At 63.0% G+C, this 44365-nt stretch carries 38 protein-coding genes; 15 read left to right on the forward strand and 23 right to left on the reverse strand.

All coding sequences use genetic code 11. From position 1 onward, the window contains the following. Nucleotides 1-41 precede the first annotated feature (41 nt). From CWE01_RS32670 to CWE01_RS32685, 4 genes are all read right to left on the reverse strand, one after another. Nucleotides 42-233 (reverse strand): hypothetical protein, encoded by a 192-nt coding sequence (locus CWE01_RS32670; protein WP_100944684.1) that lies wholly within the window; start codon nt 231-233, stop codon nt 42-44. Between the two features lie 169 nt (nt 234-402). Beyond that, nucleotides 403-1509 (reverse strand): NADH:flavin oxidoreductase/NADH oxidase, encoded by a 1107-nt coding sequence (locus CWE01_RS32675; protein WP_100944685.1) that lies wholly within the window; start codon nt 1507-1509, stop codon nt 403-405. Nucleotides 1510-1844: 335 nt separating this feature from the next. Continuing rightward, on the reverse strand, nt 1845-3554 hold the full coding sequence (gene recJ / locus CWE01_RS32680; protein ID WP_100944686.1) for a single-stranded-DNA-specific exonuclease RecJ: 1710 nt from the start codon (nt 3552-3554) through the stop codon (nt 1845-1847). A gap of 8 nt (nt 3555-3562) precedes the next feature. After that, nucleotides 3563-4105 carry a YaeQ family protein gene (locus CWE01_RS32685; protein ID WP_100944687.1) on the reverse strand — a complete coding sequence of 181 codons (543 nt, stop codon included), beginning with the start codon at nt 4103-4105 and terminating at the stop codon, nt 3563-3565. A gap of 139 nt (nt 4106-4244) precedes the next feature. Between CWE01_RS32685 and CWE01_RS32690 the strand changes: the two genes are divergently transcribed. Together CWE01_RS32690 and CWE01_RS32695 are read left to right on the forward strand one after the other, a co-directional pair. Next, on the forward strand, nt 4245-5444 hold the full coding sequence (locus CWE01_RS32690; RefSeq protein WP_100944688.1) for a CaiB/BaiF CoA-transferase family protein: 1200 nt from the start codon (nt 4245-4247) through the stop codon (nt 5442-5444). Nucleotides 5445-5495: 51 nt separating this feature from the next. Then, complete coding sequence (locus tag CWE01_RS32695; protein WP_100944689.1) at nt 5496-6395, forward strand: TIGR02285 family protein; 900 nt, start codon at nt 5496-5498, stop codon at nt 6393-6395. A 161-nt stretch (nt 6396-6556) separates the two neighbouring features. On the opposite strand, the gene CWE01_RS32700 is transcribed toward CWE01_RS32695, so the two are convergent. Beyond that, nucleotides 6557-6847: a DUF3509 domain-containing protein gene (locus CWE01_RS32700; RefSeq protein ID WP_100944690.1), complete on the reverse strand. Its 291-nt coding sequence runs from the start codon at nt 6845-6847 to the stop codon at nt 6557-6559. 172 nt (nt 6848-7019) lie between these two features. On the opposite strand from CWE01_RS32700, the gene CWE01_RS32705 reads away from it, so the two are divergent. Further along, nucleotides 7020-7694: a response regulator transcription factor gene (locus CWE01_RS32705; protein WP_100944691.1), complete on the forward strand. Its 675-nt coding sequence runs from the start codon at nt 7020-7022 to the stop codon at nt 7692-7694. 13 nt (nt 7695-7707) lie between these two features. On the opposite strand, the gene CWE01_RS32710 is transcribed toward CWE01_RS32705, so the two are convergent. From CWE01_RS32710 to ffh, 11 genes are all read right to left on the reverse strand, one after another. Then, entirely contained in the window at nt 7708-8973 is a 1266-nt protein-coding gene (locus tag CWE01_RS32710; protein WP_100944692.1) for an EAL domain-containing protein, read from the reverse strand. An 88-nt stretch (nt 8974-9061) separates the two neighbouring features. Beyond that, nucleotides 9062-12586: an ATP-binding protein gene (locus CWE01_RS32715; protein WP_100944720.1), complete on the reverse strand. Its 3525-nt coding sequence runs from the start codon at nt 12584-12586 to the stop codon at nt 9062-9064. A 203-nt stretch (nt 12587-12789) separates the two neighbouring features. Then, the gene (gene thrC, locus CWE01_RS32720; RefSeq protein ID WP_100944693.1) at nt 12790-14199 is read right to left on the reverse strand and encodes a threonine synthase; all 1410 of its coding nucleotides are present in this window, start codon (nt 14197-14199) and stop codon (nt 12790-12792) included. A gap of 30 nt (nt 14200-14229) precedes the next feature. Continuing rightward, nucleotides 14230-15534, reverse strand: a complete 1305-nt coding sequence (locus CWE01_RS32725) for a homoserine dehydrogenase (RefSeq protein WP_100944694.1) — start codon at nt 15532-15534, stop codon at nt 14230-14232. A gap of 139 nt (nt 15535-15673) precedes the next feature. Next, entirely contained in the window at nt 15674-16405 is a 732-nt protein-coding gene (locus tag CWE01_RS32730; RefSeq protein WP_100944695.1) for a DsbC family protein, read from the reverse strand. Between the two features lie 132 nt (nt 16406-16537). Further along, entirely contained in the window at nt 16538-17434 is an 897-nt protein-coding gene (xerD, locus tag CWE01_RS32735; protein WP_100944696.1) for a site-specific tyrosine recombinase XerD, read from the reverse strand. 122 nt (nt 17435-17556) lie between these two features. Continuing rightward, on the reverse strand, nt 17557-17907 hold the full coding sequence (gene rplS, locus CWE01_RS32740; RefSeq protein ID WP_100944697.1) for a 50S ribosomal protein L19: 351 nt from the start codon (nt 17905-17907) through the stop codon (nt 17557-17559). 45 nt (nt 17908-17952) lie between these two features. Continuing rightward, nucleotides 17953-18705 carry a tRNA (guanosine(37)-N1)-methyltransferase TrmD gene (trmD, locus tag CWE01_RS32745; RefSeq protein ID WP_100944698.1) on the reverse strand — a complete coding sequence of 251 codons (753 nt, stop codon included), beginning with the start codon at nt 18703-18705 and terminating at the stop codon, nt 17953-17955. 3 nt (nt 18706-18708) lie between these two features. Continuing rightward, the gene (rimM, locus tag CWE01_RS32750) at nt 18709-19245 is read right to left on the reverse strand and encodes a ribosome maturation factor RimM (RefSeq protein WP_100944699.1); all 537 of its coding nucleotides are present in this window, start codon (nt 19243-19245) and stop codon (nt 18709-18711) included. A 5-nt stretch (nt 19246-19250) separates the two neighbouring features. After that, nucleotides 19251-19502: a 30S ribosomal protein S16 gene (gene rpsP, locus CWE01_RS32755; RefSeq protein WP_017124058.1), complete on the reverse strand. Its 252-nt coding sequence runs from the start codon at nt 19500-19502 to the stop codon at nt 19251-19253. Between the two features lie 253 nt (nt 19503-19755). After that, the gene (gene ffh / locus CWE01_RS32760; RefSeq protein ID WP_100944700.1) at nt 19756-21132 is read right to left on the reverse strand and encodes a signal recognition particle protein; all 1377 of its coding nucleotides are present in this window, start codon (nt 21130-21132) and stop codon (nt 19756-19758) included. 197 nt (nt 21133-21329) lie between these two features. Between ffh and CWE01_RS32765 the strand changes: the two genes are divergently transcribed. The 3 genes from CWE01_RS32765 (at nt 21330) to CWE01_RS32775 (ending at nt 25102) form a co-directional block, all read left to right on the forward strand. Then, a complete protein-coding gene (locus CWE01_RS32765; protein ID WP_100944701.1) occupies nt 21330-22142 on the forward strand; it encodes an inner membrane protein YpjD in 813 nt (270 codons plus the stop codon). A gap of 15 nt (nt 22143-22157) precedes the next feature. Next, nucleotides 22158-23402, forward strand: coding sequence for an HlyC/CorC family transporter (locus CWE01_RS32770; RefSeq protein WP_100944702.1), 1245 nt, complete (start codon nt 22158-22160; stop codon nt 23400-23402). Nucleotides 23403-23785: 383 nt separating this feature from the next. Further along, entirely contained in the window at nt 23786-25102 is a 1317-nt protein-coding gene (locus tag CWE01_RS32775) for an MFS transporter (protein WP_100944703.1), read from the forward strand. A gap of 53 nt (nt 25103-25155) precedes the next feature. Here the strand turns inward: CWE01_RS32775 and purT are convergent, their stop codons facing one another. The 5 genes from purT to CWE01_RS32800 form a co-directional block, all read right to left on the reverse strand. Further along, nucleotides 25156-26337, reverse strand: coding sequence for a formate-dependent phosphoribosylglycinamide formyltransferase (purT, locus tag CWE01_RS32780; RefSeq protein ID WP_100944704.1), 1182 nt, complete (start codon nt 26335-26337; stop codon nt 25156-25158). Between the two features lie 116 nt (nt 26338-26453). Beyond that, complete coding sequence (locus tag CWE01_RS32785; protein ID WP_100944705.1) at nt 26454-26921, reverse strand: VUT family protein; 468 nt, start codon at nt 26919-26921, stop codon at nt 26454-26456. Nucleotides 26922-26985: 64 nt separating this feature from the next. After that, nucleotides 26986-27192 (reverse strand): DUF1289 domain-containing protein, encoded by a 207-nt coding sequence (locus CWE01_RS32790; RefSeq protein WP_100944706.1) that lies wholly within the window; start codon nt 27190-27192, stop codon nt 26986-26988. Then, on the reverse strand, nt 27189-27713 hold the full coding sequence (locus tag CWE01_RS32795; RefSeq protein WP_100944707.1) for a gamma carbonic anhydrase family protein: 525 nt from the start codon (nt 27711-27713) through the stop codon (nt 27189-27191). Before CWE01_RS32795 ends, CWE01_RS32790 begins: the two co-directional genes overlap by 4 nt. Before the next feature lie 40 nt (nt 27714-27753). Continuing rightward, the gene (locus CWE01_RS32800) at nt 27754-28353 is read right to left on the reverse strand and encodes a CoA pyrophosphatase (RefSeq protein ID WP_100944708.1); all 600 of its coding nucleotides are present in this window, start codon (nt 28351-28353) and stop codon (nt 27754-27756) included. A 147-nt stretch (nt 28354-28500) separates the two neighbouring features. Between CWE01_RS32800 and CWE01_RS32805 the strand changes: the two genes are divergently transcribed. From CWE01_RS32805 to CWE01_RS32840, 8 genes are all read left to right on the forward strand, one after another. Next, nucleotides 28501-29055 (forward strand): NUDIX hydrolase, encoded by a 555-nt coding sequence (locus tag CWE01_RS32805; RefSeq protein WP_100944709.1) that lies wholly within the window; start codon nt 28501-28503, stop codon nt 29053-29055. A gap of 34 nt (nt 29056-29089) precedes the next feature. Further along, nucleotides 29090-29593, forward strand: a complete 504-nt coding sequence (locus CWE01_RS32810; protein ID WP_100944710.1) for a murein L,D-transpeptidase family protein — start codon at nt 29090-29092, stop codon at nt 29591-29593. Nucleotides 29594-29767: 174 nt separating this feature from the next. Then, entirely contained in the window at nt 29768-30499 is a 732-nt protein-coding gene (locus tag CWE01_RS32815; protein ID WP_100944711.1) for a GntR family transcriptional regulator, read from the forward strand. 19 nt (nt 30500-30518) lie between these two features. Then, entirely contained in the window at nt 30519-31610 is a 1092-nt protein-coding gene (gene nagA / locus CWE01_RS32820) for an N-acetylglucosamine-6-phosphate deacetylase (RefSeq protein ID WP_100944712.1), read from the forward strand. Then, a complete protein-coding gene (locus CWE01_RS32825) occupies nt 31607-32629 on the forward strand; it encodes an SIS domain-containing protein (RefSeq protein ID WP_100944713.1) in 1023 nt (340 codons plus the stop codon). The genes nagA and CWE01_RS32825 overlap by 4 nt, the downstream gene beginning before the upstream one ends. Before the next feature lie 13 nt (nt 32630-32642). Continuing rightward, nucleotides 32643-35159, forward strand: coding sequence for a phosphoenolpyruvate--protein phosphotransferase (ptsP, locus tag CWE01_RS32830; protein ID WP_100944714.1), 2517 nt, complete (start codon nt 32643-32645; stop codon nt 35157-35159). Between the two features lie 42 nt (nt 35160-35201). Beyond that, nucleotides 35202-36917 carry an N-acetylglucosamine-specific PTS transporter subunit IIBC gene (gene nagE, locus CWE01_RS32835; RefSeq protein WP_100944715.1) on the forward strand — a complete coding sequence of 572 codons (1716 nt, stop codon included), beginning with the start codon at nt 35202-35204 and terminating at the stop codon, nt 36915-36917. Nucleotides 36918-37099: 182 nt separating this feature from the next. Beyond that, nucleotides 37100-38173, forward strand: a complete 1074-nt coding sequence (locus tag CWE01_RS32840; RefSeq protein WP_157815318.1) for a hypothetical protein — start codon at nt 37100-37102, stop codon at nt 38171-38173. 92 nt (nt 38174-38265) lie between these two features. Here the strand turns inward: CWE01_RS32840 and CWE01_RS32845 are convergent, their stop codons facing one another. Further along, the gene (locus CWE01_RS32845; RefSeq protein ID WP_100944717.1) at nt 38266-38577 is read right to left on the reverse strand and encodes a YqfO family protein; all 312 of its coding nucleotides are present in this window, start codon (nt 38575-38577) and stop codon (nt 38266-38268) included. 6 nt (nt 38578-38583) lie between these two features. After that, on the reverse strand, nt 38584-42480 hold the full coding sequence (gene purL / locus CWE01_RS32850; RefSeq protein WP_100944718.1) for a phosphoribosylformylglycinamidine synthase: 3897 nt from the start codon (nt 42478-42480) through the stop codon (nt 38584-38586). A 286-nt stretch (nt 42481-42766) separates the two neighbouring features. On the opposite strand from purL, the gene mltF reads away from it, so the two are divergent. Next, nucleotides 42767-44227 (forward strand): membrane-bound lytic murein transglycosylase MltF, encoded by a 1461-nt coding sequence (gene mltF, locus CWE01_RS32855; RefSeq protein ID WP_100944719.1) that lies wholly within the window; start codon nt 42767-42769, stop codon nt 44225-44227. Nucleotides 44228-44365: the final 138 nt, after the last annotated feature.

Here is a 44365-nt window from a genome sequence, read left to right on the forward strand (position 1 = left end):
TTATAAGGATCATTTTGTCTGACAAGCCCGCCGTACAGGTTTCAAAACCGCGAAACACCCTCCATCACATTCAACAGGCAGCACATCGCATTGCGGTCCTCTTCCGACAGCGCCCGATAGCGCTCCAACAGGTGCCGTTCTTCATCACTGAGCTTGCGCATCCGGGGCCGAGGGGAAGTCCTGAACGTCCAGAGAAACAGCATGAAACCGAATATGCTTCGCGCCTTTGCCATGACCACCTTCCTTCGCTGGATGAACCCGACCCGTCTGAAAGAACCGCCTCAGACTTTCCCTAAGCGTAGGAACAGTCCGAAGCAGTCTCAGAACATTTCGAAATTTGCAGAAGGCAATTACCTCGATCCGCGAATGCACGCTGGCGCCTGGCGGGCCTTGCATTCCCCCTCAGTCGCGTAAATCCGACTCGTAAATCGGCTGGTCACGGTGGGTTGCGCGCTGGTATTGCGCCGGCCAGGTCGCCTTGCGCCCGCCCAGGTCATCGTCGGCGTGCAGCGGCCAGTAAGGATCCCGCAACAATTCTCGGGCCAGAAGGATGATATCGGCCTGACAAGTACGCAGGATGTGCTCGGCCTGGGCCGGTTCGGTAATCAGTCCTACGGTCCCGGTGGCGATACCGGACTCCTTGCGCACGCGCTCGGCGAAACGGGTCTGGTAACCGGGCCCTGTAGGAATTTCCGCATTGGCGGCGGTGCCGCCCGAGGATACGTCGATCAGATCGACGCCAAGGGCCTTCAGACGTCGCGCCAGCTCCACCGTTTCATCCGGATTCCAGCCGTCTTCCACCCAGTCGGTGGCCGACACCCGAACAAACAGCGGCAACTCGTCAGGCCAGACCGCGCGCACCGCTTCGGTCACCTGCAACACAAGGCGGATCCGATTTTCGAAGGAGCCACCGTATTGGTCACGGCGCTGGTTGCTCAGCGGCGATAGAAACTGGTGCAGCAGATAACCATGGGCGGCATGCACTTCCACCACCTTGAAGCCCGCGACCAATGCCCGTTTGGCGGCCGCGACAAACGCCTCGATCACCTCGGCGATCTGGTTCTCATCCAGTTGTACAGGCGGGGTGTGCTGCGGATCGAAGGCAATCGGCGATGGGCCGACCGGGGTCCAGCCGCCCTCCTCCGGCTTGACGCTGCCATGTTTGCCCAACCAGGGCCGATGGGTGCTGGCCTTGCGCCCGGCATGGGCCAGTTGAATCCCCGCCACTGCACCCTGGGCGGTGATAAACCGGGTGATGCGTTGCAGCGGTTCGATCTGTTCGTCGTTCCACAGGCCCAGGTCCTGGGCGGTGATCCGGCCATCGGCGGTAACGGCGGTGGCCTCGGTGAAAATCAATCCAGCCCCGCCTACCGCCCGACTCCCCAGGTGGACGAGGTGCCAGTCATTGGCCAGGCCGTCGACGCTGGAGTACTGGCACATGGGCGAGACCGCAATGCGGTTGAGCAGGGTCAATTGGCGAAGGGTATAAGGTTCGAGCAGCAGACTCATGGGGCACCTCTCAAATCAAGTGGGCTGGCTCCAGGGTTCTGTTAGAACGTCGGCAAGTGACAAGAGTGGTGGATAACCGCCCCCCAGCGGGTAAAAAAACAGGACGACGTCACAAGACCATTCAGACAGTGCTTAGAGCCTAGTCGACAACGGCACAGGCGGGAGGGTTCAGCGGATTTAAAGCGGCAGGGTCGCCTGTACCTGCCAGGCCAGCGCAATCCCTGCAGGAGCCAGCTTGCTGGCGATGGCTACCGGATAGGCGATGCAAGCCGCAAGGGCCTCATCGCCAGCAAACCGGCTCCTACAAAAGGCAGGTCAGCGCCACTCGAAACATCTCAGCGCGGTTCGATATGGGCAATCATCAGTTGTACGCTTTCCTTGCCACGGAATTCGTTGAGGTCGAGCTTGTAGGCCAGCTCCACCCAGTCGACCCGCGCATTGGTCCACATCTCCGGGTCGATGCCAAAGGCGATGCCATCGAGCTTCAGCGAACCGCATTCGCTTTTCAGCACCACCTTCAGATGCCGCTCGCCGACGATGCGTTTTTCCACCAGTTGAAACACGCCGTGGAACAGCGGCTCGGGGAAATGCTGACCCCAGGGACCGGCATTACGCAGCGCCCGGGCCAGTTCCAGGTTGAACTCCTCGATCGCCAGCGAGCCATCGGTCTGCAGGCGCCCGGTCAGGTCGTCTTCCGAAAGCTGACGGCGCACCTCGGCATCAAAGGCTTCGGCAAACAGCGGGAAATTTTCCTGCGGCAGACTCAGACCCGCCGCCATGGCGTGACCGCCGTACTTGCCCATCAGGTCCGGGTATTGCGCCGCCACCACGCTCAAGGCATCGCGAATATGGAAGCCCGGCACCGAACGACCGGAGCCCTTGAGCATGCCATCGCCGGCATCGGCAAAGGCGATGGTTGGACGGTGATAACGCTCTTTCATCCGCGAAGCGAGGATCCCGATCACCCCCTGGTGCCAGTCCGGCTCGAACAGGCACAGGCCGAACGGCATCGACTCCAGCGGCAGGTCCTTGAGCTGGGCCAGCGCTTCGCGCTGCATGCCCTGTTCGATGGACTTGCGGTCCTTGTTCATTTCATCGAGCTGGCTGGCCATTTCCAAGGCCAGGGACGGGTCTTCGCAGAGCAGGCATTCGATGCCCAGGCTCATGTCGTCCAGGCGCCCCGCCGCGTTCAGACGCGGGCCGAGGATAAACCCCAGGTCGGTGGAGGTCAGGCGCGAATGGTCACGCTTGGCCACCTCCAGGATCGCCTTGAGCCCCGGCCGCGCACGCCCGGCGCGAATCCGCTCGAGGCCCTGGTGCACCAGGATGCGGTTGTTGGCATCCAGCGGCACCACGTCGGCGACGCTGCCCAGCGCCACCAGATCGAGCAGTTCGCCAATGTTCGGCTGTGGCGCGTTGGCGTACCAACCCAGGCTGCGCAAACGCGCACGCAAGGCCATCAACACATAGAAAATCACCCCGACGCCGGCCAGGGCCTTGCTCGGAAACTCGCAGCCCGGCTGGTTCGGGTTGACGATGGCATCGGCCGCCGGCAATTCGCTGCCGGGCAAGTGGTGGTCGGTGACCAGCACCTGGAGCCCCGCCGCCTTCGCCGCCTGCACGCCCTCGATGCTGGAAATCCCGTTGTCCACGGTGATCAGCAACTGCGGCTCGCGCTGCAAGGCTACGGCGACGATTTCCGGGGTCAGGCCATAGCCGTATTCAAAGCGGTTCGGCACCAGGTAGTCGACATGGGCCGCGCCCAGCAAACGCAAGCCGAGCACCCCGACCGTGCTGGCGGTGGCGCCGTCGGCATCGAAGTCGCCGACGATGAGGATACGCTGGCGCTGCTCCAGTGCCGTCACCAGCAGGTCCACCGCCGCGTCGATGCCCTTGAGTTGCTGGAAGGGAATCAGCCGCGCCAGGCTCTTGTCCAACTCGTCCTGGGACACCACGCCGCGCGCAGCGTAGAGGCGGGTCAACAACGGCGGCAGGTCACCGAGAAACGGCAGTGTGGCGGGCAGCGGGCGGGGTTCGATACGCATGGGAATAATTAACCGCGCTCGCCCATCAGCCATTCCAGCTGGACTTCATGCTGGCCACGATCGTCGGTGACGAAGATCGTGCCTTCGCTGATCATCACGTCCCACTTGATCACCCGCGGCATGTCCTTGGCCAGGGTCTCGAGGATTTCCTGGGGCACGGCGGCGATATTCACGTTCTTCAGGTTCTTCACCGCGTCGACCACCTTGGTCTGCCAGACCCGCAGGCTGCCATAGGCCAGCAGGCTGGTGCGCTCGGTACGACGGGAACACCAGGTCAGGCGATCGGCGTCCGGCTGGCCGACTTCGATCCAGTGCAGGACACGATCATCCAGGCTCTTTTCCCACAGCGCAGGTTCATCCACTTCCGACAGACCGCGACCAAAGGACAGCTGCTCGTTGTACCAGAAGGCGTAGGCCAGCAGACGCACGGTCATGCGCTCCTCGGTTTCCGACGGGTGGCGGGCGATGGTCTGGTTGACGCTCTCGTAGACCCCACGATCCAGGTCGGTGAGGTTCAGGTTGAATTTGTAGGTCGTGGACGGCTGGGCCATGAACAGGGCTTCTAAGGACGAGGAAAGGCGGCCAGTCTACCCGATACGCAGGGCAAGCAACGACTGCTCGCAGTTATGCTGATGGCGCAAGCCATGATAAAAGGCTCTATTGCCCCCGTGTTGTCCTACAGGATCTACCATGCCGCTCACCGCCAAACCCCTTTCCGGCCTGAAGGTCATTGAGCTCGGTACCCTGATCGCCGGCCCTTTCGCCTCGCGCATCTGCGCCGAATTCGGCGCGCAGGTGATCAAGGTCGAATCGCCGGACGGCGGCGACCCGCTGCGCAAATGGCGCAAGCTCTACGAGGGCACCTCGCTGTGGTGGTTTGTCCAGGCACGCAACAAGCAGTCCCTGACCCTGAACCTGAAGCACCCGGACGGCCTGGCCATCCTCAAGCAGTTGCTGAGCGACGCGGACATCCTTATCGAGAACTTCCGCCCCGGCGTGCTGGAAAAGCTCGGCCTGGGTTGGGAGACCCTCCACGCGCTGAACCCCAAGCTGGTGATGGTGCGTTTGTCCGGCTTCGGCCAGACCGGACCGATGAAGGATCAACCAGGCTTCGGTGCGGTCGGCGAGTCCATGGGCGGCTTGCGCTATATCACCGGTTTCGAGGACCGCCCACCGGTACGCACCGGGATTTCCATCGGTGACTCGATTGCCGCCCTCTGGGGCGTGATCGGCGCGCTCATGGCCCTGCGTCATCGCGAAGTCAACGGCGGCAATGGCCAGGTGGTGGACGTGGCCTTGTACGAGGCGATCTTCGCCATGATGGAAAGCATGGTCCCGGAGTTCGACGTGTTCGGTTTTATCCGCGAGCGCACCGGCAATATCATGCCGGGGATCACCCCCTCTTCGATCCACACCACGGCCGATGGCAAGCACGTGCAGATCGGCGCCAATGGCGATGCGATCTTCAAGCGCTTCATGCAGGCCATCGGCCGCAACGACCTGGCGGACGACCCGGTGCTGACCAGCAATGACGGCCGCGACAGCCGGCGCGACGAGCTCTATGGCGTGATTGATCGCTGGGTGAACAGCCAGTCGCTGGACGCGGTGCTCGCCACCCTGAACCAGGCCGAGGTGCCGGCCAGCCGGATCTACAGCGCCGAAGACATGTTCAGCGACCCGCAGTTTCTCGCCCGGGAGATGTTTATCCAGGCCAAGCTGCCCGATGGCAAGGCTTTCAAGATGCCGGGGATTGTGCCAAAACTGTCGGAGACACCAGGCTCCAGCGAGTGGGTAGGGCCGGAACTCGGCGAGCACAACAACCAGGTGCTGGGTAACCTCGGCTATGACGCCGCACAGATTGCCCGCTTGCGCGATAGTGGCGCTATCTAGGGTGCCGTGCTGGCAAGACTTTGACCTGACTGCGCAGAAGGTATGGACCCCATGAGTCCTCGAATTCTCTGGCAACACGTGCTCTGTCGACGGCCAGCCCTTGCCCTGCTGGCGGTGTTCGCCTGCGCGCTGCCGACAGGCGCCGAGGCCAAGGACACACTGATCTGGCTGCTGCGGGACTTGCCGCCGCTGACCATTTTCGATGGCCCGCAAAAAGGCCAGGGGGCCATCGATCAGTTGCGGCCGTTGTTGGTCGCCGCCATGCCCGAGTACGAACACGTCAGCCTGCGGGTCAACCGGGCACGGGCCACGCAGATGCTCTCGGAGCCTTCGTTTACCTGCGACCCGATGCTGCTCTGGACAGCGGACCGGGCAAAGAAGATGGTCTTTTCCATTCCCAGCATCGGCCAGGTCAGCAACGTGCTGGTGGTCCGCCAGGCCGACCGTCCGCTGATCGAGCCGTTTGTGCGGGACGGCCAGGTGGACCTCGCCGCCCTGCTGGGCAGCGATCACCCCAAACTGGGGATTGTCGCCGAACGCAGCTACGGCCCATTGATTGACGAGCTGTTGCGCCGCACCCCCGCCGAGCGCCTGGCAGCGCATTACGGCAACGATGCCCTGGGCAGCCTGTTGCAAATGCAACGCCTGGGACGACTGACCGCGCTGCTCGGCTACTGGACGGAAATCCGCTACCTGGCCCGGCAACAAGGCATCGCCACCGAAGACCTGGTGTCCTATCCGATCAAGGGCGTCGAGAAATACCAGTTCATCCGTGTGGGGTGCTCCGACACGGAACAAGGACGCATGGCCATTACCCATATCAACCGGATCTTGCGTGAACTGCGCCAGCACCAGTTGGTGGAGTTCTATGCCCAATGGCTCGACCCGCAACAACGGGACAGCTATAGGGAAGACGCCCGGCAGTTTTTCCTGGCGCCTGAGGACCAGTGACAAACGCCAGACAAAAGAAACCCCGAGAAGTGGGGAAACGACTCGGGGTTAAACGTGGCCTATAAAGACCAGTACGACAAGCTACAAGCACCGGAGCACAATGCTTGATCCTGCCGTTATAAATGTGACAACCCTTTAGGAAAAAAGGTTCCCGAAAAACTTTACACTCGAGCCGAACGGAACATCTTGTCCTCGGCCGCGTGACGCAAGGCCGCGATCACACAGGGTTCCAGGCGTCCTTCGGCAATGCGCAGGTCGCGATGCAGCCCATCAACGACATCGGTCAGCAAGCGTTTGTCGTTGATCTGCGCGCGGCTGATTTCACGGGTCAGCAGGATCAGACCAGCGCAGTTGCTCACGGTCAGCAGGCACTCACCGTGATTCCCCGACGGCGTCAGGGTGACGGGATAAGGCCTCAATGCTTCATTCAGCAACAGACTGATACTTTCCATCTCGATCACCACTCAATAGTCAGAACCCGACAGATCAAAAAAACCAAGGGCCTTATAGTCACTGACCGCCAGTCAGAGAAGAAAGTTCGTCCAGCCAGCTAACCTGATATCGATAGAAACCGAGCGTCAAGGTGCTACGCCTGACGATCCATTGCGAGCATGAACGAGAAAGATGACAGAGAGAAAACAAGCCAGTACGTCGTCCCCGTTGCGCATCCTCCTCGCAGACGATCATCCGATTTTCCTGATCGGCCTGCGTGTCGTCCTCGAACGCGATCCCGGACTGCGCGTGGTCGGCGAAGCCAGCTCGCCACAGGACTTGCTTGAGCTTCTGCAAAGCTGTGCCTGCGAGGTACTGGTCACCGACTTCATGATGCCGGTCGAACAGCAGAGCGATGGCCTGCGCATGCTTGAAAGCGTGACTCGGCAACACCCGCACCTGCCGGTCGTGGTGGTGACCATGCTCAACAACGCCGGGTTGTTCCGCTCCATTCTCGATCTCGGGGTCATGGGGCTCCTGAGCAAGGCCAGCCTGGCCGCCGAGTTGCCGGAGGCCATCGCCCAGGTACGCCACCGGCGCCCCTATGTGGCCAACTCGATTCGCCAGACCCTGGCGCTGGCCGGCGAGGTCGGCGAACACCGCCTGGGCGACCAGGAACAACTTTCACCCCGGGAGCTGGAGGTGACACGCCTGCTGGCGGCCGGGCGCACCGTCGGCGAGATCGCCACGCAGCTGTGCCGCAGCAAGCAGACGGTGAGTGCGCAGAAGGTCAGCGCCATGCGCAAGCTCGGCCTGTCCAACGATGCGGCGTTGTTTCTCTACCTGCAGGAACATGGCCTGGCCTGAGCGCGGTCGGCCGCTACAGAGTGACGCTGTGCAGGGCCGCGTGTTTCAACGGCCCGGACAACGGGTAGACCGGACCGAACCCCACCACTTCAAGCCAGGACAACAGTTCCGCGCGGCTCATGGACAGCGCGACGAAATCCCCCTGAAGCAGCGAGTCGCCCAGGGCCATGACGGCCTGGTAATCGCTTTCGCTCTCGATCCCGCCGAGTACCACCTGCAGGTTCATGCCCCGCGCCATGCGCAAGGCCCCGGCGACAATGGCCGACTTGCGCGAGTCCGCCGCCATTCCGACCACGAAGGGCGAGGCGATCTTCAGTTCGGTGAAAGGCAACTCGAGCAGGCGCTGGAGGCTGCCGCCGCCCAGGCCGAAATCGCCGACGGACAACGGGCAACCCAGCATGCGCAACCTCAGCAAGCCTTCAGTCAACGCAACGCTGCTGCTGAACTCGGCGCTTTCCAGTACCTCGAGGGTCAAGCGCTCGGCGGGTAGCTCGAAGCGCTCCAGCAAGGCCTTCAGCCGCTCGGCGAAGTCCAGCTGCTCCAGCAGGCTCGCCGGAATGCTCACCGTGACAGGCAAGGCCTCGTCGGTGGCAAAACGCACCTCGGCCGACAGGCTCACGGCCAGCTCCAGCACCTGCCAGATCAGCGTCTGCGCCAGCCCGGCGTACTCCAGCACCGGCATGAAACTGCCAGGCAACAACAGGCCCTGTTCCGGGTGCTGCCAACGCGGCAGCACCTCGACCCCGACGACGCGACCGTCATGGGTCAGCTTGGGCTGAAAGTGCGCGGTCGCGTATTTTTCGATGGCCGAAGCGCCGGCGCAGGCCTGCAGTTCGTGCAGCGACAGCAACTCGCAGACCTGGGCCAGCGGCAGGCCCGGGCGCTGCCGGGCGAAACGTTGCTGGTAGCTCGCCAGCAAGTCCGCCAGGGCCGCGGCCGACGCCGGCTTGCGCAGGCAGCCGAGGACATGCAGCCCCTGCTGGCGCGCCATGTGCGCAGCGCCTTCAAGCACCTCCTGCTCGGCACTGCTGAGGATGATCAGTGCCTGCGCTTCGCGCCCCTCGGCCAGGGAACGAATCAGCTCCAGGCCATCCCCCGCCTCCAGTTGCAGGTCGCAGATGGCCACATCGATAGGGCCACGATTGGCCAACGACTGGCGGGCGCTCTCGACGTTTTCCGCCGTCAGCACATCAAAGACGCCGGTGGCATTGAGCATCTGGTGCAGGGCCATCAGTTGAAAAGAGTTGTCTTCGAGAATCAGGACTTTGAGGGCGCGCATCGAGGGTCTCCACAAAATGAGGCGGTCGTGGTCCGCAATGACCCTCGATTTTAATCAACCGCCCCACCCGCGCCCCATAGGACAAGTCCTAAAATGCCGGAATATCCACCTGTAGATGCGGCTCGATATCCTCCAGCACACGTTCGATGGCCTGCTTGAGTGCCTGCCAGTCCGCAGCCACCCGTTCGTTGGACTTGAGTCGCACACAGCTGTCGAGGTCGGCGCAGGCATGGGCCAGGGCGATGGCATCGATCAGGCAGGCGATGCCCTTGAGCCGATGGACCGCCACCGCCAGGCCTTCCCAGTTGTGCAACTCGGCCGCGACCTCGAGCGCCCCGCGCTCCTGTTCGAGGTTCTTGCGCAGCTCCAGCAACATGCGGCGCATGACCTCGGCGTTGGCGCAGGTCATGGCGCTCAGGGCCTGGATATCAAAGGAACGCTCGGGCACGATGCTCGCCAGCAGTTGCGCCAGTTCGTCCAGGGAGACCGGTTTGACCAGCAGCTCGGTCATGCCCGCCTCCAGGCAGCGTTGCCGTTCATCACTCATGGCATTGGCCGTGCAACCGACCACCGGGCACGGCGCCCGTTGCTCCTCGGCCTCGATCCGGCGTATCGCTTCAGCCAGCGCATAGCCGCTCATGTCCGGCATATTGCAATCGGTGATCACCAGATCGAACGACTCCTGCTGCAAGACCTGCAGCGCGGCCTCGCCACTCTGGCAGGCGACGACCTGCTGGCCGAGAAAGCTCAACTGCTGCTTGAGTACCAGGCAGTTGGCGGACAGGTCGTCGACAATCAACACCTTGTGCGACGCCAGCCGCGGCCTGGACTCTTCCACTGCGGGAGGCTCGGCCGCGGCCGGTTCCACGGGTTTGAGCGCCAGCTCGATACGCACCCGCGTGCCATCTCCCGGCCGGCTCAGCAAGACGATGCTGCCGCCCATCAACTCCACCAGTTGCTTGCAGATACTCAAACCCAGGCCGGTGCCGCCATACTCTTCATCGGCCTGACCACGGATCTGGACAAAGGGCGTGAAAAGCGTCTTCTGCTGTTCGAGACCGATCCCCTTGCCGCTGTCTTCGATGCTGATGCGCAGGGTTTCCAGGCCCTCCGTGCACGACACACTGCGCACGTGAATGTGCACGAAACCCTCGGCGGTAAATTTCAGCGCATTGCCGATCAGGTTGTTCAACACCTGGCGCAAACGCAACGGATCGAACCAGTACTCGCCCGCCAGCCCCGGCTCCACCTCCAGGCTCAGCTCGACGCCCTTGCCCCGCGCCGCGGCTTCGAACAGTTGCCGCACGCTTTCCAGCAGCTCGACCAGGGAGCCGGCGCGCAACGCCAGGTGCATGCCGCCGGCCTCGATCTTGGCCAGATCGAGGCTATCGCCGATCAAGGCCGTCAGTTCCTGTGCCGATTGATACGCCACCTGCAGCGCCTGGGAAAAGTCCTGTCCATTGGCCCGGGCTTGCTCGCGCTCGAGTTCAAGCAGGCCAATGATGGCCACCATGGGGGTACGAATCTCATGACTCATGGTGGCCAGGAACGCGCTCTTGGCCTGGTTGGCCTGCTCCGCCTGCTGGCGCGCTTCCATCAACTGGGCCTCGAGCTGCTTGCGTTCGGTGATATCGATCCAGCCACCGAGTAGCCCCTGCAACTGCGCTTCCGCCGAATAGAACGGCACCATCCACTGATAGATGTCGATCCGACCGCTGGCAAAGTCGAGCTGGCGGTCGCAGAACAGCGGTTGCTCGGTCTTGAACAGCTGGAGAAACTCGGCGTGCAGTTGCTCGGCGGTCTCTGGGGGCAAGATATCCACTTCAGTGATCCGCCGGCCCTGGACTTGTTCCAGCGTGGTGGAAAGACGCTCCTCGTAACTGCGATTGCAGGTCATCATCCGACCGTCCAGGTCGCGCACGAAAATCGGATTGGGGATACCGTCCAGCAGGGCGCGCTGGAAGGCCAGTTGATCGCTGAGTTCCTGTTCGGCCCGGCGGCGCTGGCGAATCTGGATGTTCAGCCGGCGGTTCCAGGCCAGGGACACGCCCCCCAGCAGGATCATCACCGCCGTCAGGCCGTAGACCCAGCGCGGCACCCGCTCCCACACCGGGCGCATCGGCGCCACGCCGATTGCACCGTGCCATTTGATCCTCAGCGCGCGCAGTTCGGCCACGGGAAACGCCTCCAGGGCCTTGTTCAGGATACTGAGCAGCTCCGGCTCGGTCTTGACCACCGAGAAACTGTCCGCCGACCAGAGTCCCTCGACACTGCGCCCGACCTTCAGCCGCCCCGGCGGATACAGGTAGGCCCGCGTATCGCTCTGGATCGTCGCGGTCGCCTCACCGCGCTCGACCATCGCCCTGGCCTCCTCCGGCGTCTTCACCGTGATCAGCTCGATATCCGGGTAGTTCTTGCGGATCATCGGCTCCAACGCATGTTTCTCCGGCATCACCAGCACCCGCCCGGACAACTGCGAAAGCGAGCCGAGGGGCGAGTCGTGCACGCGCACCACGAACACCCAGGCGCTGCCGCCAAAGGCATAGGTGAAGTTCAGGAAGGCCTTGCGCTCGATACTTTCGGCCAGCGTCGTACTCATCAGCGCCTTGCCGTCGTGGAGCAGATCGACGCTTTCGGCGGTGGAGCCGGTTTCGCGGAACTCGAATTGCAGGCCGGTCATGCGCGAAATGCGCGACAGCAGGTCCGGATTGAGACCGACCCAGCGGTTGTGACCGTCCTTGTAGATATGCGGCGGATACGGCTGGGCCACCACCGAGACCCGCGGGTGACGGTCGATCCAGGCCAGCTCCGCGGCGGTGAGACTGATGCGCTGCTGGGCGATGTCCGAACCGAAGCCGGTGGTCCAGCGGGCGAGGATCTCCCGCCGCGTGGCGTTGTCGGTGTTGTCCAGGACCCGCTCCACCAGGGCGCTGAGCACATGGTCGGACTCACGCGTGGCAAAGGCGAAGCCGATCGGTGGCAAGTCACTCTTGTCCTTGATGTGCACGCCCATGTAGGGCCGCAGGCTCTTGTAGGCGCGGACAATCACCTCGTTGCCGATAAACGCCTCGACCTCGCCCTGGGACAACGCCTCCAGGGCACTGTAGAGGGTCGGGGCGAGGATGATCTCGCTCTGCGGGTAGGTGGCGTGTACCACCTGGGCATCGGCGTAACCGTCGAGCAGCACTACCTTCTTGCCGTTCAGATCGTGAAAGCCATGCCCACCGGCGCGACCGACGATCACCGAACGGTCCGGCATATAGTCGCTGGAAAACGTCAGCCCGGGCACGCCACGCTCGTAGCCGTTGGCACTGGTGAGAATATCGATCTGCCCGCTGCGCAGGGCTTCGACCGCCTGGTCGCGCTCGCCGAAGCCGAGGACCTGGACACCCACCCCCAGGCGATCGCGGATCAGCCCCACGTAATCGGCACTGATGCCCTGGTAGCGGTTGCGATCGTTGGTGATATCGACAGGCTCGTAGTCGGCGACCGAAATCCCCACCCGCAAGGTCCGTTCGGGGCCCAGCCATTGCTCCTCCTCCGGGCTCAGGGGCAGGCGGTCGACCTCGACGAACGAGGGCGGCAGGCTGAACGGCAGGCCCTGGGCCGCCATCGTGCCGATGGGCACGCACAACAGCAGCCACCCGCACAGACTGACCAGAACGGATTGTATGGATCGACCCAAAAACACCATGACGAACGACTTGCCCCCTTCGGCCCATTTCAAGAAATGGCAAAAAAACAAGGCAAGTTTGACACGCGAAAACGATAAAGCCCGCCAAGGGGCGGGCTTTAATGTGTGACCGTTCTAGTCTGTCAGAGCGGCTTACCACGGTTACCATGCTGGCTGACAAAGGCCTGGACGACTTTCAAGTCATTGGCCAAGACGGTGCAACGCTCATCTCGCTCAAACAAATCGGAAAGGTGCGCAGGTAGTTCAAGCGCTTTTCCTACGCCGGCCTTCTCCACTGCCTCGGGGAATTTGACCGGATGCGCGGTCCCCAGGATCACCATCGGGGTGTCCAGGCTGCGCCGGCACTCGCGGGCCGCGCGCACGCCGATGGCGGTGTGCGGATCGAGGACTTCACCGCTCTGGGCGAAGACTTCGGCGATGGTTTCGCAGGTCTGCACATCGTCCACGGCCAGGGAGTCGAACAGCTTGCGCGCTTCGCTCCAACGGTCCTGGTCGACACTGAAACCGCCACCTTGCTTGAAGGTGTCCATCAGCCCGGCGATGGCCGCGCCGTTGCGCCCGTGCAGGTCGAACAGCAGGCGTTCGAAGTTCGACGAGACCATGATGTCCATGGACGGCGACAGGGTCGCGTGCAGGGTGTCCTTGACGTACTGGTTGCCGCTCATGAAGCGGTGCAGGATGTCGTTGCGGTTGGTCGCGACGATCAGCTGGCTGATCGGCAGGCCCATGTTGCGTGCCAGGTAGCCGGCGAAGATATCGCCGAAGTTGCCGGTCGGCACCGAGAACGCCACCGAACGGGCCGGGCCGCCCAACTGCAGGGCCGCGTGGAAGTAGTAGACGATCTGGGCCATGATCCGCGCCCAGTTGATCGAGTTCACCGCTACCAGGCGCGTGCCCTTGAGGAAGCTCTGGTCGGCGAAGCTGTTCTTGACCATTTCCTGGCAGTCGTCGAAGTTGCCTTCGATGGCGATGTTGTGGATGTTGTCGCCGAACAGGGTGGTCATCTGCCGACGTTGCACCTCGGACACCCGGTTGTGCGGGTGGAGGATGAAGATGTCGACGTTCTCGCAGTGCTTGCAGCCTTCGATGGCGGCCGAACCGGTGTCACCGGAGGTGGCGCCGACGATCACCACGCGCTCGCCGCGTTTGGCCAGCACGTAGTCGAGCAGGCGACCGAGCAGTTGCAGGGCGAAGTCCTTGAACGCCAGGGTCGGGCCGTGGAACAGCTCCAGCACCCATTCGTTGCCGTTCAGTTGGCGCAACGGTGCCACGGCGCCGTGGGAGAAAGCGCCGTAGGTTTCCTCAAGGATCTTCTTGAAGTCCGCATCCGGAATGCTGCCGGTGACGAACGGGCGCATGACCCGGAACGCCAGCTCGTGATACGGCAGACCGGCCCAGGAAGCGATTTCTTCCTGGGTGAAGCGTGGCAGGTTTTCCGGCACATAGAGGCCGCCGTCGCTGGCCAGGCCGGCCAGCAGCACGTCTTCGAAGTTCAGGGCCGGTGCCTGGCCGCGGGTACTGATGTAACGCATGAAAAATTCCTCTTGATCGGCAGCGCCGGCTTAGTTCAAGTGCTCGACACGGATCCGCACGACAGGGCCGACCACACCTTGCAGGGCCTCCAGCGCCGCGATGGCGTCGTTCATATGCTGTTCGCGCACGCGGTGGGTCAGCAGGATCATCGGCACCAGGCCGTCGTGTTCTTCGACTTCCTTCTGCATGATCGATTCAATGTTGATGCCGCGCTCCGACAGGATGCTCGCGACCTGGGCCAGCACGCCCGGATGGTCCTTGGCCTGGATGCGCAGGTAGTAGGCGCTTTCGCACTCTTCGATCGGCAGGATCGGGTGGGCCGACAGCGAGTCCGGCTGGAAGGCCAGGTGCGGGACACGGTTTTCCGGGTCGCTGGTCATGGCGCGGACCACGTCCACCAGGTCGGCAATCACCGACGAGGCGGTCGGTTCCATGCCGGCACCGGCACCGTAGAACAGGGTCGAACCTGCGGCATCGCCATTGACCATCACCGCGTTCATCACGCCGTTGACGTTGGCGAGCAGGCGATCGGCCGGGATCAGCGTCGGGTGCACCCGCAGTTCGATACCGGCGGCGGTGCTCCGGGCCACGCCCAGGTGCTTGATGCGGTAGCCCAGGGCTTCGGCATAGTTGACGTCGGCGGTGGTCAGCTTGGTGATGCCTTCGGTGTAGGCCTTGTCGAATTGCAGCGGGATACCGAAAGCAATGGACGCCAGGATCGTCAGCTTGTGCGCGGCATCGATGCCTTCGACGTCGAAGGTCGGATCGGCTTCGGCGTAACCCAGGGCCTGGGCCTCGGCCAGCACGTCTTCGAAGGTACGACCCTTCTCGCGCATTTCGGTGAGGATGAAGTTACCGGTGCCGTTGATGATGCCGGCAACCCAGTTGATGCGGTTGGCCGAAAGACCTTCGCGAATCGCCTTGATCACCGGGATACCGCCAGCCACGGCGGCTTCGAACGCAACGATCACGCCCTTCTCGCGGGCCTTGGCGAAGATTTCGTTACCGTGCACGGCGATCAGCGCCTTGTTCGCGGTGACCACGTGCTTGCCGTTCTCAATGGCGCTGAGCACCAGTTCGCGGGCAACGGTGTAGCCGCCCATCAGCTCGATGACGATATCGATTTCAGGGTTGCTCGCCACTTCGAAGACATCGTGGGTAATCGCAATACCGGCGGTCTGGAACTGAGGCTTTGGCGTACGCATGGCAATTTGAGCCACTTCGATTCCACGCCCGGCACGGCGGGCAATCTCCTCGGCGTTACGCTGAAGTACGTTGAAGGTGCCGCCACCGACGGTACCTAACCCACAGATGCCTACTTTGACCGGTTTCACTCTGAACTCCCCATGAAACGGCCGACACGAGGTCGGCCGTGGAAAACAGCCGCTGGACTGCCAGCGGCTCGCTATTGATGACCCGGGAACCCCGTTCCGCGGGCCATGCTCGTCAAAGGTTGAACATGACGAGGCTGAATTACTTGGCGGACAGTGCCAGTTTGGCAACTTGTGCGGCCGGCTGGTAGCCCGGAATTACCTGACCATCGGCCAAAACAATTGCCGGCGTGCCATTGACACCAATGGATTGACCGAGGGCGAACTGTTTGGAAACCGGGTTCGCGCACTTGGCGGCCTTGATGTCATCGCCTTCGACCATCTTGTCCATCGCCGCTTTCTTGTCGGCCGAGCACCAGACCGCCTGCAACTGCTCGTCGCCCGGCGAGCCGAGGCCCTGGCGCGGGAACGCGACGTAGCGCACTTCAATGCCCATCTTGTTCAGCGCTGGCACTTCGGCATGCAGCTTGTGGCAGTACGGGCAGGTGGTGTCGGTGAACACGGTGATATGCGACTTGGTTTCGCCGATGGCCGGGTAGACCACGGTTTCGGCCACCGGAATACCGTTGATCAGCTTGGACACACCCAGGCGTTCGGCTTTCTCGGTGAGGTTGACCGGCTTGCCGTCCTTGAGCTGGAACAGGTAGCCCTGCATGACGAACTGGCCGTCGGCGCTGGCGTAGAGCACGCGGCTGCCCTTGAGCTTGACTTCATAGAGGCCGGCCAGGGGGCTGGCGCTGATGCTCTCCACCGGGGTTTCCAGTTGAAGGCTCTCGAGGCTCTTGCGAATCGTCTGCTCGGCGGTGTCGTCGGCCAAGGCCAGGGAGCTGACCAGGGCGAGGGCAGCAGCAGCGAAAATCTGGGTCAAACGCATGGGAACTCCTGAAGGCGGGCAAAGGGGCCGAGGCTGATACGACCACGGGGAAACAGATCGGTTTCAAGCGCCCACTTTGCAAACCGATAGAGCCTATCACATAAGCCCGGCGGGGCCGAACCCCTGTGTGGCTTAGCCGCGCGGGTGATGTTTGGCGTGCATATCCTGCAATCGCGCACGGGCTACATGGGTGTAGATCTGCGTGGTCGACAGGTCGCTGTGGCCAAGCAACATCTGCACCACCCGCAGGTCGGCGCCATGGTTGAGCAGGTGCGTGGCAAAGGCATGGCGCAGGGTGTGCGGCGACAGCGATTTGCCGATCCCGGCGACCTTGGCCTGGTGCTTGATCCGGTGCCAGAAGGTCTGGCGGGTCATCTGCTCGCCGCGCTGGCTGGGAAACAGCACATCGCTGGGGCGTCCGCCGAGCAGTTCGACGCGGGCGTCGCGCATGTAACGCTCGACCCAGACAATCGCCTCTTCGCCCATGGGCACCAGTCGCTCCTTGCTGCCCTTGCCCATGACCCGCAACACGCCCTGGCGCAGATTGACCTGCTCCAGGGTCAGGCTGATCAGTTCGGTGACCCGCAGCCCGCAGGCGTAGAGCACTTCGAGCATGGCGCGGTCGCGCTGGCCGATGACCTCGCTCAGGTCCGGCGCGGCCAGCAGTGCTTCCACATCGGCTTCCGACAGGGACTTGGGTAACGGCCTACCCAACTGCGGCATCTCGACCTGCAAGGTCGGGTCGACGGCAATCAGCCTTTCACGCAACAGGTAACGATAGAAACCACGCACGCCGGAAAGAAATCGCGCGGTAGAGCGCGGTTTGTAAGCCTGTTCCAGGCGCCAGGCCAGGTGATCGAGGATCAGCTCACGGCCGGCATTCGCCAGTTCCAGGTCTTTTTCCTGCAACCAGCCATTGAACAAGGCCAGGTCGCTGCGATAGGCGTCCCGGGTGTTGTCGGACAGCCCTTTTTCCAGCCACAGGGCGTCGAGAAACTGGTCGATAAGCGGGTGATCGATGGCGGGCATAAGGGCTCGAAAAGCAAAAGGCGATAAGCAGGTCAACTGTGACAGCGCGCCACGGCTTTTTCAAAACCCGGAATGCAAAAAAGCAGCCCGGAGGCTGCTTTTTTCTGCATCGGAAGCTGGACTTAAGCCAGTTTTTCCTTGATGCGAGCTGCTTTACCCGACAGGTCGCGCAGGTAGTACAGCTTGGCCTTACGTACATCACCGCGACGCTTGACAGCCATGCTGTCGATTTGCGGGCTGTAGGTCTGGAAAGTACGCTCTACGCCAACACCGTTGGAGATTTTACGTACGGTGAACGCGCTGTTCACACCGCGGTTACGCTTGGCAATTACCACGCCTTCGAACGCTTGCAGACGCGAACGGTCGCCTTCCTTCACTTTCACCTGAACGACAATGGTGTCGCCCGGGGCAAAGGTAGGGATCTCTTTGGTCATCTGCTCGGCTTCGAGTTGCAGAATGATTTTGTTAGTCATGCTGTGCTCCTAAGGTAAATCGTTCGATCTACCATCGATACGTTGTTAACTATCGTCCCGCTCGCGGATGTATTCCTCGAGCAGCTTCTTCTCTTCTCCAGAAAGCGAGCGGCTTTCCAGAAGATCGGCGCGTCGTTCCGAGGTCCTGCCAAGGGACTGCTTCAGACGCCAACGCCGGATATGTGCGTGGTTGCCACTGAGCAACACGTCGGGAACACGCTGATCCGCATACACCTCCGGACGGGTGTAGTGCGGGCAATCCAGCAAACCATCCGTGAAGGAATCTTCCTCCGCGGAGTCCGCATGCCCTAAAGCTCCAGGCAGCAGCCGTGTAACCGCATCTATCAGGACCATCGCCGGCAGCTCGCCACCGGAAAGAACATAGTCCCCAATCGACCACTCTTCATCGACATGAGCGTCTATAAAGCGCTCGTCAATGCCTTCATAACGACCTGCAATGAGGATCAAGGCTTCCTCTTTCGCCAGGTCGCGTACCGCCAACTGATTGAGTTGCCGGCCTTGGGGCGACAGGTAAATCACCTTCGCCGCCTCCCCTGCTGCTGCCTTGGCCTGAACCAGGGCGTCCTCAAGGGGCTTGATCTTCATCACCATGCCCGGACCACCGCCAAATGGGCGATCATCCACAGTGTGATGTCGATCCGTCGTGTAGTCCCGCGGGTTCCAACAGGTCAGCTGCAAGAGCCCCTGTTTCACCGCACGACTGGTGATGCCGTAGTCGCTGATGGCGGAAAACATCTCGGGAAACAAACTGATCACTTCTACGCGCAGGCTAGCCATCGCTTAGAAGTCCGCGTCCCAATCCACCTTCATCTCGCCAGCGACCAGGTCGACAGCCAACACGCATTGCTCCGTATAGGGCAACAGGCGTTCGCGATCATCCAGGCTGCCCGGGCAAGGCTTGACCACCATGACATCATTCGAGCCAGTCTCCAGCAGGTGATCGATTTTCCCGAACAGTTGCCCGAGGGTGTCGATGACCTTGAGACCTTCCAGCTGGTACCAGTAGTACTCGCCGTCGGTCAGGTCTGGGAACAGGTTGCGTGGCACGCAGATCTCATAACCGGCCAGAAGACGCGCTTCTTCACGATCATCGAGATCCTTGAGCTTTGCGACCAGGAACTTGTCGTTCCCGCGTCCGCTGACCAGCTCTACCTGTTTCACGCTACCTTCGCGCCGGAGCGTCCAGGTTTTGTAGTCCAACAGGTTTTTAATTGGATCAGTAAAGGAATAAACCTTCACTTCGCCGCGAACGCCATGAACAGAATAGATCTTGCCGATAACGATCAAATCATCGGTAGGGGCCGGCGTCGCGTTCATATTGCTCAGGCCGCAACCTTAGCGTTTTCCTTCAGCAACTGAGCAACACGCTCAGAAGGTTGTGCACCAACGCTCAGCCAGTAGGCTACGCGCTCTTGGTTCACGGACAGACGAACTTCCTGACCACGAGCAACCGGGTTGAAGAAACCCACTTGTTCTTTGTGCGAACCGTCACGAGCGTTGCGGCTGTCGGTTACGGTCAGGTGGTAAAACGGGCGCTTTTTGGAGCCGCCAAGGGCAAGACGGATTGTTAGCATGTGAACATCGTTCCTGTAGTCGGTGCTGCAAATCTAAATGCACAGCGGGCATGGGTGCCCGAAAGGCCGCATATTCTAAGGAATATACGGACTTTTGCAAATGACTTTTTCCGGCGCCCGGCGCCGTGCAATCTGGATTTGCCATAGAGCCGTCGTCAAGACGGCAGGTCAGCTCCCGCTAAACGCGGGTTTACTGGCGATCCCCCGCATCCCTGCGGGGGGTAGCGCCGACCGTCAGGTCGACGCGAATCTTTTACATTTTCGGCATCCCGCCGCCGGGCAACATACCGCCCATGCCGCGCATCATCTTGGCCATACCGCCTTTGGCGGAGAATTTCTTCATCATCTTCTGCATCTGCTTGTGCTGCTTGATCAAGCGTCCGATGTCCTGCACCTGGGTGCCGGAACCCATGGCGATCCGACGCTTGCGCGAACCGCTGATCAGCTCAGGGTCGCGGCGCTCGGCCGGGGTCATGGAATTGATGATGGCTTCCATCTGCTTGAACTGCTTCTCGGCCGCGCCCTGGGCATTGCCCATCTGCGCCAGATTGACCCCGCCGATATTCGGCAGCTTGTCCATCAGGCCACCGAGGCCGCCCATGTTCTTCATCTGTTGCAGCTGGTCGCGGAAGTCTTCGAGGTCGAAGCCTTTGCCTTTCTTCAGCTTTTTAGCCAGCTTGTCGGCTTTGTCCTTGTCGAGGGTCTGTTCGGCCTTCTCGATCAGGCTGAGCACGTCGCCCATGCCGAGGATACGCGAAGCAATCCGCTCCGGGTGGAACGGCTCGAGCGCTTCGCTCTTCTCGCCCATACCGATGAACTTGATCGGCTTGCCGGTGATGGCCCGTACCGACAGCGCGGCACCGCCACGGGCGTCGCCGTCGACCTTGGTCAGGATCACCCCGGTCAGCGGCAGCGCATCGCCAAACGCCTTGGCGGTGTTGGCGGCGTCCTGGCCGGTCATGGCGTCGACCACGAACAGCGTCTCCACGGGCTTGATCGCCGCGTGCAGTTGCTTGATCTCGGCCATCATCTCGTCGTCGATGTGCAGACGACCGGCGGTGTCGACGATGACCACGTCGATGAATTTGAGGCGGGCTTCCTTGATCGCCGCTTCGGCGATGTCCACCGGCTTCTGGCTGAGGTCGGACGGGAAGAAGGTCACGCCGATGTCGCCAGCCAGGGTTTCCAGCTGCTTGATGGCCGCCGGACGGTAAACGTCGGCCGAGACCACCATCACGGTTTTCTTCTTGCGCTCTTTGAGGAAGCGCGCCAGCTTGCCGACGGTGGTGGTTTTACCCGCCCCCTGCAGACCGGCCATCAGCACCACTGCCGGCGGCACGGCGCTGAGGTTCAAGTCTTCGTTGGCGGCGCCCATCAGGCTTTCGAGCTCGGCCTGGACGATCTTCACGAACGCCTGGCCCGGGGTCAGGCTGCGCGACACTTCGGTGCCGACCGCGCGGTCCTTGACCGAATTGACGAAGTCCTTCACCACCGGCAAGGCGACGTCGGCTTCGAGCAACGCCATGCGCACTTCACGCAGGGTGTCTTTGATATTGTCCTCGGTCAGCTTGGCCTTGCCGGTGACATGGCGCAGCGTCTGCGAGAGACGGTCGGTCAGGTTTTCAAACATGCGCGATCCTTTGAGGCCCTTATGGAGACCGAAGTGATGGCTGCCGGAACAAGGAAAAACAGCGCCTGGCGAGCCTGCGGCGTGGGCAGGTCGCGGATTATAGCGGAGACTGCATGCCGCCACTAGCGCCACGGTCTTTCGTGGACTGGGGGTTCTATGCCAAACTCAGCGCCTTTCGGGCTTGCCTAACAGGACTTATGCTCCCTTTGTCACCCAGTTTGCTGACCAGCCTCGCCGCCGCCTTCATCTACGCCGCTGCGACCCTCTATCAAGGCACCCGCCTGCGCCAGGGCGCCAAGGCGAACAAACGCCTGCTGGTCGGGCTCGGCGTGATCGCCGTGATCGCCCACGCGGTGAGCCTGCTCACCCACCTGATGACCCCGATCGGCCTGGGCCTGGACTTTTTCAACGCCGCCAGCCTGATCGCCGTCGCCGTGATCGCCCTGACCCTGGTGGCCTGCTCGCGCATCCCGGTGGAAAACCTGCTGCTCCTGCTGTTCCCGCTGGGCCTGCTGACGGTGCTGCTGGCGCAGTTCGCGCCCTCGGGCACGGTGCAGATCATCGACGAGGAACCGGGCATCCTCGCGCATATCCTGCTGTCGATCCTGGCCTACGGCATGTTCACCATCGCAGTGTTCCAGGCCCTGCTCCTGCTGCTGCAGGACCACCAGCTGAAAAACAAGCACCCTTCCGGTCTGATCCGCAACTTCCCGCCGCTGCAAACCATGGAAAGCCTGCTGTTCGGCTTCCTCTGGGCAGGCTGGAGCCTGCTGTCGCTGTCGTTGATCTCCGGCTGGCTGTTCGTCGAGAACCTGTTCGCCCAGCACCTGGTGCACAAGACCCTGCTGGCCTGCCTGGCCTGGGTGGTGTTCAGCGTGCTGCTGTGGGGGCGCAATCGCCTCGGCTGGCGCGGGCACAAGGCGATCCGCTGGACCCTGGCCGGTTTCTGCCTGCTGATGCTGGCCTATTTCGGCAGCAAGCTGGTCCGCGAATACATCCTGCATATCTGACGGGCATACAAGACCATGGACAACCTGCCCGCCGGGCCAATGCTCGCCGTATTGGCCCTGCTGATTCTCTGGTCGGCGCTGTTTACCGCCGTTGAAGTCGCGCAGCATCAGCTCGCCGCCCTGCGCCCGCCCTCGCGCACGGGTGAAAAACCCTCCGCCAGGATGAAGTTCCCCCGCGACAGCTTGATCCTGTGCAATACCCTGTGTCGGGTCGTGGTCGTGATCATTGGCACCCTGCTGTCGATCCTCGAGTGGGGCCAGCATGGGCCCTGGCTGGCCTGCCTGGGCGCCACGGTGTTGCTGCTGGTCTTCGCCGACTACCTGCCGCGCCTGCTCGCCGTCCGTTATCCCGAACCGATCCTGGCCACCGGCAATGCGTTGCTGAGCATTCCGCTGAAAATCCTCTACCCGGCAGCCTGGTTGCTGAACGGTATCGCCCGACTGTTGCTGCGCCCTTTCATCAGCAAGGCCGGCGCGGTCAAGCAGAACGATGAAGACCAGCCGCCCCTCGATCCGGAAGACGAACCGGAACATCCGCCGCGCAACCAGTCGCTGTCCAGCATCCATGCGCTGAACAACATCACGGTCAACGACATCCTGGTACCGCGCAGCGAAGTGGATGGGATCAACCTCGACGACTCCATCGAGGAAATCACCGCGCAGCTGTTGAAGAACCGCCGTACCCGCCTGCCGGTGTTCCACAACGATATCAACCAGGTCGAGGCGGTGATCAATACCCGCCAGATCCTCAATCTGCTGTTCGATGCCAGCCTGACCAAAGCGGCCCTGCTCGCCGCCTGCCACGAGCCGTATTTCGTCCCGGAAAGCACGCCGCTGCAACTGCAACTGCTGAATTTCCACAAGCAGCAACGGCGCCTGGGCATGGTGGTGGACGAATACGGTGAAGTGCTGGGCATCGTCACCCTGGAAGATATCCTCGAAGAAATCGTCGGCGAATTCGAAAGCGAACACAGCCTCGACAACCCGCACATCCATCCGCAGGCCGATGGCCGGCTGGTGATCGAAGGTGCCGCATCGATTCGCGAGCTGAACAAGAGCCTGGGCTGGCACCTGCCCAGCGACGGCCCGAAAACCCTCAACGGCCTGGTCACCGAAGCGCTGGAAACCATTCCGGAGAGCGCCGTGTGCCTGAAGATCGGCCGTTACCGCCTGGAAATCCTCGAAACCGAGGACAACCGGGTCAGCCGGGTGCTGGTCTGGCATACCAGCTCTACCCCAGCGGTGACCCCGCCCCTCTGACCGATTCGAAAACACCGCCTCCCTTGTAGGAGCCGGCTTGCTGGCGATGAGGCCAGGAAGCCTTGCATCGTTTCGACGGACGCCATCGCCAGCAAGCCGGCTCCTACAGTGTGGTGTTTCAACGCCAAGTCTCGCCGACCTCAGGCCTGCCACACGGACTGCAAGGCCTTCGCTCTTGTTTGATCCGTCAGCGCCTTCCTATAATCGGACCGGCTTACCCAGCCCAGCCGGACCGCCTGCTTACCCGCAACCCGCGCCCTCCGGCCCCACACGTTGTGACAATCCGACGTTGGCTCGAACCTTGAGCCGCGCGGGACCAGCCCTTATCCCTGGGCGTTCAATACTAATAATTCGCACGCGCAAGACTTTCAGGGACGCCCGCAATGACTTCCAGCAGCACCTTTGACACTGCCACGCCGAGCAAACCGCTGAACTCGACCGCCCGGGTGGCGACCGCCAGCTTTATCGGCACGGCCATCGAGTTCTACGACTTCTACGTCTATGCCACCGCCGCCGCCCTGGTGATCGGCCCGGTGTTTTTTCCCCAGACCGACAGCACCGCGCAGATGCTCTCGGCCTTCCTGACCTTCGGCATCGCCTTCCTTGCCCGCCCGCTGGGCTCGATCCTGTTCGGTCACTTTGGTGACCGCATCGGGCGTAAATCGACGCTGGTCGCTTCGTTGCTGCTGATGGGCGTGTGCACCACGCTGATCGGCGTACTGCCCGGCTACGCGACCATTGGTGCCTGGGCACCGATCCTCTTGTGCCTGTTGCGCTTCGGCCAGGGCCTGGGGCTTGGCGGGGAATGGGGCGGGGCCGCGCTGCTGGCAACCGAAAACGCCCCCGAAGGCAAGCGCGCCTGGTTCGGCATGTTTCCGCAACTGGGCCCTTCGATCGGCTTTCTCGCCGCCAACGGCTTGTTCCTGATCCTGGCCATGACCCTGAGCGACGAACAATTCCGCTCCTGGGGCTGGCGCATTCCGTTCCTGCTCAGCGCCGCGCTGGTGATGGTCGGCCTGTATGTGCGCCTCAAGCTCGAGGAAACGCCGATCTTCGCCAATGCCGTGGCCCGCCAGGAACGGGTGAAAATGCCGCTGGTCGAGCTCTTCAGCCGCTATTGGGCACCGGTGCTGCTCGGCTCACTGGCCATGGTGGTGTGTTACGCGCTGTTCTATATCTCGGCGGTGTTTTCCCTGAGCTATGGCGTGGCCAACCTTGGCTACAGTCGCGAGACCTTCCTCGGGCTGCTGTGTTTTGCCGTGTTGTTCATGGCCGCGGCCACGCCACTGGCGGCCTGGGCCAGCGACCGCTTCGGGCGCAAGCCGGTGCTGATTCTTGGCGGGGTGCTGGCACTGCTGTCCGGCTTTACCATGGAGCCGTTGCTGGGCCACGGCTCGACCACGGGCGTCGCGCTGTTCCTGTGCCTTGAGCTGTTTCTGATGGGGATCACTTTCGCGCCGATGGGGGCGTTGCTGCCGGAGCTGTTTCCGACCCACGTGCGTTATACCGGCGCATCGGCGGCGTATAACCTGGGCGGCATCGTCGGGGCTTCGGCCGCACCGTTCTTTGCCCAGAAGCTGGTGGCGATGGGCGGCTTGAGTTGGGTCGGCGGGTATGTATCAGGGGCGGCGGCGTTGAGCCTGATTGCGATTTTCTGCTTGAAGGAGACGCGCTACAACGATTTGAACAAGGTGGGCTGACAGACCATCGATCATTCCCACGCAGGGCGTGGGAATGATCAGCACAACAGGGGTTACAGCTCGACCACAACCGCCTGAGCAGCACGGGTCGCCTTGGCCCGCGCGGCTTCGATCGACTCGTCCCGCGCCAGGGCCACGCCCATGCGGCGCTGGCCGTTGACTTCCGGCTTGCCGAACAGACGCAAGGCGGTATCCGGCTCGCTCAACGCCATACCGAGGTTGGCGAACGCAGTCTGGGTCGACTGCCCTTCCACCAGGATCACCGCCGACGCCGACGGACCGAACTGACGGATCAACGGGATCGGCAAGCCGAGAATCGCCCGGGCATGCAGCGCAAACTGCGACAGGTCCTGGGAAATCATGGTCACCATGCCGGTGTCATGAGGGCGCGGCGAGACTTCGCTGAACCACACCTGGTCGCCCTTGATAAACAACTCGACGCCAAACATGCCGCGCCCGCCCAGGGCCTCTGTCACCGCCTTGGCGACCCGCTCCGACTCGGCCAAAGCCAACGGGCTCATGGCCTGGGGCTGCCAGGATTCCTGGTAGTCACCTTTCTCCTGACGGTGGCCGACCGGCGCGCAAAAGGTGGTGCCGCCCACATGACGAACGGTCAGCAGGGTGATTTCGTAGTCGAAGTCGATAAAACCCTCGACGATCACCCGGCCCTTACCGGCACGTCCGCCTTCCTGGGCGTAGTCCCAGGCCTTCTGCACATCGTCGACGCTGCGCAGCAGGCTCTGGCCCTTGCCCGAAGAACTCATCACCGGCTTGACCACACACGGGAAGCCCAGGTCGGTAACGGCCTGGCTGTAGGCCTCGAAGGTGTCGGCGAAGTGGTACGGCGAGGTCGGCAGCTGCAACTCTTCGGCGGCCAGGCGACGGATGCCTTCACGGTTCATGGTCAGTTGCGCGGCACGGGCGGTCGGCACCACGGTGAAGCCTTCGGCTTCCAGTTCCACCAGGGTGGCGGTGGCGATGGCTTCGATTTCCGGGACGATGAAATGCGGCTTCTCGGCCTCGATCACCGCCCGCAGGGCCGCGCCGTCGAGCATATTGATCACGTGGCTGCGATGGGCCACCTGCATGGCCGGCGCATCGGCGTAACGGTCAACGGCAATCACTTCGACGCCCAGGCGTTGCAGCTCGATCACCACTTCCTTGCCCAGCTCACCACAGCCACAGAGCAATACGCGAGTCGCGGTCGACGACAGTGGAGTTCCGATACGGGTCATTTCAGGTCCTCAAGGAAGCAGATCAACGACAGCGCCTGGACAATCAGGCACCTGTCGGGAAGAAAGGCCGGCATTTTACATGAACTGGACGGGACATGAACCGAAGTGGCGTGGCTTCAGCTGGAAAGCGCCGCCTTGCGCATCCGCCAGGCCATGGCCAGCCAGACGCAGGTCACGCCGGCGAACTTCGAGCCCAGGGCGGTGAGGATCACCCCCGGGGTCAGCGCGCCGATCAGGCCGAAGAAGATAAAGGTGTCCAGCGGGATGCTCAGTGCCGAACTTATCCACAGGCGATCGTGCAGCGGGCGCTTGGTGATGCTGAAGACCAGCCAGTCGATGCATTCGGAGATGGCGAAGGCGGTGGCACTGGCCAGGGCGATGGCCGGCTCGGAGGTGAAGTAGGACAGCAGCAGCGCCGCGATCATCGCGACAATCGCACCGTGGCCGAAACGGGTCTGGACCATGTCGCGCAGGATAAACACCAACCCGCCCCAGGCCGACCAGATGATGTCCAGGTGCGGCGCGGCGGAGAAGGCGAAGTTGATCAGCACGACGCTGGCGATGTAGGCGATAAGAAAGAGCATGGGTTGCAGACTACCTTGTCTATGTAGCCGTATAGGGTACGTCAGCAACCGCACAGGGCCAAGCTCAAGACTTTGTCGGCATCCACAACAACCCACCGGCCTTGGCCCGCTCATGACAGCGCCCGAGCACCTCGCGGCGCTCGTTGTTGTCCATGCGGCTCCAGCGGGTGATCTCCTCGACCGTGCGCTGGCAACCGATGCAGATGTCCTGTTCATCCAGCGCGCAGATGCTCACGCAAGGCGAAGGCAGCGGACGTTCGGGCGTGCTCATGCTTCGTCAACCGCCAGGTCGCGGGCATAACGCTGGGCGTTGTGCACATAGTGGGCCGCGCTAGCTTCGAGCATTTTCTTCTGCGCCTCGGTCAACTCGCGGACCACCTTGCCCGGCGAGCCCATCACCAGCGAACCGTCGGGGATTTCCTTGTTCTCGCCGATCAGGGCATTGGCGCCGATGATGCAGTGCTTGCCGATCTTCGCGCCGTTGAGGATCACCGCGTTGATCCCGATCAGGCTGTAGTCGTCCACCGTGCAGCCATGGAGCATGGCGTTGTGGCCAATGGTCACCCCGGTGCCGATGGTCAGCGGATAGCCCATGTCGGTGTGCATCACCGTGCCATCCTGGACGTTGCTGTTACGGCCGATCAGGATCAGTTCGTTGTCGCCACGCAACACCGCGTTGAACCAGACACTGGCGCCCTCCTCCAGCCGGACCTTGCCGACCAGGGTCGCATTGGGCGCCACCCAGCTCTGCGGATGCGTCTCGACCCGGGCATCGCCCAGACGGTATTTCATAGGGTTGTCCTCAAGGCTCACGACCACCTGAACGGCGGTTCTAGATGTTGATAAAGCGTTCAGGGGGATTGTGCAGGCTGATCTGGGCGTCATACAACAGGTTGACCAGTTCGACGATCATGATCGCCGTCAGCCCCCAGATCTTGTACTCGCCAAAGCGGTAGCTGGGCACGTACCAGCTGCGCCCCTGGTAGTCGATGCGATGGGTATGCTCGCGCGGGTCCTGGCGGAAAAACTCCAGGGGCACATTGAACACCGCGGCGATCTCGGCGTCGTTGGCCCGATAGTCGACAAAGTCCGGTACTACCCCGACGTAAGGCGTGACCTTGATGCCATGCAGGGAGATCAATGGACTGAGGGGCCCGATGATTTCCACCAGCCCCGGCGGCAGGCCGATTTCTTCTTCGGCTTCGCGCAGGGCGGTGAAGACCAGGTCCGGATCCTCCGGATCACGGCGCCCGCCGGGAAAGGCCACCTCGCCACCGTGGGTCGACAGGCCGCTGGCGCGCAGGGTCAGCACCAGCTCAGGTTCGTCACTACGGGTAATAGGCACCAGTACCGCCGCCTCGGGAAAACGACGGTCCGTTTCCAGGGGGCGGGGCGTATGGCTGCTGACCCGTCGAAGTAACTCATCCAGCATGGCTGATCTCGATTTGCGGCTTACCCGGCATCATGCACCAAAAGAAGTGGCCTGCCCAAGCCCCGGACGTTGCCATGTCGCGAAAGCACAACTTGCCGACAGACCGCCGCCCACGCGAAGATAGGCGCATTGCCAAGAGAATCCAGCATGAAGTTCTGTAGCCAATGCGGCAAACCGGTGAGTCAACGCATACCCGAGGGCGACACGCGCCTGCGTTTTGTCTGCGACCACTGCGACACCATTCATTACCAGAACCCCAATATCGTCGCCGGCTGCCTGCCGGTCTGGGGCACCCAGGTCCTGCTCTGCCGCCGTGCCATCGAGCCGCGCCGGGGTTACTGGACCTTGCCCGCGGGCTTTATGGAAAACGGCGAGACCGTGGAACAGGCCGCTCGCCGGGAAACCCTGGAAGAGGCTTGCGCGCAGGTGCGTAACCTGAGCATCTATACACTGATCGACGTACCGCATATCAACCAGGTGCATGTGTTCTACCGTGCCGAACTGGTGGACCTGGAATTTGCCGCCGGCGAAGAAAGCCTGGAAGTCCGCCTGTTCGAAGAACACGAGATCCCCTGGTCCGAACTGGCGTTCCGCACCGTGGGACGGACCCTGGAATGCTTCTACGCCGACCGCCCGACCGAGCAGTACCCGGTTCGCAGCGAAGCCGTGCCGCCCATGGCGCCACGCGGCACTGCCCAATAATCAGAAACGTTTCACCTTCAGGGATACCGTTTTAATGCGCTGGTTGTTCGTTGTCTTCTGCCTGTCGTTCGCCGCTCTGTCCCAGGCCTCCGCCGCCGACCCGCTGAACGGCAAAATCATCGAGAAGATCCTGGTTCTCAAGTCCGCCCATCAGTTGCAACTGATCAGTGACGGCAAGCCACTGAAGACCTATCGCATTTCCCTGGGCCGAAACCCCAAGGGCCAGAAACTCATCGCCGGCGACCGCCGCACGCCCGAAGGCTTCTATTGGGTGGACTGGCGCAAGACCAGCGACAAATACAATCTGTCGATGCACCTGTCCTACCCCAATATCAGCGACTCGGCCCGCGCCCGCCGTGAAAACGTGGACCCCGGCGGCATGATCATGATCCACGGCACCCCGGATTCCGAGGACTACCCGGAACAGCTGTTCCACACCCTGGACTGGACCGACGGCTGCGTGGCCATGCGCAACGTCGATATGCGCGAGGTCTGGAACCTGGTCAAGGACGGCACCATGGTAGAAATCCGCCCCTGAGCCGAACCACCCTGATACCACTGACTCATCCAACGCCCGTCATGCTCCCCATGACGGGCGTTTTTATTGCACTCGAAGGAAACCACTGGCATTGACATGGTATTCAAGTGGTATTACTTTAATCACCACTGTCCGAGTGCAAAATTTCTAACAAACGCACAGGAAAAATCCTACATGAACGACATCCTCGCCCTGCGACCCGACGAGTCCCAGCCGACACCGCTCTACCTGCAACTGGCGCGCAACCTGGAAGCGGCGATTCATGCCGGCCAGTGGAAAGCCGAACAGGCATTGCCCTCGGAGCGCAACCTGAGCGAGCTGTTGAGTATTTCCCGCGTCACCGCGCGCAAGGCCCTGGAAGTCCTCCTGGAACAAGGCCTGATCCGTCGCAGCCAGGGCTCCGGAACCTTTATCACCCCACGCCTGGAACAACCCCTCTCCCGCCTGTCGAGTTTCAGCGAACGCCTGCGGGCCAAGGGTTTTGTCCCCGGCTCGCGCTGGCTGGAACGCGAGATCGCCTTGCCGAGCCATGAGGAACTGATCCGCCTGGCGTTGTCGCCACGGGACCAGGTGACCCGGCTCAAGCGCCTGCGCACCGCCGACGACACCGTCATGGCCATCGAGATGAGCACCCTGCCCGCCGCCCTGCTGCCCGATCCCGAGGCCGTCGGCGATTCGCTCTACGCCTTCCTCGACAGCATCGGCCGTCCGGTGGTACGGGCCCTGCAACACATTCGCGCGATCAACGCCTCGGCCGAATTCGCCGCGCTGGTGGGCATCGAGCCCGGCACCGCGATGCTGCTGATGACCCGTGTCGGCTACCTCGAGGACAACACCCCCATCGAGCTGACCGACACCTACTGCCGTAACGACTACTACGACTTCGTCGCCGAACTGCGGCGTTAGCCTGTTCAGAGAGCCTGCCATGTCCGAAGACAACATTCTCACCCCGCAAGGCTGGATTCGCGGCCGCTTGCTGCACCAGCACGGCAAGGTCACGCAGATCGAGGGCACACCCTGCGATCCGAGTGAAAACGACCTGCCGTACCTGCTGCCCGGTTTTATCGACCTGCACGTCCACGGCGGCGGCGGCAAGGACATCATGCAGGGTGGCGACGCCTTCGAGACCATCGCCCGCACCCACCTGCGCTTCGGCACCACCTCGCTGCTGGCCACCACCATGACCGCGCCGCCCGAGGAAATCAGCGAGATCCTCGGCCAACTCGGGGCCTATTGCGAACAGCGCCAGCCCGGCACCGCCCGGGTCCTCGGCGTGCACCTGGAAGGCCCGTTCATCAACCCCGGCAAACTCGGCGCGCAACCGAACTTCGCCCACACCGCGATCAGCGCCGAAGTCGAGGACTACCTGCGCCTGGCGCCGATCCGGGTGATCACCATCGCCCCGGAAATCGCCGGCCATGCCGCGTTGATCCGTGACCTCAGCGCACGGGGCATCCGCATGCAGATCGGCCATACCCTGGGCAGCTACGAAGAAGGTGTCGCCGCCCTCGAAGCCGGCGTCACCAGCTTCACCCACCTGTATAACGCCATGAGCCCGCTGCATCACCGCGAGCCCGGTATCGTCGGCGCCGCCCTGGCCCACGCCCGTTATGCCGAACTGATCCCCGACCTGCTGCATGTGCACCCCGGCGCCATGCGCGTGGCCCTGCGCTCGATTCCCTGCCTGTATTGCGTCACCGATTCCACGGCGGCGGCCGGCATGCCCGACGGCGAGTACAAGCTGGGCAGCCACACCGTGACCAAATGCCTGGGCGGCGTACGCCTGGCGGACGGCACCCTGGCCGGCAGCACCCTGACCATGGACCAGGCCCTGCGCAACCTGGTGAAGATCGGCCTGCCCCTGGCCGAAGCCTCGCAACGCCTCTCGCAATTCCCCGCCGACTACCTCGGCCTGCCCGAGCGCGGACGCCTGCAAACCGGCAGTTGGGCCGACTGCGTGCGCCTGGACCGTTCACTGACACTGACCTCGATCATGGTCGAAGGAGAAGTCCAATGACTTCCAGAATGCTTGAAGAGGCGCTGTCGGCCCACGAGGCGGTCAGCCGCCAGTTGCAACAGCTCGATACACGGCTGATGGCCCTCGGCGCGCGGCTGCGCGAGCAACCGCCGCAGGTGGTGATGACCGTCGCCCGTGGCAGCTCCGACCACGCCGCGAGCTACTTCGCCTATATCGCCATGCAGCAGACCGGGGTCCCGGTGGCTTCCCTGCCAATGTCGGTGGTGACCCTGCAACACTCGCCGCTGCAAGTCAGCGGCCAGGCGGTGCTGGCCTTTTCCCAGTCCGGCCAGAGCCCTGATCTGGTGGACAGCCTGTGCCTGCTGCGTGAACGCGGCGCGCTGACGGTGGCCCTGGTCAACGCCGCGGACTCGCCACTGGAGGCCGCCTGTGAATATGCGATCCCGCTGCTGGCCGGGCCGGAACAAAGCGTGGCAGCGACCAAAAGCTTTATCGCCACCCTCAGCGCCAGTGCGCGGCTGCTCGGCCACTGGCACCAGGACCCGGCCTTGCTCGCCGCCGGAGAAGCCCTGCCGCAAGGCCTGCGCCAGGCCGCGACCCGCGACTGGAGCAAGGCCATCGAGACCCTGCGCGACTGCGAACGGCTGATGGTGATCGGTCGTGGCGCCGGTTTCGCCATCGCCCAGGAAGCGGCACTGAAATTCAAGGAAACCTCGGCGATCCAGGCCGAAGCCTTCAGCAGCGCGGAAGTCCGCCACGGCCCCATGGCCCTGATCGACGCCGGCTACCCGTTGCTGGTCTTCGCCCCACGCGGCGCGGAACAAGCCGGGCTGCTCAAGCTCGCCGCCGAGATGCGCCAGCGCGGTGCCCGGGTGTTGCTGGCAGCGCCACCGGACGTGGCCGAACGCGACCTGGACCTGTGTTGCGCCGAACACCCGGCCCTCGATCCGATCCTCGCAATCCAGAGTTTCTACGTGATGGCCGCCCACCTGGCCGTGGCCCGTGGCATGGACCCCGACCAACCGCGCCACCTGAGCAAAGTCACCCGTACCCACTGACGAGTACAGCGCCATGCATAACAAGAACAACATCACCCTCAGCGCACCGTTGAGCGGGCCCGTGTTCCCGCTTGCCGAGGTCGACGATGCGGTATTCGCCAGCGGTGCCATGGGCCCGGGGCTGGCCATCGACCCGCTCAACGATTGCCTGCATGCGCCTTGTGCCGGCGAGATCATTCATATCGCCCGAACGCGGCACGCCCTGACCCTGCGCGCCGACAACGGCGCCGAACTGCTGCTGCACCTGGGCCTGGACACGGTCGAGCTGCAAGGCGAGGGTTTTACCCTGCTGGTCGAGGCCGGCGCCCGGGTGCAGGACGGCCAGGCCTTGCTGCGGGTCGACCTGGACCGGGTGGCCCGGCAGTGCAAAAGCCTGGTGAGCCTGGTGGTCCTGACCAACGGCGAACACTACGACCTGCTGCCCGTGGCCCAGGGCCAGGTCAAGGTCGGTGAACCCTTGCTACGGATCGTGCCGCGCCAGAACGCCGAGCAGCATGCCTCCACCCCGATGACGGACACCGACGAAGTCCGCGGCAGCGCCCGGGTCGCCCATCACGGCGGCCTGCATGCACGCCCGGCAGCCTTGCTGCGCCAGACCGCGCAGGGCTTCCATTGCAGCGCGCGCCTGCATCTGGGCGATAAATCCGCCGCCCTCGACAGCCTGATCGGCATCATGGGCCTCAGCGTCGGCGAACAGCAGGAAGTGCAGATCAGTTGCCAGGGCCCGGACCGCGAAGCCGCACTGCTGGCCCTGCTGAATGTGCTGCGTACGCCTTTGAAAGATGCGGGCCATTCGGCGCCACCGCCGCTCAACACGACCCCGCAGCAACCGAGCGAAGACGGCGTTCTCCTGGGCGTGTGCGCCTCGCCCGGCCTGGTCAGTGGCCCGCTGGTACGCCTGGCCGCCATCACCCTGGCGCCGGACGCCGGCCAGCACCGCGCCGATGAGCAACTGCAAGCGCTGGACGCCGCGCTGGAAAAGGTCCGCTCGGATATCCACGGTACGCTGTTGCAGGCCCGCCAGCGTAAAGCCGTCGAAGAAGAAGCGATCTTCAATGCCCACCTCGCCCTGCTCGAAGACCCAGCGCTACTGGATGCCGCCAGCCACGCCATCGAAGCCGGTCAGGCCGCCAGTCACGCCTGGGACCAGTCGATCGAAGCGCAATGCCAGGTCCTGCTCAATCTCGGCAACCCACTGCTGGCCGAGCGTACCAACGACCTGCGTGACCTCAGGCAACAGGTGCTGCGAGTCCTGCTGGGCGAAGCCGCAGACTATAACCTGCCTCCCGGCGCCATCGTCGCCGCGCAGGAACTGACCCCCTCGGACCTGCTGCTGCTCAGCCAGCAACAGGTCGCCGGGCTGTGCATGGCCGCCGGCGGCGCGACCTCCCACGTGGCGATCCTCGCCCGGAGCAAGGGCCTGCCCTGCCTGGTCGCGCTAGGAAGCGGGCTGCTGGATATCGAGCCCGGCCAGGTGGTGGTCCTCGACGCCGACCAGGGCCGCCTCGAACTGAGCCCCGATGCAGCCCGCCGCGAAGGTGTCGCCCTGGCCCACGGGCAGCAGCAACTGCGCCGCCAGCAACAACAATCCCAGGCCCAGTTGCCGGCCGACACCCGCGATGGCCTGCGCATCGAGGTCGCAGCCAATGTCGCCTCGGCCGCCGAAGCCGGCGAGGCCCACCAGCAGGGTGCCGATGGCGTCGGCCTGTTGCGCACCGAGTTCCTCTTCGTCGACCGCCGCAGCGCGCCGGATCAGGAGGAACAACGCAGTGCCTACCAGGGCGTGATGGACGCCATGGGCTACCGACCGGTGATCATCCGCACCATCGATGTCGGTGGCGACAAGCAACTCGACTACCTGCCGCTGCCGATGGAAACCAATCCGGTGCTGGGCCTGCGGGGCATCCGCCTGAGCCAGGCCCAGCCGGAACTGCTCGACCAGCAACTGCGCGCCCTGCTCCAGGTCAGCCCACTGCAACGCTGCCGGATCCTGCTGCCGATGATCAGCGAAGTCGACGAACTGCTGCAGGTGCGGCGACGCCTGGATGAGCTGGCCACCGAGATGGGGCTCAACCTGCGCCCGGAACTGGGGGTGATGATCGAAGTACCTTCCGCCGCCCTGCTGGCCGAACAACTGGCCGAGCACGCGGACTTCCTCTCCATCGGCACCAACGACCTGTCGCAATACACCCTGGCCATGGACCGCGACCACGCCGGCCTCGCCGCCCGGGTCGATGCCCTGCACCCGGCCCTGCTGCGGCTGATGGCCCAGACCTGCGCCGGTGCCGCCGTGCATCAACGTTGGGTCGGGGTCTGCGGCGCACTGGCCTCCGATCCGCTGGCGACCCCGATGCTGATCGGCCTGGGGGTCACCGAGCTGTCCGTGAGCACCCCGCAAATTGGCGAAATCAAGGCGCGGGTCCGCGACCTGGATGCCGCCGAATGTCGGCGGATCGTCCCGTCGCTGCTGCAACTGGGCAGCGCCGCGAAAGTCCGTGAAGCCTGTCGCCAACACTGGCCCCTGGGCTGATTGATCCAGGGCCTGCACACAACAACAAGAAGGAGACACGTCATGTACCAGTTCTTCATCGAAGGTCTGCAACGCCTGGGACGGGCGTTGATGCTCCCCATCGCCATCCTGCCGATTGCCGGCCTGCTGCTGCGCCTGGGCGATACCGACCTGCTGAACATCGCGATCATCCACGATGCCGGCAACACCATCTTCGCCAACCTCGCGCTGATCTTCGCCATCGGCATCGCCGTCGGTTTCGCCCGCGACAACAACGGCACCGCCGGGCTGGCCGGGGCCATCGGTTACCTGGTGCTGATCGCCACCCTCAAGGTGCTCGATGCGAGCATCAACATGGGCATGCTCGCCGGGATCATCAGCGGCTTGCTGGGCGGTGCGCTGTACAACCGTTTCAAGGACATCAAGCTGCCGGAGTACCTGGCGTTCTTCGGCGGGCGGCGCTTCGTGCCGATTGTCACCGGATTCTCGGCGGTGGCCCTGGGGGTGGTGTTCGGCTTTATCTGGCCGCCGATCCAGAGCGCCATCAACAGCCTCGGCCTGCTGATGGTCGAGAGCGGCAGCCTCGGCGCCTTCGTCTTCGGCGTCTTCAACCGGCTGCTGATCGTCACCGGCTTGCACCACATCCTCAACAATATGATGTGGTTCGTGTTCGGCAGCTACACCTCGCCCGAGACCGGACTGGCGGTGACCGGCGACCTGGCGCGTTACTTCGCCGGTGACCCGAAGGCCGGGCAGTTCATGACCGGGATGTTCCCGGTGATGGTCTTCGGCCTGCCGGCGGCTTGCCTGGCGATGTACCGCAATGCCCTGCCGGAACGGCGCAAGCTGATGGGCGGGCTGCTGCTGTCGATGGCCCTGACCTCGTTCCTCACCGGGGTGACCGAGCCGATCGAATTCGCCTTCATGTTCCTTGCGCCGATGTTGTATGTGCTGCACGCCTTGCTGACGGGTCTGTCGATGGCCGTGACCAACGCGCTGAATATCCACCTGGGCTTTACCTTCTCCGGCGGCGCCATCGACATGGCCCTGGGCTGGGGCAAATCGACCAACGGCTGGCTGGTGTTCCCGGTGGGGTTGGCCTATGCCCTGCTGTACTACTTCGTCTTCGATTTCTGCATCCGTCGCTTCGACCTGAAGACCCCAGGGCGCGAGAACATCGCCAGTGCGACCGCCACCCGGATACTCAGCGAAAACCAGCGGGCAGCGGCTTATATCCAGGCCCTGGGCGGGGCGGCCAACCTGCTGACGGTCGGCGCCTGCACCACGCGTCTGCGGGTCGAGTTGCTGGACCGGGACAAAGCCATGGACGCCGAGCTGAAAAGCCTTGGAGCGATGGCGGTGGTGCGGCCGGGTCATGGCGGCAGCCTGCAAGTGGTGGTCGGGCCATTGGCGGACAGTATCGCCGATGAAATCCGTTTGGCGTTGTCCCTGACCGATTCGATCGACGTCGCGGTGAGTGCGCCGGTGCCGGCCGAATCGATCGCGATCAGCGTGCAGCAGCTTCAGCAATGGCTGGACGCACTGGGCGGGAAAGACAATGTGCTGGCATTGGAATGCGTGGCCCAGACGCGGCTACGGGTACAGCTCGAGGATGTTCGGCGGCTATCGGAGGCGGATCTGAAAGTCCTCGGCTGCCAAGGTGTCAGCCAGATGGAAGGCGGGGCCTGGCATGTATTGGTGGGGAGTCGGGCCAGCGGCATCAGCGAAGCGCTGAGGGCACTATTGAACCGCAGGGAAACCTGTGCAGTGCCACTCTAGCCGCCGGCCACATGGGCTGTCGCGCCAGCGATAATCTACACTCAGAACTCACTCAGCGGATTGAGGCTCCGCTCCGCGAAGCCTCAATCCGCGCAAGTGGTGAAAGGTGTCACGTCGAAGAATGTGTAGTCATGAGTATGTGATTCGGCATGGCTTGACCGTTCTGGATGAGGCATAAAATCATGACAAGAAATGGCGGTTTCATACGGGCGACGACTGTCGCGGTGGTGGTGTTGGCGGGCGCGTGGCAGCCGGGCAGTGGCCCATGGGCGGCAGGAGCGCCCCAGGGCGACGAGGAGCCCTGGTATCAAGCCTGGCTCCAGGTCGCGGCGGATACCAGCGTACCGATCCGCGACACCCTGCCCTCCTTGCACTGGCGGACCGACATGGACACGCTCTATCGGGGCGACACCACGGATCAGGGGCTTGAAGCCTTCCAGGTCGGGCTCCTGCCCAAAGCCGTGGGCTTCCCCGAGAACGAGTGGATGTACGACTGGTTCCGCCACGGGGCGGGGGCGGGAAAGTCGGTCTATAGCAGCACCACACGCAGTCAGCAGATCGCCCAGAGCTTCGCCAAGGAATGGGTGTTCGAGTTCAAGGCCCCCCACGGAATCGACCAGGAGAAATCCGGGGGACCTATTGTCAGCGAGGAGGAGATCAGCTTCCCGGGCGGAGTCAAAGGGCGCTTTATCAAGCAGGCGTGCAAGAAGAACGATGCCGCTGATTGCGTCACGAATACGGCCTACCGCGAACCGACCGGCCAGGAGAGCCGACTGGAGGTCGCGGCGATGTCCATCGACTGGAGCCAGCTGACACCTCCAGAAGGTCTGGCCTGGGTAACGAGCAATCAAACCCTCTGGGCGGTCGGCTCCGCGGTCATCAATCCCGTGCAAGGCGCGGATGCGCTGGCCCATGGGTTGCGGGCCTGGAACTCGCAGGCACCGAATTTGAGATTGGGCAGCAACCCGGAATCGCCGGTCTTCACCAACTCGATCGTCGTGGCGTTTCGTGACTATACCGCGGCCAGGAACTGGGCGGTCGCGGATGCGCAGAACGGCGGCTGGGTCTATGAAGTCAAACCCAATAGCGTGGCGGTGGACCTTTCGGGACCTAACACCGGCGGGCGTGAAGGCGCCGTGGCGTTCATCGGCGGTATCAAGGCCGAGCTCCTGACGTCGGCGTGCCGGTTCGAAAAAGGGGTGAGCCTGCCGGTCGAGTGCGTTGGCGAGAGAAAGATGCCCCCAGCGCAAAACTAGGTGGGTTTTCCGAGCGATGCCCAGACAAGCAAAACCCGCCGAGGTGGCGGGTTTTGTGAAAGCGGCAAAGCGGCCCGTAGGCAGACGACCGGTCAGAAATCCGCCAAACGCCAGACTTCATAAGCCGGTGTTTCGTAGGGATGGCTCTGTTTCAGCGCCAGCACCACCGCCTCGATCAGGGCGTCCGCCACCACCAGCTCAACCTTCCACTCCTCCACCTGCTCGACCACACCGGTCTGCCCGAGAAACGGCTGGCTGCCGTCCAACGGGCGAAACTGGCCTTGGCCCAGCACCTGCCACGCGCACTGGTCATAAGCACCGATCCGCCCGCCTCCGGCGGCGAATACGGCGCTCTTGACCTGTTCCACATGGCTCGGCGGCACGAAAAAGCTGAGCTTGTACATGGGCGCTTAGTTCACCCAGACGCGGGCGTTGCGGAACATACGCATCCATGGAGCGTCTTCGTTCCAGTCTTCCGAGCGCCAGGAGTTCTGCACGGCACGGAATACCCGCTCAGGGTGCGGCATCATGATGGTGACGCGACCATCGCGGCTGGTCAGCCCGGTGATCCCCCGCGGCGAGCCGTTCGGGTTGGCCGGGTAGGTCTGGGTGACCTTGCCGTGGTTGTCGACGAAACGCATGGCCACGCAACCCGACAGGTCGGCTTGCAGCAGGGCTTCCTCGCTCTCGAACTCGGCATGACCTTCGCCGTGGGCGATGGCGATCGGCATGCGCGAACCGGCCATGCCCTGCAGGAAGATCGAGTTCGATTCCTGGACCTGCACCATCGCCACCCGCGCTTCGAACTGCTCGGAGCGGTTACGGACGAAGTGCGGCCAGAATTCGCTGCCCGGAATCAGCTCGTGCAGGTTGGACATCATCTGGCAACCGTTGCACACACCCAGGGTGAAGCTGTCGGTGCGCTCGAAGAAGCCCTGGAAGGCATCACGGGCACGGGCGTTGAACAGCGCCGACTTGGCCCAGCCTTCGCCGGCCCCCAGTACGTCACCGTAGGAGAAGCCGCCGCAGGCGACCAGGCCCTTGAACTCGTTCAGGTCGACGCGACCGGCGAGGATATCGCTCATGTGCACGTCGATGGCATTGAAGCCGGCACGGTCGAACGCCGCAGCCATTTCCACCTGGCCGTTGACGCCCTGCTCACGCAGCACGGCAACCTGTGGGCGAATGCCTTTCTTGATGTACGGCGCGGCGATGTCCTGGTTCACATCGAAGCTGGTCTTGTAGCTCAGGCCCGGGTTGCCCTCGTCGAGCAGGACATCGAATTCCTGGTCGGCGCATTCGGCGTTGTCGCGCAGGCGCTGGATGCGGTAGCTGGTTTCCGCCCACTGGCGCTGCAACAGACGACGCTCGCCGGTGAAGACCGTCTCGCCGTCGAAGGTGATGCTGACTTCGCCGTTGTTCAACGGCTGGCCGATCACCGACACACAGTCGCCCAGGCCGGCGGCGCTGAATTGCGCCAGCACGTCCGGGGTGGAATCCTGGCGAACCTGGATCACCGCACCGAGTTCTTCGTTGAACAGGATGGCGGCGAGGTCGGCGGAGGTTTCCGCCACACCGTCGAGGTTCAGGTGCAGGCCGCAATGACCGGCAAAGGCCATTTCCAGCACGGAGGTCAGCAGGCCGCCGTCGGAACGGTCGTGGTAGGCCAGCAGGTGACCGTCGGCGTTGAGGCCCTGGATCACCGCGAAGAAGGCCTTCAGGTCTTCGGCGTCGTCGACGTCCGGAGCCACCTTGCCGAGCTTGCCGTAGACCTGGGCAAGGATCGAAGCACCCATGCGGTTCTGGCCACGACCAAGGTCGATCAGGATCAGATCGGTGGTGCCCTTGTCCATGCGCAGTTGCGGGGTCAGGGTCTGGCGGATATCGGTGACCGGGGCGAAACCGGTCACGATCAGCGACAGCGGCGAGGTCACGCTCTTGTCGGTACCCTCATCGTTCCAGCGAGTGGCCATGGACATGGAGTCCTTGCCCACCGGAATGGTCAGGCCCAGTTCAGGGCACAGTTCCATGCCGACCGCTTTGACGGTGTCGTACAGACGGGCGTCTTCACCCGGATGGCCGGCAGCGGACATCCAGTTGGCCGACAGCTTGATATCGGACAGTTTGCCGATCCGCGAAGCGGCGATGTTGGTCAGGGTTTCGCCGATCGCCATGCGCCCGGAAGCCGGTGCGTTCAGCAGGGCCAGCGGCGTGCGCTCACCCATGGCCATGGCTTCACCGGTGTAGACGTCGAAGCTGGTGGCGGTCACGGCGACGTCAGCCACCGGGACCTGCCACGGGCCGACCATCTGGTCGCGGGAGACCAGGCCGGTAATGGTGCGGTCGCCGATGGTGATCAGGAAGCTCTTGCTCGCCACGGCCGGGTGATGCAGGACGCGCTCGACGCACTCGGCCAGGGCCAGGGTGCTCGGATCGAAATCGTCGCCCAGTTCGCTTTCACGTACCGCCGAACGGTGCATGCGCGGGGCCTTGCCCAGCAGCACTTCCAGGGGCATGTCCACCGGGCTGTTGCCGAAGTGGCTGTCGGTGACCGTCAGTTGTGGCTCGGCAGTGGCCTCGCCGACCACGGCGAACGGGCAACGCTCACGCTCGCAGATCGCCTTGAAGCGTTCGAAGTCCGCTGCGCCGACCGCCAGGACATAACGTTCCTGGGATTCGTTGGACCAGATTTCGTGCGGGGCCATGCCCGGCTCGTCATTGGGAATGTTGCGCAGTTCGAAACGCCCACCGCGATCGCCGTCGTTGACCAGTTCCGGGAAGGCGTTGGACAGACCGCCGGCACCCACGTCGTGGATAAAGCTGATGGGGTTCTTGTCGCCCAGCTGCCAGCAACGGTCGATGACCTCCTGGCAACGGCGTTCCATTTCCGGGTTTTCGCGCTGTACCGAAGCGAAATCCAGGTCCGCCGAACTGGTGCCGGTGGCCATGGAAGAGGCAGCGCCGCCACCCAGGCCGATCAGCATGGCCGGGCCGCCGAGCACGATCAGCTTGGAGCCGACGACGATTTCACCTTTCTGTACGTGCTCGGCGCGGATGTTGCCCATACCGCCAGCCAGCATGATCGGCTTGTGGTAACCGCGCACTTCGTCGCCACGTGGAGTGGTGATGGATTGCTCGAAAGTCCGGAAGTAGCCGGTCAGGGCCGGACGACCGAATTCGTTGTTGAACGCGGCGCCACCCAGTGGGCCTTCGATCATGATGTCCAGCGCGGTGACGATGCGCTCAGGCTTGCCGTACGGCACTTCCCACGGCTGTTCGAAGCCCGGGATCTGCAGGTTGGAGACAGTGAAACCGGTGAGGCCGGCTTTCGGCTTGGCGCCACGACCGGTAGCACCCTCGTCGCGGATCTCGCCGCCGGAACCGGTGGCTGCGCCCGGGAAAGGGGCAATCGCGGTCGGGTGGTTGTGGGTCTCGACCTTCATCAGGATGTGCACCGGCTCCTGCACCGCGCCGTACTGGCGGGTTTCAGGGTCAGGGAAGAAACGTCCGGCAACGTTACCGACGATCACCGAGGCGTTGTCCTTGTAAGCCGACAGAACGCCTTCGCTGTGCATCTGGTAGGTGTTCTTGATCATGCCGAACAGGCTTTTTTCCTGGCTCTGGCCGTCGATGTCCCAACTGGCGTTGAAGATCTTGTGACGGCAGTGCTCGGAGTTCGCCTGGGCGAACATCATCAGTTCGATGTCGTGGGGGTTGCGCTTGAGGCCGTTGAACGCGTCGACCAGGTAGTCGATCTCGTCTTCCGCCAGGGCCAGGCCCAGCTCGACGTTGGCTTTCTCCAGCGCGGCGCGACCGCCGCCCAGCAGATCGATGGCCGTCAGCGGCTTGGGCTCGGCGTGGCTGAACAGACCGGCGGCCTCTTCCAGCTTGCCCAGCACGATCTGGGTCATGCGGTCATGCAGGGTGGCGGCGATCAGTTCGGCTTCGGCCTCGCTGAACTGGCCAGCCACGTAGAACGCGATACCGCGCTCCAGGCGCTGGACGTTCCCCAGGCCGCAGTTACGGGCAATGTCGCTGGCCTTGCTCGACCAGGGCGAAATGGTGCCGAAACGCGGCAACACCAGAAACAGACGACCGGTCGGCTCCTGGACCGGCACGCTCGGGCCGTATTTCAGCAGGCGGGCCAGCACTTGCTGTTCGTCGCCAGTCAGCACGCCAGTCACTTCGGCGAAATGGGCGAACTCGGCATACAAACCACTGACAGCCGGAACTTTTTGGCTCAGTTGTTCAAGCAGTTTGCTGTGGCGAAAGGCGGAAAGGGCAGGAGCGCCGCGCAGGATCAACATCTTCGGGACAGCCTCGGGAAGGGGTGTGCTTTGAGGCCGTGCATTCTAGCCTAAACCGCCCGCGACGGCACCCGAAACGGCACGCTTGCCTCACAGCAGATGCCTCTCAAGGTCTAATTACCCATTCCTACAGATAATTACCATTATTCATCACTGCTATTTTATAAAGTTCATACGCACTCAAAAGCCTATTCCTACAGCCTCCAGCCATTCCCAGGGATCGCTAGCAGACCGGCGTGATTCTGTCGAGATATGGCGGCCGGGGTCCTTTGCGTATACTGCGCAGATGTTCTTCCCTACTGCTTTCCGCCCGCGCTGTGCCAGGTGGCTCATCGCAACCGGAATCTTCCTGATGCTCGGTGCCTGTGTTGATAAACCCAGCACACTCGAGCGCGTAAAGGAGGACGGCGTACTGCGGGTGATTACCCGCAACAGTCCGGCCACCTATTTCCAGGACCGCAACGGCGAAACCGGCTTCGAGTACGAACTGGTCAAGCGCTTTGCCGATGACCTGGGGGTCAAGCTCGAGATCGAAACCGCGGACAACCTCGACGACCTGTTCAATCAGCTGGGCAAACCCAACGGCCCGGTGCTGGCGGCGGCCGGCCTGGTGAGCAGCGACGAGCGCAAGCTGCAGGCGCGTTTTTCCCATCCGTACCTGGAAGTCACCCCGCAGATCGTCTATCGCAATGGCCAGTCCCGCCCCACTACACCCGCGGATCTGGTGGGCAAGCGCATCACGGTGCTCAAGGGCAGCAGCCATGCCGAACAACTCGCCGAGCTGAAAAAGCAGAATCCTGCGATCGAATACGAAGAGTCCGACGCGGTTGAGGTGGTCGACCTGCTGCGCATGGTCGATGAGGGTCAGATCGACCTGACCCTGGTGGACTCCAACGAAGTGGCGATGAACCAGGTTTATTTCCCCAACGTGCGGGTCGCGTTCGACCTCGGCGATGCCCGCAGCCAACGCTGGGCGGTGGCCCCGGGGGAAGACAACAGCCTGCTCAACGAGATCAACGCCTACCTCGACAAGGTGCAGAAGAACGGCACCCTGCAACGTCTGAAAGATCGTTATTACGGGCATGTCGATGTACTGGGTTACGTCGGCGCCTATACCTTTGCCCAGCACCTGCAACAGCGCCTGCCCAAGTACGAGAAACATTTCCGCGCATCGGCCAAGGAAGAGAAAGTCGACTGGCGGTTGCTGGCGGCCATCGGTTATCAGGAGTCGCTGTGGCAGCCGGGGGTCACGTCCAAGACCGGCGTGCGCGGCCTGATGATGCTGACCCAGAGCACGGCCCAGGCCATGGGCGTGTCCAATCGCCTGGATGCGCGACAAAGCATCAGCGGCGGGGCCAAGTACCTGGCGTATATGAAGGATCAGCTGGACGAGCAGATCGAAGAGCCGGACCGCACCTGGTTTGCCCTGGCGGCGTACAACGTCGGCAGCGGCCATCTGGACGACGCGCGCAAGCTGGCCGAGAAGGAAGGCCTGAACCCGAACAAGTGGCTGGATGTGAAGAAGATGCTGCCGCGCCTGGCGCAGAAGCAGTGGTACAGCAAGACCCGCTACGGTTATGCGCGGGGCGGCGAACCGGTGCATTTCGTCGCCAACATCCGTCGTTACTACGACATCCTGACCTGGGTAACCCAGCCGCAGCTGGAAGGCAGCCAGGTGGCGGACAGCAACCTGCATGTGCCGGGCGTGGACAAGACCAAGCCGACCGAGCAGCCGCCGCAGCTCTGACCTTTAGCAGGCGGCGCCTATCGCCTTGAACCGCAATGACGACCAATGCAGCCCCCTTGCAGTAGCCGGCTTGCTGGCGATTGCGATCTCATAGCCGACATCGTTGTCGCCTGAAAAACCGCCATCGCCAGCAAGCCG

Origin of the sequence: Pseudomonas sp. QS1027 (assembly GCF_002814235.1) — a bacterium.
Lineage (GTDB): Bacteria > Pseudomonadota > Gammaproteobacteria > Pseudomonadales > Pseudomonadaceae > Aquipseudomonas.

What these genes read in the sequence shown, in the direction of transcription:
- CWE01_RS32670 (WP_100944684.1), bottom strand. Translation starts at nt 233, where the DNA reads ATGGCAAAGGCGCGAAGCATATTCGGTTTCATGCTGTTTCTCTGGACG.
- CWE01_RS32675 (WP_100944685.1), bottom strand. Translation starts at nt 1,509, where the DNA reads ATGAGTCTGCTGCTCGAACCTTATACCCTTCGCCAATTGACCCTGCTC.
- recJ (WP_100944686.1), bottom strand. Translation starts at nt 3,554, where the DNA reads ATGCGTATCGAACCCCGCCCGCTGCCCGCCACACTGCCGTTTCTCGGT.
- CWE01_RS32685 (WP_100944687.1), bottom strand. Translation starts at nt 4,105, where the DNA reads ATGGCCCAGCCGTCCACGACCTACAAATTCAACCTGAACCTCACCGAC.
- CWE01_RS32690 (WP_100944688.1), top strand. Translation starts at nt 4,245, where the DNA reads ATGCCGCTCACCGCCAAACCCCTTTCCGGCCTGAAGGTCATTGAGCTC.
- CWE01_RS32695 (WP_100944689.1), top strand. Translation starts at nt 5,496, where the DNA reads ATGAGTCCTCGAATTCTCTGGCAACACGTGCTCTGTCGACGGCCAGCC.
- CWE01_RS32700 (WP_100944690.1), bottom strand. Translation starts at nt 6,847, where the DNA reads ATGGAAAGTATCAGTCTGTTGCTGAATGAAGCATTGAGGCCTTATCCC.
- CWE01_RS32705 (WP_100944691.1), top strand. Translation starts at nt 7,020, where the DNA reads ATGACAGAGAGAAAACAAGCCAGTACGTCGTCCCCGTTGCGCATCCTC.
- CWE01_RS32710 (WP_100944692.1), bottom strand. Translation starts at nt 8,973, where the DNA reads ATGCGCGCCCTCAAAGTCCTGATTCTCGAAGACAACTCTTTTCAACTG.
- CWE01_RS32715 (WP_100944720.1), bottom strand. Translation starts at nt 12,586, where the DNA reads ATGGCGGCCCAGGGCCTGCCGTTCAGCCTGCCGCCCTCGTTCGTCGAG.
- thrC (WP_100944693.1), bottom strand. Translation starts at nt 14,199, where the DNA reads ATGCGTTACATCAGTACCCGCGGCCAGGCACCGGCCCTGAACTTCGAA.
- CWE01_RS32730 (WP_100944695.1), bottom strand. Translation starts at nt 16,405, where the DNA reads ATGCGTTTGACCCAGATTTTCGCTGCTGCTGCCCTCGCCCTGGTCAGC.
- xerD (WP_100944696.1), bottom strand. Translation starts at nt 17,434, where the DNA reads ATGCCCGCCATCGATCACCCGCTTATCGACCAGTTTCTCGACGCCCTG.
- rplS (WP_100944697.1), bottom strand. Translation starts at nt 17,907, where the DNA reads ATGACTAACAAAATCATTCTGCAACTCGAAGCCGAGCAGATGACCAAA.
- trmD (WP_100944698.1), bottom strand. Translation starts at nt 18,705, where the DNA reads ATGGCTAGCCTGCGCGTAGAAGTGATCAGTTTGTTTCCCGAGATGTTT.
- rimM (WP_100944699.1), bottom strand. Translation starts at nt 19,245, where the DNA reads ATGAACGCGACGCCGGCCCCTACCGATGATTTGATCGTTATCGGCAAG.
- rpsP (WP_017124058.1), bottom strand. Translation starts at nt 19,502, where the DNA reads ATGCTAACAATCCGTCTTGCCCTTGGCGGCTCCAAAAAGCGCCCGTTT.
- ffh (WP_100944700.1), bottom strand. Translation starts at nt 21,132, where the DNA reads ATGTTTGAAAACCTGACCGACCGTCTCTCGCAGACGCTGCGCCATGTC.
- CWE01_RS32765 (WP_100944701.1), top strand. Translation starts at nt 21,330, where the DNA reads ATGCTCCCTTTGTCACCCAGTTTGCTGACCAGCCTCGCCGCCGCCTTC.
- CWE01_RS32770 (WP_100944702.1), top strand. Translation starts at nt 22,158, where the DNA reads ATGGACAACCTGCCCGCCGGGCCAATGCTCGCCGTATTGGCCCTGCTG.
- CWE01_RS32775 (WP_100944703.1), top strand. Translation starts at nt 23,786, where the DNA reads ATGACTTCCAGCAGCACCTTTGACACTGCCACGCCGAGCAAACCGCTG.
- purT (WP_100944704.1), bottom strand. Translation starts at nt 26,337, where the DNA reads ATGACCCGTATCGGAACTCCACTGTCGTCGACCGCGACTCGCGTATTG.
- CWE01_RS32785 (WP_100944705.1), bottom strand. Translation starts at nt 26,921, where the DNA reads ATGCTCTTTCTTATCGCCTACATCGCCAGCGTCGTGCTGATCAACTTC.
- CWE01_RS32790 (WP_100944706.1), bottom strand. Translation starts at nt 27,192, where the DNA reads ATGAGCACGCCCGAACGTCCGCTGCCTTCGCCTTGCGTGAGCATCTGC.
- CWE01_RS32795 (WP_100944707.1), bottom strand. Translation starts at nt 27,713, where the DNA reads ATGAAATACCGTCTGGGCGATGCCCGGGTCGAGACGCATCCGCAGAGC.
- CWE01_RS32800 (WP_100944708.1), bottom strand. Translation starts at nt 28,353, where the DNA reads ATGCTGGATGAGTTACTTCGACGGGTCAGCAGCCATACGCCCCGCCCC.
- CWE01_RS32805 (WP_100944709.1), top strand. Translation starts at nt 28,501, where the DNA reads ATGAAGTTCTGTAGCCAATGCGGCAAACCGGTGAGTCAACGCATACCC.
- CWE01_RS32810 (WP_100944710.1), top strand. Translation starts at nt 29,090, where the DNA reads ATGCGCTGGTTGTTCGTTGTCTTCTGCCTGTCGTTCGCCGCTCTGTCC.
- CWE01_RS32815 (WP_100944711.1), top strand. Translation starts at nt 29,768, where the DNA reads ATGAACGACATCCTCGCCCTGCGACCCGACGAGTCCCAGCCGACACCG.
- nagA (WP_100944712.1), top strand. Translation starts at nt 30,519, where the DNA reads ATGTCCGAAGACAACATTCTCACCCCGCAAGGCTGGATTCGCGGCCGC.
- CWE01_RS32825 (WP_100944713.1), top strand. Translation starts at nt 31,607, where the DNA reads ATGACTTCCAGAATGCTTGAAGAGGCGCTGTCGGCCCACGAGGCGGTC.
- ptsP (WP_100944714.1), top strand. Translation starts at nt 32,643, where the DNA reads ATGCATAACAAGAACAACATCACCCTCAGCGCACCGTTGAGCGGGCCC.
- nagE (WP_100944715.1), top strand. Translation starts at nt 35,202, where the DNA reads ATGTACCAGTTCTTCATCGAAGGTCTGCAACGCCTGGGACGGGCGTTG.
- CWE01_RS32840 (WP_157815318.1), top strand. Translation starts at nt 37,100, where the DNA reads ATGACAAGAAATGGCGGTTTCATACGGGCGACGACTGTCGCGGTGGTG.
- CWE01_RS32845 (WP_100944717.1), bottom strand. Translation starts at nt 38,577, where the DNA reads ATGTACAAGCTCAGCTTTTTCGTGCCGCCGAGCCATGTGGAACAGGTC.
- purL (WP_100944718.1), bottom strand. Translation starts at nt 42,480, where the DNA reads ATGTTGATCCTGCGCGGCGCTCCTGCCCTTTCCGCCTTTCGCCACAGC.
- mltF (WP_100944719.1), top strand. Translation starts at nt 42,767, where the DNA reads ATGTTCTTCCCTACTGCTTTCCGCCCGCGCTGTGCCAGGTGGCTCATC.